The organism is Helicobacter brantae, from assembly GCF_003364205.1.
GTDB classification, from domain to species: Bacteria; Campylobacterota; Campylobacteria; order Campylobacterales; family Helicobacteraceae; genus Helicobacter_G; species Helicobacter_G brantae.
This window is the reverse complement of sequence record NZ_NXLV01000004.1, coordinates 1-57,671: the sequence shown is the minus strand read 5'-3', so window position 1 is coordinate 57,671 and position 57,671 is coordinate 1. Positions and strand designations below refer to the sequence as shown.

The window sequence follows — 57,671 nt, the reverse complement described above, 5'->3', positions numbered from 1 at the left end:
AAAAATCCTATGGCAATCTTGATAGGGAATCCCATTGCTAGGAGGTTGAATTGCGGGTTTGTCTTCATAATCATTCCAAAGATAATATCACTCAAAAGCAAGATTCCCATAATCGGAAAAGCCATAGTAAAACCGATAATAATCATTCCCATAAAAGCACTCACACAATACTCTATGATTTGAGAGTTAAGGGCAAAAGTGCCAAGCAGAAAATGAGGCAAGCTCTCAGCCACAAGCAAAAAAAGCGTATGGTGCAAGTCAAGAGTTAGAGCAATCACAAGTGCAAGCATTGCGATAATTTGAGCGATGATAGGCTTTTGAGCTCCACTAACAGGATCATAAGCACTTGCCATTGTCAATCCCATTGAAAAACTCATCAAATCCCCTCCAAAAGTGATAGCGTGAAAGACAAAATTTAGCACTAGCCCACTTACAAACCCTAGCATAATCTCCATTGCTCCAGCGATGACAAACTCCACCAAACTCAGCTCATAATTCACATTGGGCAAAAGAGGGAGAAATAAAATCGTGCAAAAAAAGCTCAACGCCCCTCTCACGCTCACAGGCACAAGCTGATTCTCAAAAAAAGGAAAAAAAGCAAAGAGTCCACTAAAACGCAAAAGCAAAAGCAAAAAACCTGCGACATTATTTTGAGTGAGTAAAGCAATCAATTCCATTCAATCCACCAAAGTTTTTTAGATAGGATTGTAACGATAAAAACCAAAAAGTGAGGAGCAAACAAATGGTTAGTCGCTATGCAAGAGAAGAAATGAGTAAAAAATGGGATCTTAATGCCAAATATCAAGCGTGGCTTGAAGTAGAAAAAGCAATCGTTAAAGGGTGGAATAAACTCGGACTTATCCCTGATGAGGATATGGAGAAAATCATCAAAAATGCCAAATTTGATATCAATGAGATTGATGAGATAGAAAAAGTTACCAAACACGACTTAATCGCTTTTACCACCTCTGTGGCAAAGTCTTTGGGGGAAGAGAGTCGCTGGGTGCATTATGGGGTAACAAGCAGTGATTGTATCGATACAGCCAATGCATTGCAGATTAGAGATTCTCTAAAACTCATCTTACAAGATATTGACACCCTAAAGGCTGTCATCAAAGAGAGGGCAGAGGAGCATAAATACACTCTAATGGTGGGAAGAAGTCATGGAATCCACGGAGAGCCTATCACTTTTGGGCTAGTGCTAGGGATATGGTATGATGAAATCTCACGCCACCAAGAAGCTCTCAAACACTCTCTTAAAACCATTAGTGTAGGGCAAATCAGTGGAGCAATGGGGAATATGGCTCACTCTCCATTAGAGCTTGAAGAGTTTGTTTGCAAAGAGTTGGGACTTAGCCCTGCTCCAATGAGTAATCAAGTCATTCAAAGAGATAGATATGCTAGAGTGATAAGTGATTTGGCACTTTTGGCAAGTAGTTGTGAGAAAATTGCTGTGGCAATTAGGCACTTTCAAAGAACTGAAGTATATGAGGCTGAAGAGTTTTTCTCAAAAGGGCAAAAAGGAAGCTCAGCTATGCCTCACAAAAGAAATCCAGTGTTAAGTGAAAATATCACAGGGCTTTGTCGCATCATTCGCTCCTATGCAATCCCTGCAATGGAAAATGTCGCCCTGTGGCACGAGAGGGATATTTCTCATAGCTCTGTGGAGCGATTTATCTTACCTGATAGCTTTATTACTACGGATTTTATGCTTACTCGCTTAAGTGATTTACTCAAAAATCTCATTGTCTATCCCAAAAATATGCTTAAAAATCTCAATCTCACAGGTGGGCTAGTCTTCTCTCAACGCGTCCTTTTAGAGCTTCCCAAAAAAGGACTTTCAAGAGAAGAGAGTTATAAAATCGTCCAACGCAATGCAATGAAAGTATGGGAGGCTTTGGGAGAGGGAAAAAGTGCAATCAATGAGAGGGGAGAGAGCCTATTTTTGCAATATCTTTTAGAAGATAATGAATTGGTGGGGATTGTGGGGGAGAAGTGCATTAGAGAGTGCTTTGAGAGTGAGTATTATCTCAAAAATGTTGATGCACTTTTTGCTCGTGTGTTTAAGTGATGAGAGAGTTTATCCCCTCAAGTGTGCTTGAAATTCTTGATACACTAGAGAAAAAAGGCTTTCCCTCCTATCTTGTAGGGGGTTGTGTAAGAGATTTTCTACTCAAACTTTCTCCAAAAGATTGGGATATCTGCACTCCTGCTACTCCTAGTGAGGTTTTGGAGATTTTCCCAAACTCTATTGAGCTAGGAGCAAAGTATGGGACGATTGGGATAAAAACTCCTATGGGGATTATCCAAGCCACCACTTTTCGCACAGAGCTAGACTATCAAGACTATCGCCACCCAAAAGTAAGCTTTTGCAAAGAGATAGATGAGGATCTCAAAAGAAGAGATTTCACAATCAATGCCATTGCTTACCATACAAAATCAGGATTTTATGATCCATTTGGGGGAAGAGAGGATTTAGAGAGAGGGATTATCTCTTGTGTGGGAGAGGCAAAGATGAGATTTCAAGAAGATGCATTGAGGATTTTAAGGCTAGTGAGATTTAGCTCAAGGTTTGATTTCACTCCCCAAAAAGACACGCTCCACTCTGCCCTAACTTGCTCTCCCCTGCTCTCTCATATCTCACAAGAGAGGATAAGAGAAGAATTGCTTGGGATTTTTCAAACCTCATTTTGGAGTAAATACTTCTCAACCTTTGCCCCCATTTACACTCAAGTCTTCCCTGAGCTCAAAAAACCCTTTAAGCACAAAATCTCAAATCTCTCTATCCTCTTTGCCTATATCCTTAGCTCAGAACAAGAGCTAGGAGCATTGCAAAGACTAAAGATTGACAAAACTACACAAAAACGCACAGAGATTCTTCTAAGATACAAAGAACAAACACTAGAGAATGACAAAATCTCAATCAAGTTTTTGCTTAAGAGCATGGGATATGATAATTTTACTGCCCTATTAGAGCTTCAAAAACTTCTAGGCAAGGATACTAAAGGAGTTTATAAAACCTTGCAAAATCTAATGATTGCTGATGAGTGTTTTTCTCTCAAAGATCTCAAAGTCAATGGCAACGATATTGCATCTTTGGGATATGAGAGAGAGAAAATCGGAGAGATTTTAGAAAATCTACTAGAAAAAGTGATTAGGGGAGAGCTCCCCAACCAAAAAGAAATTCTTTTGAGAAGTATTAGTTAGATTTTTGAGGGGGGCGACGCAAAATTGTGGGATAATCTAAATTATCTTGATCATAATTTTGCCCAAACAACTCTCTTGGGTGAAACTCTGTTGAAATGGCTTGTTTCATTTGTTGCTTTTGTTTCTCTTCTTGAAAGTCTTGTTTTTCTTCTTTGCTTGGCATTACATCTTTTTCAAATCCTGTGGCAATGATTGTTACACGCACGTGATTTTCTGACATTTCAGGGCGTGAAATTGTCCCAAACTTCACATCTGCTTCGGGATGAGCAAACTCTTGGATATAAGTTTCTGCCTCATTAAGCTCTAAGAATGAATAATCAGGGTGAGTTTCAAAATTGACTAGGATTCCCATTGCCCCTTGAATCGACACACTCTCAAGCAAAGGAGATTTAAGTGCATCTTCTACTGCTGAAGTCGCTGCATTTTCCCCCTCGCTCTCTCCAATCCCCATCAATGCCAAGCCTTTATGCCCCATTACAGTTTCAATATCTGCAAAGTCAAGATTCATATTATTGGCCTCATAATTGAGCATTACCCCTGCAATCCCAGTAACTGCTCTTACAAGCACATCATCAACGATTTTATAACACTCTACCTTTCCTGCATTTCTTGGAATGATAGGGATAAGCTTTTCATTGGGAACGACAATGATTGAATCGCTCATCTCCCTAAGCTTGGCTAATCCCTCTTCAGCTAGTCTTGCTTTTTTGGGCCCTTCACTTTTGAAGGGTTTGGTTACGATAGAGACTGTGAGTGCTCCAATCTCTTTTGCTACTTCTGCAATCACAGGAGAAGCTCCTGTCCCTGTCCCTCCACCTAAACCTGTGGCAATAAAAACAATATCAGAGCCTTGGAGCATCTCTCTAATCTCTTCTCTACTCTCTTCAGCTGCTTCTCTTCCCACTTCAGGACGCATTCCTGCACCAAGTCCTCTTGTCCTCTCCTCTCCCAATCGGATTTTATAATTTGCAGGAGAGAGATCTAAGTGCTGTTTGTCGGTATTGGCAGCAACGATCTTCACACATGGATGACTTCCCATTGTGCTAACAAGATTGCTAATAGCATTTGAGCCACCACCTCCTACGCCAATAGCTGTAATCTTTGCTCCAAAAACTGGTTGGATTTCTTCAACAACAATATTTTCCATTTCATACCTCTCTTATAAAAATTGATCTTTAAATTTTTGAAACCAGCCTTTCTTTTGTGGCTTTTGCTCTTCATCTTGTTTTGGTATTTCATCTTCAAATACACTTGCAATATCTTCTCTTTTTTTAGAATCGCTAGAAAATTCTCTCATATCATCTTGAGAGAGCCGACTTCTTTTTGTCTTCAATCTCTTTTCTGAATCGATTTCATAGTTTGTAAAGCCCCCACTTCCATACATAATAAGCCCCACAGCAACAGAACAACTTGGATCTCTCAAGCTCTCATCTAAGCCCTCAATCGCCTTTGGAAAGGCGATACGAATAGGATAGTCTTGAAAGATACTCTCAATCATTTCTTCAGTTCCCTTAAGCTTGACTAACCCTCCTGTAAAAACCACACCTGCCCCAATTTGAGGACGCAACTCATTGCGTTCAATCATCATATAAAGGAAATTGAGCGTTTCTGCCAAGCGATATAGAATGACTTTGGATAACTCTTGCAAAGTAATCACTCGCTTTTTATCATCTGAGCCGATGGAGGGGATTTTGAGTGGGGGGATATCTTGATTTTCTCTTTTTTGATAAGCCACATCACCATACTCAATTTTGAGTGTTTCAGCAGAATCAAAAGGTGTATTAAAAACCGTGGCAATGTCATTGGTGATATTGTGAGATCCCACTGGCAAAACCTCATCATAACACATTGAGCTTCCACTATAAATCATCACATCACAAGTGCTTCCCCCCATATCAATACAGGCCACACCTAGCTCTTTCTCATCATCATTAAGCACGGCAATAGAAGTGGCATAAGAAGAAAGCACAATGCTTTCAATCTCAATGCCTATGAATTTTGTTACTCTTCTTAGATTGTCTAAAACCGTTTTTGGCAAAGTAACAATATGCACATTGGTTTTTAATCGGCTTCCACTCATTCCATTGGGATCATCAACATATTCTTGATCATCGATGATAAACTGATAGGGCAAAATATGAATCACCTCACGCTCACCTGGAATCATTGCATTATGCAAAGCCCCATGAATTGAGCGTCGAATCTCATTGACTCCAATCTCTCCACTAGGCACTGTTACCACACCTGAAGCATTGCGACTTTTTGCATAAACACCTGAGATAGAAATAATGGCCCTCTTAATCTCAACTCCGGCCATCATTTTGGCATCTTCAATTGCACTTTTTATGGATTGTGCAGCTTGTTCAATATGGATAATTGCCCCCTTACGAATCCCTTGAGATTTTGAGATTCCTGAACCTATAATCTTTGGAGACCCCTCTACAACTTCTGCAATCAAACAAGTAATATTGCTTGATCCAATATCCACTGCCATAATTGTTTGTTTCAAAATCCGCTCCTAAAGTGTTTTTAGCTGTATTATTTTATACTTATTTTCAAGATATTTAAAGAAGTCTTTTCTAATCATTGAATCCTTAAACATCTCAACCAACTGCCTACTATTTGCACTCACTTCTTGAGAAATACTCTCTTTGAGTTTTTGCTTGATGACCTCAAACACTACGGCTTTCTCACCCAAAAGCACATAACCTCTTGGAGTTTGAGAGCTTAACACTCTTGAAGTAAGTGCCATACTCTCTTGAGAATCCAATCCTTTGATTGATTTGAATTGCATTAAATCCACATACCCTATACTCTCCCCCCTAAATCCTTGTGCGACACTCTCTTTAGCCAAAGCGATGAGTTGCTCTTGTTTGAGCTTTTGCACTAAAAGCTCTTTTGCCTCTTCTTTTGCATCTTCATAAGTTTTTTTGCTTTGAGGCTTTTTCTCTATAAGCTTGACAACCACATACCCCTCAGCAGTTTTGATAGGATTGATTGTATCTCCTACATTTGCCCCCTCTATGGCTTCTTGCACTTCCAAACCAAGCTTTTTCTCCCCTTCAATCAAGGTATCCACCAATCCATAAAGCTCTTTGCTCTCTTTGAGTTTGACATACTCTAACAAAGCCTTCTCTTCAGCCATTTCACTCTTTTTCTGCTCTTTTAGCTCTTCTAGCACTTCTTTGAAAGGCTTGATATTGCCATTTTCATCTAAAAACTGACTTTTTGTGTCCTCATAGAGTTTTTGTAAATCCTCTTGGGTGGGCTTTTGATCTTCTTCAGGAACGATAAGGTATTCAATCTTATATTCTGCTGGATAAGTAAATTGCTCTTGATTGTCCTTCCAAAAGCTCTCTATCTCTTCTTTTGTGGGCTTAGGGTGGATTTGAGAGAGGGAGAGAATTTTGATTTTTAGCTCATCTTGGATTTGAAAGGGGAATAAAAATGTCTCTTCTTCAAGGTTTGTGATTTGTAGTGGAGGCAGAAGTGTTAGGGCTTTTTTGATAAGCAAATCATCTTTGATATCTTGCTCAAAATCTGAGGGAGCAATATTGTTTTGCTTAAGCAAGTCTTGATAGAGTTTGAGTGAAAACTTACTTTGTCCTAGCAAGTCTTTTTCTTGAAAAAACTCTAGTTTTGCAATCTCGCTCTGCACTTCTTTCTCACTGACATAGATTCCCATTTCATTGGCAAAATTTTGAAGCAAAGCCCTCTGAATCACAAGATCAAGTGCAAGTTTTTCTAGCCCCAATTCTTTTGCCTTTTGCAAATCCAATCCCCCGTCGCTATTGTATTGGGCAAAAATCTGTCGGAATTGGTTGTCAAATTGTCGTTGTGTAACTTTCACATCTCCCACTTTTGCAACCACACCTTGATCTAGGCTGAAGTTCAGACTTCCCCACCCCACCATTCCAGCAGCGATAAAGGCAATCGTGCTAATCCAAATTGTAACTACAAGCCATTTTTTGTGCTTCTGCATCCACTCAATCATCAGTTTTCCTTATATCTATGAAGAAATTTGTAAGCATTTTTATTTTAAAATTGTGAATTATAACAAGTGAAAGTTTTTTATCAAAACAAAAATGGAGTTTTTTATGCAAAAGTATATTTCCTCACCCATTTGGCATCCTTGCACCCAACACAAAGATCACGAAATGCTTCCCCCTATTCTTATCAAATCAGGAAAGGGTGTGTATCTTTATGATAGTGAAGATAGGGCTTATATTGATTGTATTAGTAGTTGGTGGGTTAATCTCTTTGGACACTCTCACCCCTATATTAACTCCAAACTTCAAGAACAAGCCCAAAAGCTAGAGCATGTCATCTTAGCAGGATTCTCTCATACAGGCATAGTGCAATACTCTCAGCGATTGCTCCAAGTCCTCAATCATCAATTTGATAAATGCTTTTATGCTGATAATGGCTCAAGTGCGATTGAGGTTGCACTGAAGATGAGCTTTCACAAACACCTAATTCTAGGAGAGAAAAGAGAGAAATTCCTCACTTTAAGTAACTCCTATCACGGCGAAACTTTGGGGGCTTTGAGTGTGGGAGATGTGGGGCTTTATAAAGACACTTATAGCCCTCTACTCTTCCAAACTCTAACCACTCCCACACCTTATAGTGAGGACTTAATCCCTCAAGCCCTAGAAGCACTAAGAGGCATTCTCCAAAAAGAGGGGGCTAATATTTCAGCTTTTATCTTAGAGCCACTGCTTCAATGTGCAGGAGGAATGAAAATCTACTCTCCTTTATATATCCAAGAGGCTTGCAGACTTTGCAAAGATTATGGGATTGATATTATTTTTGATGAGATTGCAGTGGGATTTGGAAGAGTGGGGAGCTTGTTTGCTTTTGAGCAATGTGGTGTAATCCCTGACTTTTTGTGCCTAAGCAAGGGAATCACAGCAGGATATTTGCCCCTCTCTGTGGTTGTAACTCACAATAAAATTTTTGAAGTTTTTTATGATGATTATGAGAGTCAAAAGGCATTTTTACACTCTCATAGTTATACAGGCAATGCTTTGGCGATTGCGTGTGCTAATGCGACTTTAGATATCTTTGAAAATGAAAACATTCTTGAGGGCAATAAACTCAAAAGAGAGTTTATCCTCTCACATTTGCAAAGCTTGAGAGAGTTTGAAATTGTAGAAAATATCCGCTCTTTAGGGATGATCTTTGCCTTTGATTTATGCAATCTTCCCTACAAAAGAGCAGGATTTGAGTTTTACAAACACGCCCTAAAAGAGGGATTGCTTTTGCGACCATTGGGAAATACGATTTATTTTATGCCTCCTTATATCATCAATGAAGAGGAAATTTCTTTGGTGTTTGAGGGAATCAAAAGGGTTTTAACTCGTTTGTAACTTTCTTACTATATGATTAAGGTTTTGAAAAAAATACAAGGATTTACCATTAAAAAAGCTGTCGTGTTACTCAATATGGGAGGACCCTCCAACCTTTTTGAAGTAGAAACCTTTCTTAAAAATATGTTTGCTGATCCTCATATCTTGCAAATCAAAAGTAATTTTTTAAGAAAGATTATTGGCTCTGTCATTATCAACAAACGCTTAGAGGAAGCAAAAAAAAATTATCAAGCCATAGGAGGAAAATCCCCTATCACTCCCCTCACTTTCGCCCTCACTCAAAAACTCAGTGAGCTAGATAGCAATACTTACTATACCTATGCAATGCGTTATACTCCACCTTATTCTGATATGGTTGTTATGGATTTAGTGCATAGGGGGATTGAAGAGGTTGTACTTTTTAGTATGTATCCTCAATACTCTTCTACCACCACCCTCTCTTCAATTGAAGATTTTCAAGCCTCTTGCAAAAAACATCATTTCACCCCCAAAATCACTTCTTTTACTTCTTATGCAGATAATCCTGCCTTTATCAACCTTGTAGCAAAAGATATCCAAAAAGCACTAGGAGATAGAAGTGCCAAAGACTACTCTCTCATTCTCTCAGCTCACGGATTACCTCAAAGTATCATTGATGCAGGAGATCCTTATGCAAAAGAGTGTCAAAAAAGCCTAGAAGCACTCAAAGCCTATCTTCCTACTTTGGGATTGGAGTTTGGCGAGATTTTGCTCTCTTATCAATCCAAAGTCGGCTCAATGAAATGGCTAGAGCCTTCAACCAAAAGTGTGATTAAAGGCAAAAAAAACCTTATCATCTATCCCCTAGCTTTCAGCATTGATAATTCAGAAACACTCTTTGAGCTTGATATCGAGCTTTATACCCTAGCCAAAAAAGGAGGGGTAGAGGATTTTATCCGTGTGCCTTGTCTTAATGATTCTCAAGGCTTTGGGGAATTTATCATTCAATCTACACAAGGAGAAAAACAATGAAAAAAATCGCTTATATATTGTGTTTGGGGATTTTGTTTGCAGGGTGCGATAATAGCAAAATCGACAAAGAAACCTTCTCAACCCAATCTAATATCTCTCAAGAAGAGATTAAAAAAGCTCAAAACCTAGATGAGGCAAGTTATAAAGGATTGGAACATATCTTTTCTAATACTTCTGAGATTTCCTCAAATGGAAAATTTGTGATTTTAATCTTTGGGAAAAATAATTGCCAATGGTGTGATCGCCTCAAAGATGATATCAAAGAAGACAAAAGCACTCAAGAACTTCTCAAAAAAGACTTTAAATCCTACTATATCAATTTGAGTTATGAAAAAACTCATAATGTAGATTTTGAAAGCAAAAAAGAAAAAGTCAATAGTGCCACTCTTGCAAGTCAATACAATATTCGCCCCACTCCCACAATCGTGTTTTTGGATAAAAGTGGGAAGCCTATTGTGATTTATCCAGGATATTTATCCCAAGTGCAATTCAAAGTCTTTTTGGATTTTATTGCTAGTGGAGAATATCTCAAGGCTAAAAATCAGCAAGAAATGCACCAAATGCTTCAAGCAAAACTACAAGGAGAATAAATGGATAATTTCAAAAACTTTTTAAGACTTGCTTTTGGCTCATTGTGGGTAGCTATCCCACTAACTGCAATCTATATGAGCTCTTGTGCGATTGCTACTTTCATTGAAAACGACTATGGAACAGCCACAGCTAAGGCATTGATTTACAATACTTCTTGGTTCAATTTTTTGCACCTCTATCTTCTAGTCGCACTCATTGGGTGCTTTATCACTTCTAAAGCGTGGCAGAGAAAAAAATATGCAAGTTTGTTTTTTCACTCCTCATTGATTTTTATCATCTTAGGAGCAGGAGTAACGCGATACTTTGGATTTGAGGGAATGATGCATATCCGTGAGGGACAAAAAAGCAATTTTATTCTCTCTAATGAAACTTATATCAATATCCTAGCCAAAAACTCTGAAGGAAAAGTTGAGCAATACTCAATCCTAGCTAACCTCATTGCAGGGGAAAGTCTAAGTGAAAAACTTTCAGTCTTTGGCAAACCTCTTAAACTCAAAGTTTTAGAAGTGCAAAAGCTCTCAATGGACAAAAGAGATCCTACTTCAAAAATGGTGATTTCTTTGGATTATCCACCATTTTCTGATGAGATTGAGCTTATCGGTGGGATTGGGATTGAGGGTGAGCCAATGGTTTTGCAAAACGATGATGTTGAGCTTGCATTCTCTTGGGGAGTGAAAAAAATCCTTCTTCCTTTCTCAATCGCACTCAAAGACTTTCAGCTTGATCGCTACCCAGGGTCGATGAGTCCTTCTTCTTATGCTTCTGAAGTGGTTGTGATTGATGATGTGCAAAAGATTGAAAAACCTTTTAGAATCTTTATGAACAATGTGCTTGATTATGGAGATTATCGCTTCTTCCAAAGCTCTTATGATAGAGATGAGCAAGGCACGATTCTCTCTGTCAATAATGATCCAGGTAAAAATCTTACTTATATTGGCTATGCGATCTTGATTTTAGGCTCAATTTGGCTACTTTTGGATAAAGGTGGAAGATTTAGACGATTAAGCCATTTTCTACACGAGCAAAAAGTCTTTTCTTTCTTTTTGGCTCTGCTCCTCTTTGCAGGACTTCAAACTCCAAGCTATGCATTCCAAAACCCAACCCAAGAGCAACAAGTCCAAATGCTTCAAACTGCCCTAGAGAAGTTTAAAAGCAATACCAAAGACTTCTCTTATGAGTTTGAAAAAGTGCTAGTGCAAGATTTGGGAGGGCGTATTAAACCCCTCAATACTCTAGCTACAGATTTGGTGCATAAAATCACCAAACAAGATGGTTTTTTGGGAATGAATAACACTCAAGTTTTCTTAGGAATGATGATGTTCCCTGAGAATTGGCAACAAATCAAAATGATAAAAATCTCCAATCCTGAGCTTAAAAAAATCCTAGGTATCTCTCCCAAAAGCAATTATATTGCCTTTGGAGATGTGTTTGCTGATGGGGGTTATGTCTTACAAAATTATGTAGAAGATGCCAACAACAAAAAACCTTCAATGCGAAATACTTTTGATAAAGATGTCTTAGCAGTCGATGAGAGAATCAATCTTGCCTACTCTATCTATACAACAACATTTTTCAAAACCCTCCCCTCTCCAAAAGATTCCAATAAATGGCTCTCTCCTCTTGAGATTATCCAAGTATTGCAAGCAAAAGAGCAGGGAATGAGGGTTGAATACGCTCAAGAGTTTGAAGCACTAGGAGAAATCACTCAAAGCTTCTATATGGCTATCAATGAGGGTGTAATGGAAAATCAATGGGGGAATGCAAAAAAGGCACTCTTGAGTATCAAAAATTATCAAGAAAAACACAGCCCAGCTCTACTCATCTCAGATTCCAAAATCAGCTCTGAAATCTTCCTCAACAAAACAAACTTTTTCAGATACCTCATTCTTCCCTTCATTCTTGTAGGGGTTATTCTTTTTGCAATCACACTCACTTATGTTTTCAAAAACAAATCAATGCCAAGAGCAATCAATCTCTCTTTCTTGGTAGTTTTGGGGATTTTGACACTTTTCCAAACTATCGCTTTAGGTTTGCGTTGGTATATCAGTGGGCACGCCCCTTGGAGCAATGCTTATGAATCAATGCTTTATATTGCTTGGGCTTCAGCAATGAGTGCGATTCTCTTCTTCAGAAAATCCAATCTTGCAATCTCTGCTGCCTCTTTCCTAGCAGGGATTTCGCTCTTTGTGGCAAATTTGAGCTTTATGGATCCACAAGTAAGCAATCTTGTGCCAGTCTTGAAGTCTTATTGGCTCAATATCCACGTCTCAATCATCACAGCAAGTTATGGATTTTTGGGGCTTTGCTTTGTGCTTGGAAGCATTACTTTGCTTATGTTTTTGTTGCGTGGGGAAGAGAAAAAAAATATTGATAATGCTATTCTCTCCCTCACAGCAATCAATGAAATGTCTATGATTTTGGGACTTTTGATGCTCACGGTTGGAAACTTCCTAGGAGGGGTTTGGGCCAATGAATCTTGGGGAAGATATTGGGGTTGGGATCCCAAAGAAACTTGGGCTTTGATTTCTATTGGAGTTTATGGAATCATTCTTCATCTTAGATTTTTGGGCTTTAAGAATATGCCCTATATCTTTGCAGCCTCAAGTGTGGTAGGATTTTTCTCTATCCTTATGACTTACTTTGGTGTCAATTACTATCTTTCAGGAATGCACTCTTATGCAGCAGGAGATCCTCTCCCTATTCCCACTTTTGTGTATTTCCTAGTTTTGGGAGTCTTGGCTTTGATTATCACCTCCCTTTTCAAAAGAAATCTTCCTTTCCCCAAAGTCTAGGGGAAAAGAGGCTTCCTACTTTGCCCCCAAAAGGGCACACCTCATCACACATTTATCCAACGCCTCAGCAATCAACTCCACACATCGTATATAAAGCTCACTAATCTCATTGCTAGGATAATGCAGAGAGCACATCATCAAGGTTTGGAGAAGATGATACACGCTTCCCTCTATCATCACCCCTATTCTTGGATTGGTAGAGCTTTGAAGGAAGCAGAGATGATTGATCTCATCAATTCTCTCAAACAGCTCTTTTTTGGAATGCAGGGGGGTTGAGAGTTTGGATTCAATCACTTGGACAAACTTACGCAACTCTTGAGTATAAGAAGAGAGGGAAAAATCTTGGCTTTGAGGGGCAAAGCATTCTTTTAGCTCCAAAATCGCCCTAGCTTTGTCTTTGGCTTTGAGTTCAAAATCTCCCACTTTTGCACTAATGCTTCCATCAATATAAGCCCCATCTCCTAGATTAATCGCACTTTTGGGCTTATAGTGAGAGATTGCCAGAGCCATCATTTTGGCTGAGAGGGAGTAAATTGAGGTAGAGAACACTCTTTTGTCTTGATTGCCTCTCACTTCAAAGGCATCTTTTGGAATCTCTTTGCCCTCTACCCCATAGTAACTCCCTTTTGCGTGTTTGCTCTCTCCCTCAATATACCCACAATCAAGCCCGCACAAAATCACATCACTTCCCAAAGCACAGCCCAAAGCTACTCCAGCATTGCCCACAAATGGAGCTGAAAGCTCTAAGATAAAGGTATCTTTGAGCAAATACGAACTCCCACTTCCCCCACGCATAAAGACATATGCCTCTCTCCCTAAAGCTATCGCACTAGGATTGACCATATTGCCACAAATGAGAGGTGTATCCCCTAGTGGAGCTTCCTCTAGCACACCTTTGAGATAATCAATCCTCTCAATCTCTACTTGAAAATCAGGGGAGATTCCATTGGCTTTAAGCACTTTTAGAGCTGTCCCACAACTTAGGATAATCATTTTATGATGATTTTCTTTGATAAAGGGGAGCAGATGATCCAAACTTGCACCATTCCCCACCACGCAGATTGGGATATCAAGTCGATGAGGATTTTGCAAGATTTTATAATGCAAGTTTTGCAAAGTATTCACTAGCCCCTTGCTCTCATCTTCAAAACTCCCCCACCCTCTTGAGTTTTGGGCATAGCACTCATAAACCAAAGCCTTAGCTGAAGCAATTTTGGGAGAATCATATAAGCTTAGTTCAAGACGCAAAAAGTTGTTTGTGATTTTATGCGTTTCAAAATAGTGTCGGATAATGTCTTTGCTAATAAGGTTTTGGACAAATAGATAGCAAGAGAGTGGGGAAACTTGAGAAAACAAAGCCTCATAATCCACAAAATAGCAAGAGATTCTAAAAAAATCTATCTCTTCTTCAAAAAGCAATAAAGAATGAAAACTCACTCCCCTCTCTCTCAAAAACTCCAAAAATAGCCCACCTAGGCAACCAAAAAGCGTGGTGCTAGGCAAAAAATCAGAGCTCAAATGAAACTCAGCCACCCCTCCCATTCTCTCTAACTCATCTATCATTGAGTTGCACGCCTCCCCTGTGATAGGGAAAGTGTCAATCTCCATTTTTCTTAGATACAAAGAGTTATTTTGCACGCTCCATTTGGGATTATTTAGAGGTAAATCTGCCAAATCCAAATGCACACTAAGCATACAAGACTTGCCCTCAATATAGGGATAGACAAAGGACTTCTCCTCTAAATTGATGATATTTAACCCTCTCTCATCAAAGAAAAGATTATAAGTCTTAGGGGGAGTAAGCAGGGCTTGATAGAGCTTTTGGTTTTGGGTAGAAAAAAAGGAGAGATTTTTTGCTAGTCTAGTTGAGATTTCTTGCTCTATCTCTTGAGTTGAGCCATTTTGAAGGAGTGAAGAGAGAGATTGCATAGACAAAAACCTTTGATTTCAAAATAAAACAATTATTGTAACCAAAGAAAAAGAATTAGGGGGCATTGCCCCCAAGATTATTGCTTAAGCGATAAAAGAGTATTGAGGATTTGATCTGAAGTGGTTACTGCCTTAGAGTTGGCTTGGAATCCTCTTTGAGTTACGATGAGTTGAGTAAGGCTTCTTGAGAGATCCACATTACTCATCTCTAGCTTATTGCCTGATACTCCTCCTCTTCTTCCTGTATTGGGTGCTCCCACGATTGGAGTCCCTGAGTTTGCACTTGCTGAGAAGAGATTGCCCCCATCTGCTTGAAGTCCTGAGTTATTGGCAAAGTTGGCAAGTGCGACTTGTGCTAGGGCGATTGTGCGACCATTGCTGAAAGCTCCAAGCAGGTTTCCATTGTTATCAAATCGAATATCTGCCAAATCCCCTGCTTGATATCCATTTTGATCAATCGCATAAGTTTCAGAAACCTTATCCACACTTGTTAGTCCATCAAAAGCCTTGTTTGAACCAAAAGCCAAATCGATTCTTTGAGGAGTTTTAGCACCATTTTGAGGTTCAAACTCCAAAGTCGGAGGATAAATCCCTGCCAAACTTCCATCACCATTGAATGTTACTCTACCTCCCTCAAAAATATTGGGATAAGCCTCACTTGCACCGATGATTTTTGCAGGTGTTGGCACTACTGCACGGAATTTCCACTCTAGCGGACCACTCTTATAAAACTCAAGTCTGACATTGTGCTTTGATCCCAAAGAGTCAAAAATATCAATACTTGCACTATGCACAGCTTTTGTAAATCTTGCTGAAGTTGTAGGTTTGCCCCCTTCAAGCAAGGCTGAAGTATTGAGTGTCGCCATTGCATCACGGAAGAGAATGTTACTTGCCACATTATCAGAGCTATACCCTGTTACAAGGATACTCATCGTATCATCAACTCCATTGCCATCTTCTTTGTTTTGGATTTCAAACATTCCATATTTATTGACCGTTACAGCAATACTTGAAGTGCTATCTTTATAGGGGCCATCAGGGTTTTTGACCATATTAGCATCGTGTTGGATTAGCTCTCGGAGTTGCTCTGTGGTTTTGAATTGCCCTGTGGTGAAGTCTGCATCGTTGTTTGTGGTGTATTTGTATCGGAAAGAAGTAATATCAGCATCACCATTTGCAAAGTTTGCAAACACTCCTGTTCCTGAGTCTGTAACGATAATGTTTTTGAGGTTTTCATTACCCTCTAAATCATTTCTATTCTCAAGTCTTAGCACCCCTGCCTCAATATAGGCTGTAATCCCTGTTTGATCTGTGGCAGCATTGATTGCATCTTTGGCAGCTACTAAGCTTGTAATCCCACTGACATTAGAATCATTGCTAAAGCTAATGAGTGCTCCATTTAGTCCCAGTGTGCTTACTCCCTTGCTATCTACAACCTCTCTAAGCATTTTTGAGTTTTTGTAACTTACCCAAATTCCTTGATCTTCAGTTAGTCCTAGTGCATTTCCTTCAGAGTTGAATAATACTCCCATATCCTCGGCATTTTGTTGAAGTTTGAAATTGGAATCATAGACAGGATTTGTGCCATCAGCTTTGGTGCGAACTGCTGAGTCAAGAGTAGAGATACTTTCCATTTGCTCAATTTTGCGTCCTGAATTGAGATTGGCTCTTAAAGAAATAGATGATGAAGATTTTGCAGGCATTACCATACCTGGATCGATTTGGATTCCTTTGATTGGACCTGTGTTATCCACACTAAAGGCATTGTAATCATTGACATTTTCCAAATCATTTCCTCTAGTCCATCCTTGCACCACATACCCTCCTGTGGTTACAAGATTTCCATTGGCATCAAAGAGAAATTCTCCATTTCTTGTATATTTTTGACTATTTCCTTTATCAGGGCTAACGATAAAAAATCCTTCTCCCTCAATCGCCAAATCAGACTTTACATCAGTGTTTTGCATACTTCCTTGCGAATAAATTCTTGTAGTTGCACCCACACCTACACCTAGTCCTACTGACTTATCGTTTTGTCCTCCAAGACCACTACTTAGAGGGGAAGTCGCCGCATTTCCCACTTGAGAGAGCATATCTGTAAAAGAAGCCCTTGAGTATTTAAATCCCACGGTATTAACATTTGCAATATTGTTACTCTCTACATCAAGAGCAACTTGATGAGCTTGCATTCCGCTCACACCTGACCACAATGATCTAAGCATATTTCATCCTTCATTTCAAAAATTATGCAGACTACTAAGCAAACCCTATTCCAATTTTGATTTTTCAGATACAATGCAATTAAACATTGATATTAAAGGGAAGAAGTGGAAAAAGACTTAGTCAAACTCAAATGCAAAAATCTCTTAGAAGTTGCACTCATCACGCCCAAAGGATATGAAAACTCCCTTTTGCTCCAAAATCTTGACAATCTCCCCTCCACTGGGGTAGTCCAAGCCAAAATCCTCTCACATCATCGCACCCCCAAAACCTTGCAAATAGGAGCATTTCTCCCTTCTTTTAACACCCCCTTAAAAATCACAATCTTCTATCCCAAAAAATACCACACCTCCCTTTTCCCTATCGACTCTACCCTCTACCTACAAGGCAAAATCCAAAAACAATTTGAGCTAGAGATGATTCAGCCCAAAGTCATTAAGCACTTTGGAGAGATTACACCTATCTTTGAGAAAAGAAAGGGGGTAAATCTCTTAGAGCTTACTCGCTCTCTTATCACAGAGCAAAACCTACTCCAAACCCCACTCCCTAGAGAGTATATCCCTCACATTTTGCCAATCTTTCACCCCACTCTCCCCTTCTATCGCCAATACACTTATTATAAGACTTTTCCTCCTAGCTCACTCAAATCCCTCAAATTCATCGAAGTGTTTTTGTATCTTCAATCCCTACAAAAGAAGAAGCGAAATTTTGAAGCAAAATGTATTTGTCAAGGAGAAGTAGAAGGCTTCATCTCCTCTCTCCCTTTCCCCCTCACACAAGGGCAGAGAAATGCCATAGAGCAAATCAGAAAAGACCTCTCTAGCTCCATTGCCTCAAGACGCCTTATAATGGGAGATGTAGGAAGTGGCAAAACGATTGTCATCTTGTGTTCAGTTCTCCTTGCCTACCCTCACAAATCTATCCTTATGGCACCCACTACAATCCTAGCTACCCAACTCTATGAAGAAGCCCAAAAATTCCTCCCCTCCTTTGTGAGAGTGGGATTATTTCTAGGCGATAGAGAGAGCAAAAAGCAAAGCTATCAAGACTTTGATTTCATCATCGGCACTCAAGCCCTAATCCACAGAGATGATAGCCTAGATGATTTTGCACTTGTAATGAGTGATGAGCAACATCGCTTTGGCACACAGCAAAGATTTTTCTTAGAAAAACTTGCCTCAAAAGAAGGCAAAAAGCCCCATATCTTGCAATTCTCTGCCACGCCGATTCCAAGAACTATGGCAATGCTCCAAAGTGATTTGATTTCTCACACTTTTATCAAAGATACTCCCTTTGTCAAAGACATCACCACACAAATCCTCTACAAACAAGACTTTCCCTCTCTTCTAGCTCATATCAAAAAAGAGTTAGAGCAAGATCATCAAGTCATCATCGTTTATCCTTTGGTTGAGGAGAGTGAGAGCTTTGCTTATACTTCACTCAAAGAAGGAGAGGGGTATTGGAGGAAGCATTTTGAAGGGGTGTATTGCACCAATGGAGGGGACAAAGACAAAGACAAAGTCCTCCAAGAGTTTAGAGAAAAAGGCAAGATTTTACTTGCAACCACCCTCATAGAGGTGGGAATCTCCCTGCCACGCCTAAGTACGATTGTGATTGTGGGGGCTGAGAGAATGGGACTTGCCACACTTCATCAGCTTAGAGGGAGGGTGAGCAGAAATGGGCTTAAAGGCTATTGCTTCCTTTTCACCTACTCTCACAATAACCAACGCCTCAAAGACTTCACACAAACCAAAAATGGATTTGAGATTGCTGAACTTGATTTGAAATATCGCAAAGGAGGAGATTTGCTTGAAGGAGAGAGGCAAAGTGGAGATGAATTTAGATTTTTTGACCCTAGCAGTGATTTAGAAATCCTAGAAAATGCCAAAGAAGTGCTTACACAAACCAAAAACGCCCAAAAGCAAGATATAATGTAGAGTTTTTTCTCTCTAAAAATTAAAATATTTGGAATGTGTGTGAGATTTTTAAAAATTTTTATTTATTTTTTTCTCTTTCTAGGGCTTGGAAGCTTTGCATTTGCCAACACCCCAATCCCCCCCAAACTTCCCAAAGGGCAGAAAGGAGGGGTAGTCAAAAAGATTGAATACAATAATATTGTCTATATTTCAGACATTATTGCCAATGAAATTGCCTCTATCCCTCTAGGAGAAGCACTTGATTACAAAGCCCTTGATCGTGCAATTATCGCCTTTTATGAGCAGGGATATTTTGAGGATATTTGGGTAACTTTTGATAATGGCACTCTAAGCTTTTATTTCAAAGAAAAACCACGCATTGGAAGTATCGAAGTCAAAGGCTATGGCAACGAATCTGAGCGAACAGCACTCATTGATCAGCTAGGACTAAAGAGAGGAGATATGTTTGATACCCTCAAGCTTGAGAGAGCCAAGCAGACGATCAAAGCCATTTTGGAGCAAAAGGGCTATTATGGAAGCGTAGTTGAATTTACCTCTACTCCTATTGCCCAAAGCAATGCCTTTAACCTCATCGTCAATATCAATCAAGGAAATGAGATTATTATCCAAAATGCAATCTATGAGGGGAGAAAAGAGCTAAGTGTAGGGGATATTGAAGAGCTTACAGCCAACAAAGAAAAAGACTTTTTAGGCTGGATGTGGGGCTTTAATGATGGAAAACTCCACCTCAATGAGCTAGAGTATGACTCTCTAAGAATCCAAGATGCTTATATGAGAAAAGGATTTTTGGACGCTCAAGTTTCCTCTCCATTTTTGAGCGTAAATTTCAACGACTACAACGCCACACTATTTTATAAAATCACTGAAGGGGTAAGATATAAAATCTCTGATGTCAAAATCGTGCTAGAAACCCCTGTGATTGAAGAAGAGGAGCTTTACTCAGGACTAAAAATCAAAAAGGGAGAATATTTTGATGTCCAAAACCTCAGAGCAGATATGGATAGTATCAAAACCAAAGTCGCAGATATCGGCTATCCCTTTGCCAATGTCAATCCTGATTTGGACAAAAAAGATGGCGAAGTGGGGGTGATCTATTATGTGAGTGCAGGGAAAAAGGTGTATATCAATGATGTTATCATCTCAGGAAATACACGCACAGCTGATAGAATCATTCGTCGTGAAATCCTCCTAGCACCGGGCGATCTCTACAACCTCACCAAAGTTAGACAATCTGAAAACGCTCTTAGAAGACTAGGATTCTTTGAGGTTGTCAAAATCGATACCAAGAGAATTAGTGATGATTCTATGGATTTGCTTGTTTCTGTTACAGAGACACGCACAGGGGAGCTAATGTTTGGTTTGGGGTATGGAAGCTATGACAAAATCACAGTCAATGCTTCAGTGAGAGAGAGAAATCTCTTTGGGACAGGAAATAGTGCCCAAGTATATATGGATATCTCCAAAACTCGCCAACTCTACAATATCGGACTAACCAACCCTAGAATCTTTGATAGCCGATATAGTGCTTCTTTTGAGATTTTTAGAAGCTCTTATACGGATTGGAACTACACAGAGAATAACACAGGATTTAGTATCAGCGTAGGGCGATTGCTGACAAACTTTTTGCGATTTGGACTGACCTATAACCTCTCTCGCTCTCAAATCAATGACTTTGGAAGCGAAAGCTATAAAAGTTTTTATAGCATTTTATTTCACGATAATCTTGAGCCGTGGAAAAGCTCGATTACTCCAAGCCTTAGCTTTGATAATACCGATGATTACTACTTCCCCAAAAACGGATTTATCGCCTCAACTTACCTAGAGTATGCGGGATTAGGAGGAGATGAGAAATACACCAAGCTCTATGGAAAGTTTGCAGCCTATCATCACCTCAAGTCTTGGATGAAAATTGATTTGATTGCACGATACAAAGCCCAAGCAGGATATATCTTTGATGAGGGCTTTACTCCTGTAACTAATCTCTTCTCAATGGGGGGAATCAGCACGATTAGAGGATACCAAAGTGGCTCACTCTCTCCAGCTCCAACAAATGCCCAAGGTTTTTATGTAGGTGGAAATTATATGTTTACAAACTCAGTAGAGCTTAGCTATGGACTTTTTGAATCCTTGCAGATGAGAATCTCAGCATTCTATGACTTTGGAATTATTGGAAATCATAAAAGAAGTCTTGGTTGGAATGGTTATGATTTTCCACTCAGTAATGAGCCAATTATGCGACAATCAGCAGGACTTGCAATTGAATGGGTTTCTCCTATTGGACCTATTGTGCTAGTTTTCCCTTGGGCGATTGATCCAAAACCAGGAGATAAAACCTCAAACTTTGAATTCACTATGGGAACAAGATTCTAATGAAACGCTATAACGATAAAGAGATTTTAGAAATCCTTCAAAACACACCATTAAAGGCTCTAGGAAAGAGAGCCAATGAAGTCAAACAAGAGCTTCACCCTGATAATATCATCACTTTTGTGATTGATAGAAATATCAATTACACCAATATTTGCTGGGTGGATTGTAAGTTTTGTGCTTTTAAGCGAAGAGTTGATGAGAGTGGGATTTATATCTTAAGTTTTGAAGAGATTGATCAAAAGATTGATGAGCTTCTCTCTATCGGAGGGACGCAGATTCTCTTTCAAGGGGGCGTTCATCCCAAACTTCAGATTGAGTGGTATGAAGATTTAGTCTCTCACATTCACAAAAAATACCCCACTATCACAATTCACGGCTTTTCAGCTATTGAAATCAACTACATTGCCAAAATCTCCAAACTCCCCATCTCTGAAGTTTTGCTTAGGCTTCAGAGTGCAGGGCTTAGCTCAATCCCAGGGGCAGGAGCAGAAATCCTAAGCGATAGGGTGCGTGATATTATCGCTCCCAAAAAACTCTCAACTCAAGAGTGGCTAGAAGTGCATAGAGAAGCTCACAAAATCGGTATGAAAACCACGGCAACGATGATGTTTGGAAGTGTTGAGAGTGATGAGGATATTATCGAGCATTTAAGCCACATTAGAAATCTGCAAGATGAGTTTGGTGGATTTAGAGCATTTATCCTTTGGAGTTTTCAGCCCTCACACACTCCACTCAAAGCCCAATTCCCCCACCTCCACTCTGCAAGCTCCAATCGTTATCTCAAACTCCTCTCCACCTCAAGACTCTACCTTGATAACTTCAAAAATATCCAAAGCTCTTGGGTAACACAAGGTAGCCATATCGGACAACTTGCCTTGCTTTTTGGGGCAAATGATTTGGGAAGCACGATGATGGAAGAAAATGTCGTATCTTCAGCAGGGGTAAGCCATAGTATGAATATGCAAGAGATGATTTCTCTCATCAAAGACATTGGGGGTATCCCTGCCAAACGCGACACAGCTTACAATATCTTGGAGGTTTTCAAATGAAAAAACTATTCTCAACATTACTATTTTTAGGAGGCATTATGCTAGGTGCAAATTTCAAAACGATTTCTATCTCAGGAGTAGAAGTCCCTCTTATCTATGAGCAAAGCTCGATTATCCCCACAGGGGCGATTCAGCTTATTTTTGCAAATTCAGGAAGTGCTTATAATGGAGAAACTCAAGGACTTTCTTATCTCTCTTCTCTTATCCTCAATGAGGGGACAAAGGATTTAGGGAGTGTAGGGTTTGCTCAACTTTTGGAAGAAAAGGCGATTTCTTTGCACATCTCAAGCTCTCAAGAGTTTTTGGAGTTTGATCTTTCTTTCCTCAAAGAGCAAGAAGAAAACTCTATCAATCTCCTCTCTTTGCTCCTTGACTCTCCCAACTTCACAAATGACGCCCTGCAAAAAGTCAAAGATAGAGCAATGGCTTCACTTCTAGCCAAAGAGAGTGATTTTGACTATCTAGCCAGTAGTGGACTCTCTCAAATCCTTTTCAAAAACACTCCATTACAATACCCCCAAAGAGGGACACTCTCCTCTATCCAATCCATCAACCTAGAGCAAATCCAAACTTTCCTCAAAAATGCCCTTACCCTCTCTCATCTCTATATCGTCATCGGTGGGGATTTGGATATTGACTCCACACTTACAAAACTCACCCCACTCTTACAAAAACTCCCCATAGGCTCTCCCAAAACTACTCAAACCTATCAAGCCAACTCCACTCCACAGACTAAAACTCAATACAAGCAAACACAACAAGCCTATATCTACTTTGGAGCACCTTTCCACCTCAAAGACTATCAAGAGCAATCTCACAAAGTCAAAGTAATGAGCTTCATTCTTGGAGCTAGTGGGTTTGGCTCAAGAATGATGGAAGAGATTAGAGTGAAAAATGGATTAGCCTATTCAGCTTATCTAAGAATCAACCTCACAAACCTAGCAAACTATGCAAGTGGTCATCTCCAAACCAAAGTCGCCAACCAAAACCAAAGCATCGAGCTTGTCAAAAAAGTAGTATCTGATTTTGTGAAAAATGGCGTAACACAAGAAGAGCTTGATAGTGCCAAGAAATTTCTTCTAGGCAGTGAGCCTTTGAGGAATGAAACCCTAAGCCAACGCCTAAGCACAGCGTTTGCAAACTTCTATCGAGGGTTAAGCCTTGACTACAATAAGCAGGAGCTAGAAAAGATTCAAAATCTCACACTTGAAGATCTCAATACCTTCATCAAATCTCACAAAGAGATTTTGGAGATGAGTTTTAGCATCGTTACACAATAGTGATGAAAACCCTTGCTTTAGTGCTTTGTCTTTGTGTCGCTTTGGAACATCTCTTTATCGCCTATATTGAGCTTTTTGCGACACATCGTCCTATTTGCTCCAAACTCTTTAGGCTCAAACCTGAAGTATTGCAAAATCCAAACATTCAAAATCTTTTCAAAAATCTAGGGATTTATAATCTCTGTGTAGCACTTGGATTGCTCTATGGGACAATCTTCTCCCACTATCAAATCCAAGTGATTTTTTTGCTCTTTATCATCATTGTAGGAATCTATGGAAGTCTTAGCTCTAAATCTATATTTTTCAAACAAGCATTACCTGCTCTTGTGGCTTTGGTGCTTTTAGCCCTCTTCTAAAGCACCTCAACTCTAGCAAGATTGACACCAAATCCCCCAAGCCCTGCAAACTCTTTATCTCCCTTTGAGCTAAGCAACACAAAATCACTCACCCCCAAAGCTTTGAGGATTTGAGCTCCGATTCCAAAACTTCTTTGCTCTCCTTTGTGTGAGGGGTGAAGACATACAAGATATCCTCCCTCTCTCACCAATCTCTCAACTCCTCTGCTTAACACCTCATACCCCCTTCTATCACTCAATAGCTCCACATCACCCCCCATAGAATGAAACTTCACATAAGGATTCCCCCCCTTATCTCCAAACCCAAACACAAGATGAGAATACCCCAAATGATCGACAAACTCAAATCTCTCACACTCCACCCCACAAAAGCTTCCCCTTCCCCTGCTTTCAAGTCGCACAAGATTCTCATATCTCAAGCGATACTCCACAATATCAGAGACATAGAGTGTCTTAAGATTGTGCTTTTTGGCAAATTCAAAAAGAAACTTATCCCCTCTCCTTGCCATACTTCCATCTTCTTTCATAATCTCACAAATCACAGCCACAGGAGCAAGTCCTGAAAGAGTGCAGAGATCCACACTTGCCTCTGTATGTCCCGTTCTCACAAGCACTCCACCTTTTTTGGCAATGAGGGGGAAAATATGCCCAGGTCGGACAAAATCTGAGGGCTTTGATGAAGAATCACACATCAAAGAAATTGTCATATCTCGCTCATAGGCCGAAATCCCTGTGCTTGCTTCTTTGGCATCAATTGAGATTGTAAAAGCTGTGTGATGAGCCGAATCATTACAAGCCACCATAGGAGCAAGCTCCAATCTATCAGCCAACTCTTGAGTAATAGACACACAGATTAGCCCCCTAGCCTCTTGAGCTAGAAAATTTACCTTCTGAGGAGTGCTGAAAATCCCTGCATAAACCAAATCCCCCTCATTCTCTCTATCCTCATCGTCCATCACGATAAGCATTTCACCATTTTTGAAAGCCTCAATCGCTTCTTGCACTCTCTCAATCACCATTTTCTCTCCCTAGTCTTTGTGCATTTGATTATAGACACTTCCACTATATCGCACCTCTTCAATCGGTGTGCTATCATCTAGGATTGGGGAGAGTTCAGTAGAGATATTCTCTCTTGCCCTCTCTAACTCCTCTTCACTATAACTATAATGCATATTTGCCTCTATTACCCCCTCAATCCCACTCACTCGCTCCAATATCTCCATCTCCCCCTCTACACCCTCAGCTTCAATGCTGATGATGATAATCCCCCTCTCTTTATCGCACAGATGCACCTCACACCCTGCAATTTTGTCAATCTCTTCAATCACGCTTTGAGGTTTTTGTGTGTAAATAATTGCACTTGAAATATTCAATCTCTATCCTTTAATAAAATTTTTTGAAGTATAACCAACCTAGCTCTAAACTCTACACAAATCTGCTTCTTTCACTTCCTACTTTCAAAAATCTTTACCTCTCTTATAAGCCTATAAATAGGGTTTTTATCTCTCTATCCCCCCCCCCCCAAGTGTGAAATTTTGAGTCTATTTACTCAACATTTACGATAAAATTTTGACTTGATATCTTACTTTTAGGAGAAAATGATGAAGAAATTACGCACCTATGGGGGGGGGGGTAGTAGCCGATTCTAACACCCTCTCTTCTCAAACTCTAGTCGCTAAACCTAGCAGATTTTTTAAGCCTCTTATTGCAAGTTCTTTAGCTCTTGCTCTTGGTGTGAGTGTAGTGAGTGCTGATACAAGTATTACCATTCCGAATGATCCAAATTCTGGATGGAATTTTATTTGGAATGGAGTTGATGGATCTCAAGCAGGTGGAAGCAACACTGATGTTTATCAACCCGCACTTAATAGTGGAACAGATCCCATTCAAACCCTCACTTTTCAATTTGGAGGAAGTAGCGTAAGTGGAAGTGGAAATGCCACAACATATACAGCTACAACAAACGACACAAGCATTACTTTAAATGGTGGTGGAAAAGCCATTCAGATGGGAGATGGCACAGGAACACTTAATGTTAATTTTTCAAATATTAACAATACCAATTTCACTCTTGATTTATCTAACACAGCCAATTTAACATATTCATTTGTGGGCAATATTGCAACACTAGGAACAAACTATAACGGTAGTAGATATTTTAAGGCCACTTTTGGTGCAAGTGTCAAGGGAAATATCACTCTTGATAGTGGAGGATTAACCAATACAAGTAATCCCGCCCTCACATTCAACAATGGTGCAAAATTGGAAGGAAATCTAAATGTAAATTTTGAAGATACAGGCATTGTGTTTAATGGAGAGGGTGGAGCTATCACAGGAAAGGTTTCCAAAACTAGCACAGGAGGATTGACTATCAATTTTGATGATACTCATGGTGGAAGTATTGAAGATGGTATTACAATTTCAGGTGGTAACACCAATACAAATATAAACATCAATAACCTCACAACCATCACTGGAGCTATCAGTCTTTCTAGTAGCACAAATGCCTTTAATTTTATTGGCGACAGCAAAACAATTACGGGAGATATCAATCTCTCAGGTGGGACAACGACGATCAATAATCTATCAACGATGACAGGAAATATCAATGCAAGTAATGGTGGAACAATTATCTTTGGGACCAATACGCAAGTAGATGGCAATATTGACACATATCGAAGTGATTATGTGGATTATACTACAACAATCAAAGGACTAGGGAGCATAAACAATATTACCACTACTGGGAATGCTGATTATGTAAGGACAAGATTCTCAAAGATTATTTTTGGAAATGATGCTAAAGTTTATGGAACAATTAGAGCCAAAAATTACGCTGTCAATCATCTTGTATTTACTCAAGCATCTACACTGAAAGCAAAAAATAATAATGGTATTGAAATACTAGCTAACCAAACAGTAAGCGGACTTGGCTCATTCTCTAAAAATATTCTGATTTTTTCTGGTAACACTACAGCAAAAATAAGCACACTTTCTGCAAGTGGAGACTACTCTTATGGTGTCCTAGCAGAACACACTTTCAATGCATTAAACTACAACGCCAATGCCACCAACAGCACAGAGATTGCTTCCATAACCTCTAGTCGAGGTTACAATCTGATTGGAAAAGATTTAGTTACCTATACGGCAAGTGGTGAGACGATAACCTACAATGCCAATATATTTCAAGATCATGGCGACTATAAAAAGCAAATTAAAGACACAGCCCTATCTGAGTTTGTCAAAACCTCTCATTCTGCATCAGGAACTTTTGTGTTTGGTGTCGATAACACTTCAAATGCCATCAATACAACTGGAAGTGGAAAAAACTACATCAACATCAATGGAATCACCACAATTAAAGGAAATATTTTTACCTTAGACAAAGTATCCAATCTTACTGTTGAGAATCACAACAATCTCCTCGTCCTTACAGGGACTTCAGCTACACTTGGAGAGAATAGCAACACAATCTCTATCAAGGTAGATAATGGGGGAAATGTTGCAAATCATAGAAACTCGACAAACACTCTTTTACTGGGAGCAACCACCAATACTCTTAATCTCACAGAGCTATCAGCACTGGGAACTTGGGGAGCAACTCCTGCAAAAAACTTCAATGCCATAAGCATTAACAGTGGTGCAACAACAGCCAATATCACAACAATCAGCTCTGATTATGGAAACAATATTATTGGTAAAGATCTCATTACTCAAGCTAGTGGTTATGACACCACTTTATTTACAGGTGCTAATAATGCAGTAATGAATACCACAAACTTTGCCTCTACCTTTATGTCTAGCACTTATACAGCCACAGGGACTTATACTTTTGGCTCAGTCACAGCAGGGAATGGAGGAAACTATATCAATGTAGAAAACCTCACTATCACAGGAGCAATCACGGCAAACGGAGGAAATAATTATATCCACACCTCAGGCACTAGCTCTTTGGCTTCAATCACAACTGGAAATAACACAAACCAAATAATGCTCAATGGAAGCATCAACTCAATCTCTGGCAATATCACAACCTCAAACTCAGGGACAAACACTATCTCTTCAACACAAGATTTGCAAATCTCCAAATCAGGAGAACTTCAAATCTCTGCACAATGGGGGAAAAACAGCATTTCTGCTCAAACCATCACTTTGGGAAATGAGAGCAATAAGGTATCTCTAGGTGTAAGTGGAGATAGTGCGACACAAGAAGCAAAAAACTCCATCACTGCTTCAGGAGCTCTAACTGCTCATTTCTCAACAATCTCAACAGCAGGAACTATCAGCAACACAACAAATGGGAAGCATACCAATGAAATCAGTGGTGGTGCAGGAAGTAGTATTTCTATTGAAAGTATGAGTGCTAATAGCAACCAAAGCAACAATACTGCACTCAATAGCAATACAATCACTCTCACTGGAGCAGGGAATATCAGTGTAAGTGAGAATATCAGTGCAGGACATGGGAGCAATACTTTTGTATTCTCTGCAGATAATTCTACTTTTTCTATGGGTGCTTCAAATAGCAAATTAACCCTCAATGGCAATGGAAACAACACCTTTAATATACAAGGAAATACAAAGATTACTTCAGATATCACAGCAGAAAAAACTGCAGGAAGTGGTAAGAATATCTTTAAAATCTCAAATACTAAATCTCTTACTTTTGCCAATAGTGATGATAGTTCAGCCACAACCCTTACTACAAATAGTGGAGCTACAGAAATCAACTTCTTGGGAGATAGTGGTGGTAGCACAGGAACTTTCAGTGGAAATGTAAGCACAACTGGAGGAAGCACCACATTTGTTTTCACGAATGATGGTGGAACTTATAGTCTTGCCAATGGCAATACTCTCTCCACTTCAGGAGCAGGACAGAATATCATCGATCTCTCTAACAAATCTGCCACAATCAGCAATGATTTAAAATTCTCAGGAATTGGAGAAATTTCTAGTGGTGCAGGAAATATTATAAAGATTGGTGCAAATAAAACCCTAACACTCAATAGTGGCAATGGCAATATAAATACATCTAGTGGAGCAACCACTCTTAACTTCAATGGAGCTAATGCAGGATTGAGTGGTAATGTTTCTACAAGTGGTGGAACTACTGCTATCAACTTTAATGACACCTCTAGTATCACAGGAACACTTACTACTTCAAGCACAGGAACTACAAACATTGCAATAACCAATGGAAAAAGTGGAAGCATTAGTGGAGCAGTAACAGCAGGTGGAGAAGCTATGAATATCGACTTCTTGGCTGGAAGTGAGGCAACAACTCTCACACTTGGAAGCAGTGGTAATGGAACTCTCTCTACCACAGCAGGAACTACAAGTATCAATTTTAATGGAAGCAATGGTGTTCTTAGTGGTTTGGTTGATACCAATGGAAGTAATGCCATTACAACAATTGCTATCGCAGATAATAGTGGTGGGACAATCAGTGGAGCTGTAAGCACAAATACCACTAATGGAACTACAAATATCAGTTTTGCAAATGGAGAAAATGCAAAATCCCTTACTCTTAGTGCAAGTGGAAATACGCTCACTAATATCACTTTTGGAGATAATGACTCCACTAACAACACAATCAATCTTGGCAGTGGAAAGACAGAGTTTTTTGATGCAGTTAGTGTAGGTGGGGGTAACACTACTCAAGCTCTAGCTTTCTCTCTCTCAGATGACACAGAACTAGCTCTCACAAAAGGGCTTACTACAGGAAACAATGGAGCAACGACACTTAGTGTTGTCGCAGACGCTACAAATGGTGTAGTTTTGAGTGGGGGAAGTGTAGAACTTACAAGTCTTAATATGGCATTAGGCACAACATCTGCCTCTACTTTGACATTCAAGAATACATCTACGACTATTGACACCTTTACTTCCAATGTATCAGATAGTGTAGTCAATAAGCTAGTTATGGGAGAAGGCTCTAGCAGTGTATCTGTAGGAAGCACAGCAAGTAGGACAAAGTTTGATCTTGATTTTAGCGATACCTCAAATACAGCCAAAACTTTCACGCTTGAGAAAGGAGAGAATACAATCAAGCAACTCACTGTTAGTGATACAGGAGCAAATACACTAGCAATCAAGGCTGGAAGCACGACTATCAATAGCGTGTCTGATTTGTCAGGTAAAGATTTCACTTTGGCACTAAGCTCTGATACTCAAACTCCAAGCAATACACTTGTAAGGCTTGATAGTGCTATCAGTGGAGTTAAGGCAACTTTTAAGGGAGGAACTTCACTTGCTGATCAAGTTCATTTCTCAGAACTTCTTTTGGCAGGAAATGGGACAAATACTCTTAGCAGTGTAACTACAAGTGCCTCAAATGCAAAAATTACACTTGAATCTATAAGTAATGCAGAAATCTCTTCACTTGCATTTAATGACAATGGCTCTATGCTTCTTGGATTTTCAGGAACAGGGGATTCTACTCTCGCCCTAGGTGGTTCTGTGGTTGTGGGTGATAGACAAACGCTAGGAATTTCTATTGGTGGAAGTGGAACAAGAGCATTGAAAGTAGATGGGAATATTACTTTCAATCAAGGCTCAACGCTTGTGATTGATTTCCAAAAAACACAGGCTTCTACTGATAAGATTACAGCTACTTTGGGTGCACAAGGACAAAAATTCACAATTGGAGACAATAGCAATAGTATCATCAACTTGCGTGGTGGAGCAGGAACTTCGACACTCAATGGAAGTATTGAGCTAACAGGTGGAACAAATACAATTAACTTCATTGATACTGCGACAATGGGTGATGTCATCAAGCTCACAAATGGAAGCAATATCATCAATGTTTATGCTGGTGAAGATGAAAGCAATATGATTGTTGGGACAATGGCTGTCAGTGATGTGGGAGGAGTCAATAACACAATCAATCTTGGAAATTTCTCCAAGCTCAATCTTACTGATTCTCATAACACAGCAGGTGCAGGAGAACTCAAAACCACAGCCACAAATATTCTCAATTTCAATGGAAGCAATGCCGTGCTTCAAGGTGGATTTGGTGTGGGTAATGATGGAACAACAGGCACAGCTACAATCAATGTCAAAAACATAGGAGCAGTAATCACAGGCAATGTAACCAATGCAAGTGTTAGCTTTAGTGAGATAGATGACTCCACCCTTACTCTCAAGGGAGCTACAAATACGATTAGCTCACTAGGTGCCACAGATGTTACAGGAAGCAAACTTGTTCTTGATTCCACATCAAACCAAGTTGAAACGACACTTGCCTCAAGTATTACAAGAGATGGAGTGGGATTGAAATTTGGTGTGGGAAGCAATGCAAAAAAATTCATATTCCAAGAAGCTGACAATATCCTCTCAGGGATAGAGCTTGATACAAATGCTTCTACAAACAACACGCTTGCTCTCAATAAAGGCAAAACTACATTTAAGAATGCTATGGTTGTAGGAGCAAGTCAAGGCATTACATTTGAACTAGCAAATAATACAGAACTATCTCTTGATGATGGAATGAGTGGAGCAGGAGATTCTGTGCTAAAAGTGGCTGAGAATGGAAGTGCGACTTTGAGTGGAGGGGCAATCACTCTAAAGACAGCCCATCTCTCAGGAGATGACTCTACTCTTACTTTGAGTGCTCAAAACACCAATATTACCACTCTCAATGCCAATGCTACAACAAGCAATACCCTTGAACTTGATTCTTCTAGCAATAATGTCATTGCAACAATTGGAACAATCAGCAATACCAACAATAATCTTACATTGGCTTTCAAGGGCAATGAAACTTACTCAAATACTCTCAATCTTGAGAATAAAACCCTTCAAAATATAAAAGTTATCTCTGGAGTTAATAACAAGATTGCTTTCTCAGGAAATAACAACACAATCACTCAAGCTTTGGTTACCAATGGAAGTGGAATCACTTTCCAAGTCAATGATAATGCAAAACTTAGCATTACAGAAGCTTTAGATAATAGTAGTGGTGGAAACATTAGTCTTGATCTCCAAAATAACTCAGAGCTAACACTTCACAAATCAAGCACTATCAATTCTTTGAGTGCCAATAATGCCACGATTGATATCCATAATATGGATTCAAATCCACTGACAAGAGGAAGTGGCAACCAATTGGTTATAGGAAACAATGGTGGAAGCTATAAGGGGGTTGCAAGCTTTGTCGTTGATGTGGGTGCTAGTGGAGTAACCGATAGTGTTGTATTCAAAAATGTAACAAAACAAGACAATGGCTCAAAATCTGAGGCAATCATCAAAGTTTTAGGCACATACGATGATATCATCAATAGAGCGACTGATACTTTGGTTGCTAAAGTGATTGATTCAGGTTACAACCCAGAAGATGGTTCAACAGCCAATATGGAAGTTATAGGTGGAAAATCATTGGTTGGAGGAACTGTGGTTGAAGTTCTTGAACTCAATCAACAGGTAACTTTCGATTCGATTAACTACTATATTGGAGCAATTAAAGATGAAGGAGCTCCTATCCAATACCAAGAAGTGGCAAGTTCAGCCCTCACGGTTAATTACGATCTCTATCTTGCCAACTTTAACTCTCTAAATAAAAGAATGGGAGAATTGCGAGAGAGTGAGCATAATCAAGGAGTATGGGCTAGAGTCTTTGGGGGGAATATGAGTAATGACTTTGGAGCAGGTAGCAAGACTGATTACCTCACAGCTCAAGCAGGATATGACTACTCACTTAGCATAGGAGAGAGTGCAAGAAACTTTATGGGAATCGCAGTGGCTTATGGAACTTCTGATACAAAAGGAAATACTCTAAGTATGAATGGACTTGTAGGAGCAAGTGATAGTATCTCACTTGATAAAGTCAATTCCAATATGATTGAAGTTGGGCTTTATAACTCCTATGTTGCTGATAGTGGTTGGTATAATGACACAATTCTCAAGTTTGATTACATTATGAGTGAATTTTCTTTGAGTAATGATCCAAATACAATGAGTAATACTAGCAACTTTGCAATGGTGCTAAGTGATGAGTTTGGGTATCGCTATAAATTTGCTGAAAGTGAAAAAGGAAGCTGGTATATTGATCCTCAAGTAGAAGTCGCCTTTGGATACTTCAATCAAAGCGATTTCAATCGTGAGATGTATAATATGGTGGGAACTAGCACCACAATGCAAGCCACCCAAGATAGTATCCTCACTCTAAGGACTAGAGCTGGAGCAAGTCTAGGGAAGAAATTCACCACTGAGAAAGGATTTGCAAGTCTTTATGTAGGAGCATTCTATGAGTATGATTATATCAATGGTGGAAGTGCAAGTATGCAAGGTGAAGTAGGAGGAACAACTACTACACTTGATAGTATTGAGAGCAATGGAAGAGCAGTGCTAAATATAGGAAGCAATATTGAGCTAACTAAGGGAGCTAGAATGTATATCGATGTGGAAAAGAGCTTTGGAGATAAGCAAAGAACATTTATGCAGTTTAATCTTGGAGCAAGATATAGCTTCTAGGATATAAGGATAGAGAAAAGGGAGTGGGAGAAAATGGGGGAGTGGAAATCAAACCCTTATCAAAAGGGCTTATCATAGATAGATAGTAGGTTTGCTGATACCTCTATGAGAGATTAAAGAGGGTTCTCAAAGTAGAGGTATCACAGAGCCTACTGCTTTGTTGAGATTTTTTATCTTAAATAAGGCTCTGTTTTTCTTGTCAGTTTTTCTCATTATTTAGAGTGCGCTTGGCTCACTCTAGCAAAGATTTGCTGATACTTCTTTAGCTTAAGCAAGGAAGTATCACAAAGTTTTTCCCCTAGCCTATTGCAAGAGGGTATAAAAGTCCTCTTTGAGTATTTCCATAAGAAAAAAGCTCCAAAAATAAATAAAAACATTATTTTTATTAGTTAATCTCATAAAAAGGCATTTTTTCTCATTTACCCCTTTACTTTTTGTTTATTTTTGATTAAAATAAGAGTTTTGCATTAAGGCTCGATGATGCTCCCTCGCTTATGAGGGGACATCACAGAGTTTTATGTCTTATTGGTGGGTTTTTCATTATGATTGTCTCCTTTAATTTTCATAAAATCCAATAAGACAAGCTCCCTGCTAGGAGTGTTTTTGTCTCCTTTTATATTTTCTGACCTTCTAGCTAGGAAAACACCTCTGATCCCCCCCCCCCTAGAGGTGTTTGAAGAGTGAAACTCTGTTTTTATCCTTTGCTTACTCCTGAGAGTTTTCCAACTTCTTTGGTAAAAGTTGCTTTGAGAATATTAGTAGAGATATAGAAAAACACGATTTTGTCTTCCAAGAAAATATACGCCACACGGCAATCAAGATGAGTATCTAGTGGGATTTTGTATTCATAGATTGTTTTGTGAAGGTATTTATAGAATCTCACGGTTTTGATTTTGTGAGGGGAATTGGCGATGAGTTCATTTGTCTGATAGATTTTCTCTTTGATTTTCTCCTCATAAGCTTTGTGGTGTTCAAAAAACTTCTTAAACACCCCACCCTCTTCTATGACAATCTCTTTCACCCTATCCTCCCTATCCACATATCCATATGCTTCTGCTCACTTGCCACGCTTGTGTCCTCGCCGTGTCCTGCGTGGATAGGCAAATCTCTTGGAAAGCTCTTAAATCTCTGCAAACTCTCTTTCATATCACTTGGATTGCTATAAGCAAAGTCATATCTTCCAATACAGCGATAGAAGATAAAATCCCCACTAAATAGATGAGAATCCACCTCAATCATACAGCACCCCGGTGTATGCCCTGGGAAGTGATGAAAAGTGATTTTTATCCCCTCAATCTCAAGGCTCTCACTTCCCTTGTTAGTCTTGATCGTCTGAGTGGGAGGGCAAGGGGTGAGTCCTAGCTCAAAGCAATCACTCTCTAGCATAAAGCTATCTTCTTGATGAATGATGAGGGGGAGTGAGGGATAAACCCTTTTTAGCTCAGCATTGCTCCAAATATGATCAAAATGCCCGTGAGTATTGAGAAGTGCTAGAGGGTTGGCACAATTTTGCTTCACCCACTCACTCGCCCCAATCCCTGCATCGATGATGAGTTCGCCTTGTGGGAATTTCAAGATATAGCAATTTGTCTGATAGTCCCCAAAGGGGTGCTTTAGAATTTCCATAATATTCCTTATATTTTGTTGATAAAATGGTTATTATATTAGCTTTTTGGAGGAGAAGATGAATCTAAATGAAGTCAAAGAGATTAGCTCAAAGTTTTTGCTAGAAACCTATGCCCCCTCTAGCGTGGCATTTGTGAGGGGAGAGGGAAGCAAACTCTATGATACAGAGGGGAGAGAGTATATCGACTTTGGCAGTGGGATAGGCGTGTGCAGTGTGGGATACAATCACCCTAGATACTCAAAAGCACTAAGTGAGCAAATCCACTCTTTGCTTCATACCTCAAACCTCTTCTACAACCCCACTCAAGCCCTCCTAGCCCAAAGACTCATCACGCTAAGTGGATATGATATGCAAGTGTTTTTTGCAAACTCAGGGGCAGAGGCAAATGAGGGGGCAATCAAACTAGCTAGAAAATATGGAGAGGTTCATTTCTCCAAAAAACGCTACAAGATTATCACTCTAAGCTCAAGCTTTCACGGACGCACACTTGCCACACTCACAGCCACAGGGCAGGACAAACTCCACCCTAGCTACTTCTCCCCCTACCCTCAAGGCTTTGTAGTGGCAAAAGATTTGAGTGAAATCTACTCCCTTGTTGATGAAGAAACTTGTGGGGTAATGATAGAGCTTATTCAAGGTGAGGGGGGAATCAACGCTTTACCCAAAGAAGAGGTGCAAAAGTTGTATGAGTTTTTGCAAGAGAGAGGGGTGCTACTCATCGTTGATGAAGTGCAAAGTGGGATTTATCGCAGTGGAGAGCTGTTTGCAAGTCATCATTATGGGATTATCCCTGATATTATCACCACAGCCAAAGGACTAGGAGGTGGGGTGCCTATCGGAGCAGTGCTTAGCAAACACAAAGGGATATTTCAAGCAGGGGATCACGGAAGCACTTTTGGAGGGAATTATCTTAGCACTCAAGCAGGACTAAGTGTGCTAGAAATCCTAAGTGAGCTTCATCACACCCAAACCCTCAAAGCCACCATAGAGTGCTTTCACGCTCATCTGCAAACTATCCTAGAGCAATACCCTCAGCACTTTTGCAAAAAAGTGGGAGTGGGACTAATGGTGGGGCTAGTGGCAGTGAGTGAAGAGGTGCAAAAGTCAATCATTTCAGAAGCTCTAAAGAATGCCCTTGTAATTTTGCGATCAGGGAAAAATGTCGTGCGATTCCTCCCCCCACTTACCATAAGTAAAGAAGAAATCAAAGAGGGGTTTGAGAGATTGAGAGGAGTGCTTGAGGGGATGAGATAGATGAAATTGTCTAAAGAAAGTCTAAAATCATTCAATCAAGATATCATCTCTATCCTCTCCCCAAAAAGACTAGAGGGATATCAAGGGAGCGTAGAAAGACATTAAAAAAAACCTTAATCTTGCTCTTGAAGTAGGCAGAAGGATTGCCAATCTTGAAATCTATTTGCGTAACAAAATGGATTTTTGTCTTAGAAAGCTTGTGGGGGAAAAATGGATAAAGAGTGAGAGAAGTTTGCGACATATTGAGCAAAAAGGACATATTCCACTCCTAGAGCTTGACTCCAATCAAATCCTCTCTACCCTAATGCTTGGAGAAATCATCAAGCTAATTGGAGAATATGAAATTGAGGGATATATGTTTGAGCTTCAAGTAATGGATTTTAAAAAATACCATTGGAGCAATCGCAATTTTTTCTTTCTTGATGGCAATAAATTTTCTTTCTCAAATATATCCAAAAACACCATTGTTTTAAACAATCTTAGAAGTATCCGAAATCGTGCATTTCATTGGGAGAATCTGCTTAAAACTAGAGAAGTCAATGGCAAGGTTTATCCACGCATTACAACAAGTTACCCCCAAAATCAAAACAAAAACAATCAAACAAAGATTGGTATCGCACCTGAAATGATTTTGGAATTTTTAAATGATTTGATTGAAAATATTGATAATGAAGAGATGAGAAAGTATCTTTATAAAGGATAGTAAAGTTGGGCGTCCGTCCGCCCTTTCCGAATGTAATAGAAGTATATCATAAAAATTCAAAAATCCCCTAGTCAGTCAATCATCTAGTTTTCAAATTTAAGTGATTTTATCTCAAACTTTTCAGTATGTAAGCAAAACTTACATACTGATTATCCCCTTTGTATTGAGGGTTGAGAGGATAAAGATATGGGGATAAAAACAAGGTGGAAAAATTAAAAAATCTCTACCTTGTTCCACCAAACCTAGAGAATCTACTTAAGATTATGGAATTTTTTTTGCTTTTCTCTAACATATAAATAAACAAGTAGGGAATAATGATGAAAAAAATGGTTGCAATAGATCTTTTTTGCGGGGCTGGTGGATTAACACGAGGTTTTTTAGATGCTGGGGTTGGAGTTTTGGCTGGAATTGATTTTGATCAAGATGCAAAAAAAACTTATGAATACAATAATCAAGTCCCATACATACAAGAAGATATCAGAAAAATTACAGCAAAACAAATCAAGATGATTTTTTCTCAATCTAAAAATTCAATAAAAATACTTGCTGGATGTGCTCCCTGTCAGCCCTTCTCTAATATAAACAAAAAAGAAATATCAACAGATTTTAGAAGGACACTCCTTGATGAGTTTGGAAGACTTGTCAATGGTGTGAAACCCCATATTGTTTTGATGGAGAATGTTCCAGGAATTGCAAAAAAATCCCCAGAAGTTTTACAAAGATTCCTAAATGTCTTGGACAAAAATGGATATAAATATGATTTTAAAGTTCTTAATGCAAAAAATTTTGGTGTTCCTCAAAATCGCAATCGATTCATTCTTGTTGCTTCAAAGATAAAAGGCTTTTTTCCAAAACTCTTAGAAAAAAGCATTGACAAGATTCGGACTCCTAGAGATTGCATTGCCCATCTTGAACCCCTTAGTGCCGGAGAAAGAAGCAAGCAGGACTCTCTTCATTTCTCAGCAAATATGAATGAGATTAATTTGATAAGAATAAAAAATACACCAAAAGATGGTGGGAGCAGAATGTCTTGGGGAAATCATGTGCCAAAGCTTGAATGCCATAAAAAAACTAGTGGATATCAAGATGCATATAGTCGAATCTGGTGGGATAAGCCAGCTCCAACAATCACAACAAAATTTTATCAATACTGCTCCGGAAGGCATGGACACCCAGAACAGGATAGAGCACTAAGTCTTAGAGAAGGTGCTCTTCTTCAAACCTTTCCAGAAAACTATGTATTTTTTGGAAGCATTGCAACTATTGCTCGCCAGATTGGGAATGCTGTCCCTCCACTAATGAATCAGGAGATTGTGAAAACAATTCTGCATTACCCAAGACAAAACCTGCATACATAAAAACATAATTCAAAACTAATTCCGCTATATATTTGTGCTTGAGGATGTCAATGTTTTTTTGTGTATTGTGTGCTGTTTTTGTATTTGATCTCAACTCTTCTATGGGATTATCTTTTTCCTGTGAAAAACTTTGAAGTGGTTGAAGCAAAGATCTTAATGCTCCCTTAACATTTTGTCCAAATAACTCCGTATACTGAATTATTGCAGAAGTGAAAACTTTATAAACATTAGGAAAACACTCTCGAACGCCATCTCTTATTGCATTTGCTTTAATAATTACGGTTTCAAAATCTTCTAGAGCTAAAGCCTGTAATGCCTCATCATAAAAATTCTTTATTGAAGAATGCTGCTTTGCAATATTTTGAACGTATTGATTGTTAAGTAAAGATTTTTGCATTGCAAGACCTTGCAAAAGAGCAATATTTCTCTTTAGCTTCTCTTCATGGTGTTTATCACTTTTATCTTTTGTCTTTTTTAGAAGCATTTTTGTCACTTCATTCAATAGGGTTTTTGTTTGCTCATCCAACCTGTATTTATCAGGCCATCGAGAATCAATCCCCAATTGCTTTGATTTTTTCTCAAGCTCTTTTTCTTCCAATTGTTTTTTGTCCCTGTCGTATGCACTACCATATCTTTTGAGAATTTTATTGATAAGATTTCTTAATCGCTCCATCATCTCATCTTTATCCCACTCAATCTCCTTTCTATTGGTGGATATGTAATCCTTGTCATCAGATTCATCAAGAAAATCAATTTCCAATTCTCCATACAAATGTGCATAACCATATGAGTTTGTTTGTTGGATATCAAAATAACTCGGATCTTGACAAATCTTTCCGCGACTAAAAATCGCAACCCCTTTTTGTTCTGCCTCCTTGGTTGTCTTTTTTCTTGCAACTAAAAAACCTTTGATTTTCTTTTTATTAATAAACTCTATATCTTTTTCATCAAGTTTGATTTTATTCAGTTCATCTTGTGTAGATAAAGATGCTGGAATTTCGTAGATAATTCTTTGATCATCATCTTTATCACCCCTGACAATAGCTTGCCTATTTGTTTGATTAAGCATTTCTACGCCATTGGGAGTTATCAATTTGATTAAAAACTCATCATGTTGATCTTGAAAAACATAATTAATTCTTCTTGCAAGAGAATCGATTGATTCTAATCCTCTGTATTTCTTAAGAAGGTCTTTTAGAATAATTTTTGTGTAACTCTTTTCATCTTTGGAAATTTGATTATAAATAGTTGGTTTTAAGGGGTACTCAGTATTATCAAATTTATCTAAATCACTAATATTGATTGAAAAAGCATTAATATTTTTGCCATCAGAAGTTTCGATATATAATTCCTTACAAAAACCAAACAAGGCAAATTTTCCCAATCCTTTTTTTCCTGTTACAAATCTGCCTTTTTGTGTTTTTCCTTGATCGGTCATCCTTCTATTTTTTCCAGCTTCAAAGAAAGAATTCTTTAATGTATCCCAATTCATACCCACACCATTATCCTCAATTGACACCCCATATTTATTGTCTTTATCAGTAAAAAATTGTATTGTTACAAGAGTTGCATCAGCATCATAAGAATTGCTTATCGTTTCACAAATTGCAGGAATAAAACCACCATATAATGCTCCACCTAATTTTGTAATAATTTTAGAGGGCAATTTAATATATAGTTGATTTTGATTTTTTATTGGCATCATTGATCCTTTTTAATATTTTTCATTTCATTTTCATTAAGATTATAAAGAATATAGATTAAAATTATCAATCTCTTTTTCAAGCTCTTATGTGCTTGTTAATCTATTTGTTTCTTTTTGTAACAAAATCTCTTACACTAAAGCAATGATTTTATCCAATGTGGCTTTTTCTTCTTGAAAATAAGTCGTTTTTGAAGAAACAAGGAGGGGAATTGTATTATTCATTAAGCCTTGGAAATATAATCAAAACAAAACTATAATCCTAGCTCACTCTCTCCAATCTAAGTTAATAAGCACAATAAGATATCCCCCAATAAGACTTACATAAATTTACTTATAAGCCTATTTTGAGTGGGTATCCCTCTCTTTTATTTTGCTTTCAGTCAGATTTTGTTATCACAGATAATCAAAAATCTTTTAAGGAATTGTTATGAAAAAGCTAGCTATGTTTCTTTGTGTGCTTGGAGCATTGTTTGGGGTAGAAGAGCAAAGTTTGATGCAACAGGGAGTTGAGGCATATAACAATGGAGGATATCAAAAAACAGTGGAATTATATCAAAAGGTCTGCGACAAAGGAGAGGCTTTGGGGTGCAACAATCTTGGATTGATGTATCAATTTGGCAAAGGTGTAAAGCAGGATAAGTTTAAGGCTATAGAGCTTTATATTCAAGCTTGTGAAGGTGAAGATGCTTGGGGATGCACCTTTCTTGGAGTGATGTATAACAATGGAGATGGAGTAAAGCAAAATAAATTTAAAGCTGTGGAGTTTTATACCAAAGCTTGTGGGAGAGGAAATGCTCAGGGGTGCAATAATCTTGGATGGATGTATGAGAATGGAAAAGGGGTAAAGCAGGATAAAAGAAAAGCCAAAGAGCTTTATGGAAAGACTTGTGATTTAAAAGAAGAATTGGGTTGTCAAAACTACACACGACTGAATGAGGCAGGATATTAAAAGCTTTGGTTTATTATTAGTAAAAAGCTTGTGTATCCCACTCATTTTTCTTAAGAGGATTAGGAGAGAAATAAGCCCCAAATAGCCTTATTTCTTGAGGTTAATTGCTTCTTTAATCATCTCATCTCCTGCTGTGAAGCTTTTAGCGTTCATTGAGTATCCTCTTTGCATCAAAATAAGCTCTGTCAATGCACTTCCTACATCGACATTACTTGTCTCAAGGTAGTGCTGTTTGACTGCACCAAATTTGAGTTTGCCACTCTCATCCCACCCCAAAATCGGCTTCCCACTTCTTAGCACTTTCTCTCCCCCCACTAGTGTGCTCTCTAGCCCAAAAAGATTCCCCCCCACCTTGCTTAGTCCTTGATCATTGGTAAAAGCCATTATCCCCACACGCCCCATTGCTTCCTCTCGCCCATTGCTAAACTTAAGGTAAATCACCCCATTATCATCAATATTGGTATATTCCAAGACTCCTTCCCTTTGTCCATTTTGATTTTCAAGATTGATTTGAGAGGGGGTGTAGATTGCATTGGAGCTTTTTTTGTCATCTGCTCCTGCAATATTGTAGGCGATTTTTTTGTCTTTGAACTCCACTTCCACTTCAGGAGCGATAGGCTGATTGTTTTCATCAAAGATAATGCTATGCTTACTTACTCCACCAGCCTTATTGCCACTTGCTATATCAACCACAGAGCTATACACATCCCAGCTTTGATTGCTCTTATCACTTGGATTGAATCCTCCTGTAAGATAGTAATCACTCACAAGTCTAAATTTCTTGCCATCAGCATCATAGACATCCATACTGCTTTGATAGTGTGGCACTTCCAATGCTTCTGAGACAATACTTCCAAGATTAAGTTCTTTCCAATTTTGCTTATCATCTTGAGGATTGGAGCTTCCAAGTTTGCCAACCCTTTGATAGAGCCTATCTTGATACCTTACAATCGTATTCTCCCCATATTGGTTTTGGGGATTGAAAGTGGGGATTTCATATTTTGTTTCTTGTCCGATTTTTAGGAATTGATTGTCTTTATCCATCATATAGATATTGCCATCTTTACTCACCACTTCTCCTGCAAGGTATTGCCTCTCAGGATCATAGGGGGCCACTCCACTTGTATCAGCAATCTCCCACCCTCCACTTAGAGGATTTTCACTTCCACTCTCTCCCACTTTTCTAAACATTACTCCAAGATAGGTGCAAAGCTCATTTGGCTCATAAGTTTGCATAGGATTATAAGCCTTAGCCAAAGTGCTAATCCCCTCTTTGCTCTCAATCATTCCTAGAGATTCAAAAAGGCTTCCACTTGTAGCGATAGAGCCTTGAGCCAAAGTGCCACTAGAGAGGGAGAGAGAGATTGAGGGATCTTTGGTTGCAGAATTTTGGATATAGAGATTGAGATCAAGCCCTGTGGAGTCTTTGATGAGTTTTTTTAGCTCACCAATGGTTCTAAACTGATTTTTCTCCACTCCCTCATTCCCATAAGTGAAAGTATATTCTTTTACCTCTCCACTAGGGGAAGTGATAGAGATTGTCGCCTCATTATTGATAAGAGAATCAAGGGATTTTTGATTGGCAAAAAAGATATTTAAATCTGCATTCAAAATCCTTTGCTCATCAATCTTGCCATCTTGAGAAAATGCCTTGTAAGCATTGATAGGATTGGCAGTTTTGTTGAGATTGACACTTAGATTAGCCTTTGTAGTCTCAAGGGGTTTGAAATACAAATCTTGAGGGATTTTGAGTGGCTCTAGCTTGCTAGAAGATAATCCTTTGATATCCTCTTCTTTGCTTTGAGAGATGAAATTGCTATCTTTGATTTTTCCAAGATTCACCCCATAGACATAATACCCCTTAGAATTGACAAGATACCCCTCATAATCTTTACCAAAGCTTCCATCTCTTGTAAAAAAGTTTTGCTGTTTTTGAGAAAGTTTGCCCTCACTTGCAATCATCTCCCCATCTTTCTTCTCCCCTACGACAAACCACCCCTTGCCTTGATATGCCATATGAAAATCCCCATCACTCACCCTATAACTTCCACTTTTGGTAGAAAAGGCATTCGAACTTGCTGTGACTCCAAGATTGATATCATTGGCTGTGGGGCTTGTGGGAGAGGTGTTTGGGCTAACTGCAAAAAGCGTTTCAAACTCAGGGCGACTCTCGCGATAGCCTGTTGTATTGACATTGGCGATATTGTTTGAAATGCTATCGATTCCAAACTGATGAGTTTTTATCCCACTATATGAGCTAAGCAGTGTGTTATTCATTTTGCACTCTTTTCATAAAATTCTAGAGCTGAAGCAATAGGCACAATCATCTCACCCATTCTCAGCATAGGTTTGCCCTCTTTGAAAATCACGCTTTGCACTTCCCCTCTCCCTATGCGTGATTCGTGGTATTTGCCACTTTTTTCATCAAGATTGTATTCAGCCTTGATATGGTAAGTCCCACTAGGAGCTTTTTTGCCTCCCTTTTGCTCTCCATTCCAAGTAAATTCAAGATACCCACTCTCTCCGTTTTTGTCATCTAAATCAATGCTATTGACAAAGTTATTGTCTTTATCCAAAATCGTGATTGTAGGGTGTCCTTTGGAAGTGTCAATGGGCTCATCAAAGTAGAGAGAAAACTTAGCTTCCCCTCCCTCTTGCAAATCGATTCCAAAGATATCAGTTTCAGCAATCTTGCCTATCATTGCCACGGTGTTAAATGAAGCCATTTGTGTCATATTATCACTTGCTTTTGCCCCTGTATCTACACCCTTATTCAAACTCTCTAGGCTTGTTTTAAAAGACTCTTGAAACTTCTTTAGCTCCTCATTGACTTCTTTTGTAGATTTCATCGCATCTGCGACTTCCATCATTGTTTTTTTGTTTTGCTCCATCATCTCCACTTGCGTGAGCTGAGCAGTTTGTGTGATGATTTTATCTGTTTCCATTGGAGCTGTGGGATCTTGGTTTTTGAGTTGCTCTAAGAAGAGTTTCATAAACGCCTCATTATCAAGCTCATTGATATTGCGTTGATTTTTTTTCTTCTCTGCCTCTGCAATATCTTGCCCTGTCATTTTGGCAAGGACTTTCCCTGCCTCTTGAAACTTAAAAGCTTCCTTGCTAGGAGTGTTTTGTGTCGTATTATTCAATGCTTCTGTCATAAATATCCTTCTTTATGCGTATTGCACCATTTTGATTTCCATACTTGCTAAGGCAGGAATCTCTGTGATAGTTTCCTCTAAGCTATTTTTGTTCCTCTTTTCTTTTTTCTCTTCTTGATGAGGATTTTTCTCCCCTCCCTCACCTTGAGAGAAATTCAACTCAACATTATTGAATCCGACATTTGAGAGTGTGGCTCTAAACTCATTTTGGTTTTGCATAAACGCGTGAAGTGCATTGGGGTTATTGGCATTGACATTGATGACAAGCTCTTTGCCCTTTTTGGTGATTGTGATTTCAAGTTTGCCAAGCTCCACAGGGTTTAGCTCCATAGAAAGTCGAGTAAAGGGTGGCTTATAGTTAAGTATCTCCTCTCTAATGCGTTGAGAGAATTGCGTAAGCGTTTCTCTGCTAGAGTTGATTTTGAGCTGAGTATCTCTCTTTAACTCTCCCATAGCCATTTCTTGAGGTTTGCTCTCTTTATTTTTCTCTTCTATCTTATTTTCTTCTTTAGCCTCTAGCACAACTCCTTTTTCTTTGGGTGCAACTTTGAGCAAATCACTTAGAGTAAAGTCTTTTGTCCTCTCTTGATTTTGTGGCTCTTCTTTTAGAGCTTGGGCAAGTGTTTGAGGTTGCAAACTCACCTCTTGTTTTTGCACTCCACTCTCTACTCTCACAGACTCTTTTTGTGTATTTTTTTGAATCTTTTGAGAGATTTTGCTTAATACTTCAGGATTTTTACTCTCTACTTTAACCTCTCTTACTCTCTCTCTGCTTTCTTTTTTGGGCTTTGCAATCCCCTCAAGAGGTGTTTTGGGATTTTCAGAAGTGATTTCAAGCTTAGTAAGATTGAGCTTATTGTCTTCAGCGATTTTTACCACATCACCCAAAGTTTTTTGCTCTTTTTGGGCTTTGGGCTTTCTTGCTTGAGCCAAAACTTCATTGAGAGGGGTTTGAATATGTTTTTTTGCCATTTGAGGGGTTTTGCTTTGTTTATGGAGCAAAAGTTGCTCTTGTGTGCTTTGTTTATTGGGATTTACTCGCACAGATGAAGTATTTTTCACACTTTTTAGACTAGGAGTGATACTTTGGGCTTGAGTTTGGATTGGCATATGAAGTGGCACAATCTGTGTAGGCGTCAAAGAGGGAGTTTCAACCTTTTTGCGAACACTCACTTTTTGAATCTTTGAAGAATTTTTGCTTTTTTTCACATCTTTTGCTTCACTCAAAAGTTGAGAGAAATTTGCCACCCTTTCTTTTCTCGTACTTTGAGTTAGGTTTGAGTGCAGAGTTTGGGGAGTTTTGGAGGTTTTTCTGTCCCCTTTTGTTTTGGAGGTAGTGAGAAGTTTTAAAGTATTGCCAATCATTGCTTTCCTTTGGGTTTTGATGTGAATTTTGGGGAAAATGAAGCAAAATATATTCCACAAAAATTCCCATTCATTTTTTTGAATTTTTATGCATTTTTTAAGGAGTATTTTTATAGAATTTTGTCTTTCAAAACCTTAGGGGGTTTGTATTTTTTACCATATCGGAGAGTTATGCAAAACATTAGAAATATCGCAGTAATTGCACACGTAGATCACGGAAAGACAACGCTTGTAGATGGGCTTTTGAGCCAATCAGGAACATTTAGCTCTCACGAGCAAGTTGATGAGAGAGTTATGGATAGCAACGACTTGGAGCGTGAGAGAGGGATTACAATCCTTTCAAAAAACACAGCTATCAACTATAAGGGAACAAAAATCAATATTATTGACACCCCTGGACACGCTGATTTTGGAGGAGAAGTGGAGCGTGTGCTAAAAATGGTTGATGGAGTATTGCTCCTAGTTGATGCACAAGAAGGGGTTATGCCTCAGACAAAGTTTGTCGTCAAAAAAGCTCTAAGCTTTGGGATTCGCCCCATTGTAGTTGTCAATAAGATTGATAAACCTGCAGCAGAGCCTGATAGAGTAGTAGATGAAGTCTTTGATCTTTTTGTAGCAATGGAAGCTAATGATTCTCAGCTTGATTTCCCTGTGATTTATGCAGCCGCTCGTGATGGCTATGCTATCAAAAATCTTGATGATGAGAAAAAGAATCTAGAGCCATTGTTTGAGGCGATTTTGGAGTATGTCCCTGCACCTGAGGGCTCAAGTGAAAATCCACTTCAAATGCAAGTTTTCACTCTTGATTATGATAACTATGTAGGAAAAATCGGAATCGCTAGGGTTTTCAATGGAAAAGTCAAAAAGGGCGAAACTGTGATGCTTGCAAAGGGCGATGGAAGCAAAGAGAGTGGGCGTATCACTAAACTCATCGGATTTTTGGGACTTGCAAGGACAGAGATTGAGTGTGCTGAAGCAGGAGATATTGTCGCAATCGCAGGATTTAATGCAGTAGATGTGGGTGATTCTATTGTAGATCCAAATAACCCTATGCCACTAGATCCAATGCACCTAGAAGAGCCGACAATGAGTGTGTATTTTGCAGTCAATGACTCTCCACTAGCAGGAATGGAAGGCAAACATGTAACAGCTAACAAAATCAAAGACAGACTTCTTAAAGAAATGCAGACCAATATCGCAATGCGATGTGAAGAGATGGGGGAGGGGAAATTCAAAGTCAGTGGAAGAGGAGAATTGCAAATCACAATCTTGGCTGAAAACCTTAGAAGAGAGGGCTTTGAGTTCTCTATCTCTAGACCTGAAGTGATTGTCAAAGAAGAAAATGGTGTCAAAATGGAGCCATTTGAACACCTTGTGATTGACACTCCTCAAGATTTTAGTGGGGCTATCATTGAAAAACTTGGCAAAAGAAAGGCTGAGATGAAAGCGATGAATCCTATGGGAGAGGGCTATACAAGACTTGAGTTTGAAATCCCTGCTCGTGGGCTTATCGGATATAGAAGTGAGTTTTTGACTGATACCAAAGGAGAGGGGGTGATGAATCACTCCTTCCTTGAATTCCGTCCATTTAGTGGAAGTGTGGAGAGCAGAAGCAATGGAGCTTTAATCTCAATGGAAAATGGAGAAGCCACAGCCTTTTCACTTTTCAATATCCAAGAGAGAGGTGTGCTATTTATCAACCCTCAAACCAAAGTGTATGTAGGAATGGTGATTGGAGAGCATAGTAGGGATAATGATCTTGATGTCAATCCTATCAAATCCAAGCACCTCACCAATATGAGAGCAAGTGGAAGCGATGATGCCATTAAGCTTGTGCCACCAAGAGAGCTTACACTTGAGAGGGCATTGGAGTGGATTGAAGATGATGAGATTTTGGAGATTACTCCACAAAATATCCGAATCCGAAAAAAATATCTTGATCCCACACAACGCAAAAGAATGGCAAAAAAGTAAGGAAGAAAAAATGAATAAATTTTTAGAAGCAATGTGCTTTGCCCATGCGTGTAAAGTTTTTGATGAGAGCAAGAAGATTCCAAGAGAGCAACTCTTAGAGATTTTAGAAGCAGGGAGACTTACCCCTAGCTCTTTTGGGCTAGAGCATACAAGAATGCTTGTGATTTCCAACCAAAAGCTCAAAGAAGACATCGCTCCATTTTGTTGGAATCAAAAGCAATTCCCTACAAGCTCAGAAGTGGTGGTTTTGAAATCTTTGGTGCAAGACATTATCGCCCCTTCTGAATATATCAAAGAGAGTATGAGGGAGAGAGGATTAGATGAGCGTTTTATGGAGCGTTTAAAAGCCTTTCAAGAAGCAAACTTCAAAGATAGAAAAGATTTTGAGGCTTGGAGTATGAAACAAGCCTATTTAGTGGCAAGCTCTATGGTGAATTGCTCTGCAATGCTAGGAATTGACTCTTGCTATATTGAGGGCTTTGAGCGTGAGAATTTAGAAAAATTCTTGGAGATTGATCCTCAAAAAGAGAGAATTGCTTTGGTTTTAACCTTTGGTTATAGAGCCAAAGAGCAAGGCAAAAAGTATAGAAAACCATTAGAAGATTTAGTAGATTTTAGAGATTAAGGAGTTAAAAATGTTGAGAGTTGTGAAAAGAAGTGGAAGAATTGAGACTTTAGATGTAAGCAAGATTCAAAAATATACTGCTGATGCCGTTGATGGGCTTGAGGGGGTAAGTCAGAGTGAGCTAGAAGTAGATGCAAAATTGCATTTCAAAGACTTGATTACCACTGAAGAGATTCAGCAAACTCTCATCAAAACTGCTGTGGATAAAATCGATGTAGATACACCAAATTGGACTTTTGTAGCTGCACGACTATTTCTCTATGATCTCTATCACAAAGTCAGTGGCTTCACAGGCTACAAACACTTAAGAGAATACCTTGAAAAAGGCGAGAGTGAGGGCAAAATCCTCAAAGGATTCAAAGAAAAATTTGACTTAGATTTCCTCAATAGCAAAATCGATCCCAAAAGGGATTTGCAATTCAACTATTTGGGGATTAAAACCCTCTATGATCGCTACCTCATCAAAGATCGCAATAACGCACCCATCGAGCTACCTCAACAAATGTTTATGGCTCTTGCTATGTTTATGGCACAAAATGAAAAAGAGCCAAATGAGTGGGCTGTGAAGTTTTATGATGTGATTTCAAAATTTGAAGTCGTAACTGCCACCCCTACACTTGCCAATGGGCGAACCACACGCCATCAGCTTAGCTCTTGCTATATTGGAAGCACACCTGATAATATTGAGGGGATTTTTGATGCCTATAAAGAAATGGCACTTTTGAGTAAATATGGTGGGGGAATCGGCTGGGATTTTAGCAAGGTTAGAGGACTAGGAAGTTTCATTGATGGACACAAAAACGCCGCAGGAGGAGTCGTGCCATTCCTCAAAATCGCCAATGATGTGGCAATCGCTGTGGATCAACTAGGCACAAGAAAGGGAGCGATTGCGACATATTTAGAGGTGTGGCACACTGATATCGCTGATTTTATTGATTTGCGAAAAAATAGTGGGGAGGAGCGAAGAAGAACTCACGATCTCTTCCCTGCTGTATGGATTTGCGATCTCTTTATGAAAAGAGTAGAAGAAAACGCTCAATGGACACTATTTGATCCTTATGAGTGCAAAGAACTCACAGAGCTTTATGGAGAGGAATTTGAGGCAAAATATATCGAATATGAAAACAATCCCAATGTCTTAAAAGAACATATCTCTGCCAAAGATTTATGGAAAAAGATTCTTACAAACTACTTTGAAGCTGGGCTTCCTTTCCTTGCTTTCAAAGATAATGCCAACAGAGCCAACCCCAACGCTCACGCAGGAATCATCAGAAGCTCCAATCTCTGCACCGAGATTTTCCAAAACACCAATCCAAGCGAATATCTTGTGGAAGTGGAATTTGAAGATGGAAGCAAAGAGTGTTTTGGTGAGTTTGAAGAAATCACCACAGATAGTGGTATCACCAAAAAAGCCAACAAACTTACAAGCATTGATACTCTAGGGGGCAAGAAAATTTTCATCACCCAAAAGATTCAACAAGGTGGCTTGACTGCAGTTTGTAACCTTGCAAGTATCAACCTTAGCAAAATCAACACCAAAGAAGATATAGAGAGAGTTTTGCCAATTGCTATTAGAATCCTTGATAATGTCATCGATCTCAATTTCTACCCCAATAGAAAAGTGCGAGTAACAAATATGCAAAACCGAGCCATAGGACTAGGGGTAATGGGCGAGGCTGAAATGCTTGCAAGTGAGAAGATTGTATGGGGGAGTGATGAACATCTAGAGAGAATCGATGAGATTATGGAGATGATAAGCTTCAATGCAATCTCTGCAAGTTCTGATTTAGCCAAAGAAAAGGGGATTTATCCTCAGTTTGAAGGCTCAAACTGGAGCAAGGGAATCTTCCCTATCGATGTGGCAAACAAAGAGGCTCTAAAGCTTGTAGATCGTGGGGGGCTTTTTGGCAATAGCTGTGATTGGAATGCGTTGAGAGAAAAAGTCAAAACTCAAGGAATGAGAAATGGCTATCTTATGGCTATCGCTCCTACTAGCTCAATCTCTATCCTTGTAGGCACGACTCAAACCATAGAGCCTGTATATAAGCGAAAATGGTTTGAAGAAAACCTCTCAGGGCTTGTGCCTGTGGTTGTGCCAAACCTCACGCTTGATACTTGGAACTACTATGTAAGTGCCTATGATTTGGATCAAACCGATCTTATCAAAGCCGCAGCAGTGCGACAAAAATGGGTAGATCAAGGGCAAAGTGTCAATATCTTTATGCGACTTGATAAAGCAAGTGGAAAGCTTCTCAATGATATTTATATGCTTGCTTGGAAACTAGGGCTTAAATCTACCTACTATCTCAGAAGCCAAAGCCCTGATGCACAAGAGCAGGTAATGGATAGAAGTGTAGAGTGTGTAAATTGTCAATAAACTAAAGGGGTATAAGCCCCTATCCTCTACAAAAAGTTACAAAAATCTCAAAAATAGAAAAAATGTCAAAAATCCTCTTGCTTCTTATCCCCCCCCCCCTATGATATAATTTAAGAAAATTCACAAAAATATTTTTAAGGAAGAGAGATGAAAAGAATATTTGCGATTTTATTTTTGTGTCTTTATACCACTCAATCTCACGCAATCTTTTGGGCTTTTGGTGCAATCAGAGAGGCTTCAATGACAGAAGAAGAAAGATTGCTTGAGGAAGAAGAGGAGAAAAAGAAAAAGCATTTTATCGGCTTTAGTGTGGGAGCAGGAGTGGGTGATATATCTGGAGTTCCAGCATTTCAACCAAGATTTTTTAAATCTATTAAAGGCGAACTTATCGGAAATTCTCTTGAATTTGCTTTAGCGATTGAGGGAGGGTGGCAAAAATACACTTATGAGAAAGTAGGCTATCAAACAATATTTCGTGGGCGTGTGATTTATATGTCTGACTTCTCCTCTCCCATTTTTTCTTCTCCTATTCCCAACAAATTCAATGAAGCACTTTCACTTGAGCTTTCAGCAGGGATTGATGGAATCTTTGATTTTATAAAAAATGATGAAGTCAGTTTTGGAATGATTCTAGGAATCAATGGAGGAGCTAGTATGCTGATACCTTTTCAAGAAGCTGATGATTATATACAAGGGGCGGCACATTGTAGCTATGGATTATTTAGCAATCTAAGAACAGGCTTTCAAGTTGGGTTACCGACAGGATTTATCGATTTGATTTTAGAAAGCTCTTTTGTTCCACTTATGATGATGAAAAGCCCTTTTAACTACACCCTCTCTCTTGGCTATAAGCACTTTTTCTAGTGCTTATTCTTGAGGTTTGATGATATTTTTAAGCAACTCTTGGACTTTTTGACTCTGATTCTCTCTCACAAAGAAATAAAATTCCACACGATTGCCCTGCTGAATTTGCTTCTCCTCATTGCCTTGTATTGCTTTGCCAAATTGTCCTTGAGAAGAGAAAAATATATTATTGGGTGAAACCCCATCTTTGATAAGCAAATCCATTACATTCAAAGCCCTAGCCGCTGCAAGTTCATAGTCATTTTTGTATTTTGTATTTGCAATGTTTGGATTGTTTGCAAATCCACGAATATCAATTTTGACATTGGGAGGGAGCTTGTGGATAATCTGCACGATTCGCTTAAGGAATAGCAAATTATCTTGATCCTCTAGCGTATCAGCATTGGGCTTGAAAAGTAGGTTTGTGGGGAGTTTAAGCACAATTCCATCTTCAATCTGCTCTAGCACTCCTCCCTGTTGCATAATCTCAGCAACAGATTCTTGAGATTGCTTCTCAACTGATGAACCTGCAAGACTTGCTTGTTTTTCATTATCATCGACATCAGTAACCTCTCCAGGGTTTGGAGGGATAGTTACCACAGGTTGAGCTTGTTCAGGTTTTGGAGCATAATCAAAGATTTTGATAAACTCAGTTTTGAGAGCCTTAACCTTTTCAGAATTAGCCGCAGAAATCGCATAAAGAGCGATGAAAAGTGCCAAAAGCAAAGAAAGAAAGTCTGCATAAGGAACAGCCCACTTCTCTCCTGCAGGGCATTCAGGACATTTCTTTTTCTTTGCCATAGCTTCTCCTTAGCTAAATTGTGAGATTTTTGGCTGACTTGGATCTAAAAATCCAAAAAGTTTGGCTTCAAGATTTCTAGGGTTATCTCCATTTGCAATCCCCACAACACCCTCCAAAATCATTTCTTTCTCTTTGACCATATCTTTGCTTTTTGCAATCATTTTATTCCCCCAAGGACCAAAAATCGCATAAGCCCCCATAATCCCTGTAACCGTTGCTGTAAAAGCTCCAGCAATACCTGCTGCCATCTTGGCAGGATTATCCAAAAGTTGCAAAGCTAACATTAGACCCATAACCGCCCCTACAAGCCCAAACACAGGACAAGACTCCCCTGCTAGTATCCAATAATGCCCTGCTCCGTGATAATACTCCTCAATCTGCTCGATTTGCACTTCCATATCTTCTTTTACCGTGTGTGCATCCATTCCATCAATGATTTTAGAAAGTGCTTCTCGCATAAAGTCATCATCAAGTTGAGCCACCCTTGACTCCAATCCCAAAACCCCATCTTTTCTAGCAATCGTAGAGAACTCAACAAGCAATTTAATCTTTTCAGGCAAATTGACAGGAGAACTTGCAAATACCATTTTGACTTCTTTCCACGCAGCTTTGATATATTTAGAGTTTGTCCCTGTCATTGCTGAAAACAACGCCGTTGGAATCACGATAAGAACAGAACTTAAGTGAATGATATGCAAAGGGTTTCCCCCCTCCAAAATATCCCCCACAGAGATACTAGTTACTGCCAAAACCATACCTAAAATCGTTGATAAATCCATACACTTACCTTGAAATATAGTCTAAGAGTGCTAATTATACTTTAAAGTGTGTTATAAATTTTCACACTTTCACTCTGCACTTCTTGATTGATTTTGCGATAGGAAGCAAAAGAGATTCCACCTTGCAAAGAAATGATGAGATTGCTATAAGTTTCAAAAAACATAAACGCCCTATCTTCTTGGCTTGGAATAGGTTTGGAGTGAGGGTGGGAATGATAGATTCCTATGATTTGCAAATGCGAAAATTCCCTCAAAACTTTGAGTTGCTCTGCTGGAGAGAAAGAAAAATGCTCTTTTGGTTGAGGGTGAATGTTGCTCATCGCATAAAAGTGAGTGAGGATATTACTCTCCCCCTCACTTCTGCCTAGCATATATCCACAGCACTCCTTTGGGGCTTGACTTTTAGCGTGAGCTAAGATTTGCTCCCAAAGAGGGCTAGGGATTAAGAGTTGCATGAGAGTGGGGTTAGCACTTTACTTGCATTTTTGCCACAGATAGGACAATCAGGGTTTTTGGCGATTTTGAGCTTTCTGAAAGTCATTGTGGCTATTTCGATATTTAAAAGAGCGTTAGTTAGAGGTATGCCAACTCCTGTAAAATATTTGAGTGCCTCACTTGCTTGAATCGAGCCTAAAATCCCTGTAATACTCCCAAAAAGCCCCATTTTATACAAACTTGCATCTTTGGGGGGTGTGGGGAAAAGACACCCCAAACACGCACTATCAGGATAATGTGTCATACTCTGCCCCATATATCGCACGATTCCTGCGTGAGCGTAAGGTTTGTTTGAAAGCACACAAGCTTGATTGACTAAAAACTTGGTTACAAAATTATCACTTGCATCAATGATAAAATCATAATCCTTGACTAGCTCTAGGGCATTATCTACCTCAAAGCGAGTTTGATACACTTCTACCTCTACGCTTGGATTGAGGGCTTGGATTGTATCTTTGGCACATTGGGCTTTTGAGATGCCGACATTTGGGGTGCGATAGAGGATTTGTCGGTGCAAATTGCTCACATCTACCACATCATCATCAACCAATCCGATTTTTCCCACTCCTGCACCTGCAAGATAGAGAGCATTAGGAGAACCTAAAGCCCCACAGCCGATGATTAACACGCTTCCTTTTTTAATCTTCTCTTGCCCTTCTTCTCCCACATCATCAAGCATTAGATGACGAGAGTAGCGAATCTTTTCTTCTTCACTTAGCATTTTTAAACCTTTGTATTAAGTTTTTGAAATCCTAGCACTTTTTCTTTTATCCATACCTCAAAGGCACTCTAAATCTATATCTTTTTGGACTTGTGGGGAATTGAGTTTGATTGAGTGTCTTGATTGCACTCTCATCAAGCAAGGCATAGCCTGAAGATTGCACTACTCTCTCTTGGCTAATCCCTCCATCTCTCTCTAGCACAAACTCCACAACCACCACTCCTGTAATCTTCCTATATCTTGCTTTTTTGGGATAAAACACATTTTTTAAAATCGCCCCATAGACTTTCTCATATAGCTCAAAATGTCTTCCTTGCATTGAGGCAATCAGCTCTATCTCTTGGCTTACCTCTCCTTGCTCACTCTCCTCTTGAGTTTGACTAGCTCCCTTTTGCTCTATCTCTTTTTGCTCTACTCTCTCTTGTATGCTATTTTGCATTGGCTCTGCTTGAGAAATCTTGCCCTGCTCCCTCTTGCTCTCTTTGACTTGCTTTTGAGTATTTTGTGCCTTTTGTTGAGTTTTGCTAGAGGGCTTTTGCTTTTTTATCCTAGAGGGTGAGGGGCTTGGCTTTTGTGCCACTTGGGATAAAGAAAGCACCTTTAGATTGATAGGAGCATTCCCCCTTTTGGCGAAGTGATGAGTCTCTTGATAGAATCTCTTAGCGACACAAAAGACACACAGACAAACCAAAAGCGTAAGTAAAAATGCACTACTCTTTGTGTGTGCCAATAGCAAAGTTTTCATGTCCCTTCTCCTGCAATAGCTCTAAAATCTTCACAAATCCCTCAAATCTACTATCTTTATCACTCACTAGCACAATCAACTGCTCTTTTTTTATCCCCTCTAGCTTGGATTTCAATCCTTGCAAATCCAAAGGCTGATTCTCAAAATAAATTCTATTTTGCTTATCAATCAACACCTCTACCCTCTTCTTCTCTTTGCTCTCTTGGGATTTGGCTTTGGGAATATCGATTTTAATCTCTCCTTGAGCAATAAAAGTTGAGATACTTAGCACAATAGCCAACAAAACAAGCATAATATCAATAAAGGGGACGATATTTAGCCCATCACTCTTTTTAAGCCCTCTCACTTATCCTCTCCAATATAACGCCTATACGCATACAAAATCCTCTCAATCTTCCTAGCAAAAAGATTGTAAATCATCAAAACAGGGATGGCGATAACCAACCCCAAAGCCGTAGCCTTAAGTGCCAAAGATAGCCCTACCATAATGCTTTGGGTATCCATTCCTCCACTTGCCCCCATATCATAAAACACCACCATAATCCCCACCACCGTTCCTAGCAATCCCACATAAGGAGCATTGGAGTAGATGATATATAGCCCTGTCATATTTTTAAGCAACGCATCTTCTAGCTCATCACTGCTCCTATATCTCTCAAACTTCACTCCCCAAAAAAACAAAATCCTCTCAATACACAAATAAAGTGCAACCACAGCCATAAGCCCAAGAATGGCAAAAATACACAAATCGACATATTCTTTGAGTAATTCCATATTCCTATCCTTTGATTTTGATAATTGTTTTCATTATTGCATATTTTGATAAAAATCAACCCTATACTTTCTATTTTTTTCATAAAAGTCTATAATTTCAAATAAAAAGTAGAAAAAATGAGAAACAGATACCCAAAACAACGCAAAAAAATCCCCTCACTCCTTGTCTATGGAGGGAGTTTTGATCCTATCCACTTAGGACATATCAAAGCCCTCAAACTTGCTCTTCACTCCCTCAATCCCACTTTTGCACTCCTTACCCCAGCTTTCATCAATCCTTTCAAATCCCACACCACATTCTCTCCAAAGCAAAGGACAAAATGGCTCAAAAGAGCAATCAAGCAAAATATTCAAGATGAGAGGGTGAAGCTTTGTCTTTTTGAAATCACTCAACACAAACCCACCCCTACAATCCTCACAATCCTCTATCTCAAAAAACTCTACAATATCTCCAAACTCTACTTTCTTCTAGGAGCTGATAATGCCTCACATTTGCATACTTGGGATGAGTTTGAGCGATTAAGAGAGCTTGTAGATTTTGTTTTTATCACTAGAGAGGGCTATCCCCTTCCCTCAAACTTCCCCTATCCTACCCTCACGCTCAATGCCCCAATCTCCTCTACTCAGATTAGAAATGGAGAAAAAAGAGAATTTTTGCCAAAATTTTTGCAAGGCTTAAGATAAAATTCCCTATCACTTTACTTATAAGGAATATTCGTGGAAATTCAACAACTTATCTCAACCATTACCCAAATCCTTGATGAAAAAAAAGCTGAGGATATTGAAGTGATTGATTTGAGAGGAAAAGACTATATCACTGATTTTGTCATCATCGCCACAGCACTTGTAGGCAAACACTCTTTTGCACTTCTTGATACACTCAAAACCACCCTCAAAGCTCAAGGGGTTGAGTTTTTTGGCACAGAAGAAGAGAGTGAGGATTGGATTATCGCAGATTTAGGAGAAGTGATGATTCATATCTTCACAGACTCTCATCGCAAAAAATTCAATCTTGAAGAATTCCTATCCACTCTTGGCAAACCCCAAGCCCAATAACCCTTTGGGCTTTTGCTATTGTTTAACTCTCCCCCACACTCAAACCAACACTAAACGCCTTTAAAATAGAAAAATCTCTTATCATTCTATCTGATAAGCCCAAAATATAATCTCCCCCTTTTGAAGAGCTTTAATCCTATCTCCTCTAGTGGTTTTTGAGTTGTAATCATTGCATATCCCTTTGTGGTGAGTTTGTGATTTCATATTCACTGCAAGTCAATACAAGGCTTATATCTTGTCCTTCCAACAATATTTCTATCAACATTTCATCTTTTTGCTCACTATAGTCAATTTGCTCTACCCACTGCTGTCTAAAAATATCAGAGATACTCAAACCCCTCAAATCAACCTCTCCACTCTTCAGCATTCTTGCATTTCTAAAAACAATAATCAAATCATTACAAGTTTTACAATGATGTTTTAGTGTGAGAATAAAAGTATTATTTATAAAGCAATAATCTCCAATAAAAAAATCATTATGCAAATCAAACATAACCCCATCAATTTCTATATCTTGAAAAAAAGTAAAATAATCAATATTTTTAAAAATCAAACCCTTATTCATTTATCAATATCCCAAATAATCTTTATTTGTATCAAACTCTCTTTTTTCATTCTATCACACCACAATCAAGCCAAACAAAAGAATCTTCCACAACCAACTAAACAACAACACTAAAAAACACTTTGAAATAAACTACTGAAGTAAAAAAGAAGATTAAATCCCAACCCTGCATCGACCTACGTTCCCACACCTGAAAGGTGCAGTATCATCAGCGATGAGGAGCTTAACTTCC

44 protein-coding genes (1 of these 44 running past the window's edge) are annotated in these 57,671 nt (G+C 39.0%); 22 read left to right on the top strand and 22 right to left on the bottom strand.

Annotated elements, in window-relative coordinates:
• Positions 1 to 677, bottom strand: partial view of a flagellar biosynthetic protein FliR gene (gene fliR, locus CQA58_RS03205; protein ID WP_115569281.1) — the 5' portion only. Its footprint begins 97 nt before the window's first position; 677 of the gene's 774 nt are visible here — the first part of the coding sequence; it begins with the start codon at positions 675 to 677; its stop codon lies beyond the left edge, outside the window.
• A 65-nt stretch (positions 678 to 742) separates the two neighbouring features.
• On the opposite strand from fliR, the gene purB reads away from it, so the two are divergent.
• Positions 743 to 2,071, top strand: coding sequence for an adenylosuccinate lyase (gene purB, locus CQA58_RS03200; RefSeq protein WP_115569280.1), 1,329 nt, complete (start codon positions 743 to 745; stop codon positions 2,069 to 2,071).
• Complete coding sequence (locus CQA58_RS03195) at positions 2,071 to 3,207, top strand: CCA tRNA nucleotidyltransferase (protein ID WP_115569279.1); 1,137 nt, start codon at positions 2,071 to 2,073, stop codon at positions 3,205 to 3,207. Before purB ends, CQA58_RS03195 begins: the two co-directional genes overlap by 1 nt.
• Here the strand turns inward: CQA58_RS03195 and ftsZ are convergent.
• Genes ftsZ through CQA58_RS03180 form a run of 3 tightly spaced genes read right to left on the bottom strand, consistent with a single transcriptional unit; the run spans position 3,200 to position 7,201 of the window.
• Positions 3,200 to 4,354, bottom strand: coding sequence for a cell division protein FtsZ (gene ftsZ, locus CQA58_RS03190; protein ID WP_115569278.1), 1,155 nt, complete (start codon positions 4,352 to 4,354; stop codon positions 3,200 to 3,202). The genes CQA58_RS03195 and ftsZ overlap by 8 nt on opposite strands.
• A 12-nt stretch (positions 4,355 to 4,366) precedes the next feature.
• A complete protein-coding gene (gene ftsA / locus CQA58_RS03185; RefSeq protein WP_115569277.1) occupies positions 4,367 to 5,716 on the bottom strand; it encodes a cell division protein FtsA in 1,350 nt (449 codons plus the stop codon).
• A 9-nt stretch (positions 5,717 to 5,725) separates the two neighbouring features.
• The gene (locus CQA58_RS03180) at positions 5,726 to 7,201 is read right to left on the bottom strand and encodes a peptidylprolyl isomerase (protein ID WP_115569276.1); all 1,476 of its coding nucleotides are present in this window, start codon (positions 7,199 to 7,201) and stop codon (positions 5,726 to 5,728) included.
• Positions 7,202 to 7,304: 103 nt separating this feature from the next.
• Between CQA58_RS03180 and CQA58_RS03175 the strand changes: the two genes are divergently transcribed.
• Genes CQA58_RS03175 through CQA58_RS03160 form a run of 4 tightly spaced genes read left to right on the top strand, consistent with a single transcriptional unit; the run spans position 7,305 to position 12,949 of the window.
• On the top strand, positions 7,305 to 8,576 hold the full coding sequence (locus tag CQA58_RS03175; RefSeq protein WP_245942754.1) for an adenosylmethionine--8-amino-7-oxononanoate transaminase: 1,272 nt from the start codon (positions 7,305 to 7,307) through the stop codon (positions 8,574 to 8,576).
• A 24-nt stretch (positions 8,577 to 8,600) separates the two neighbouring features.
• Positions 8,601 to 9,566, top strand: coding sequence for a ferrochelatase (gene hemH / locus CQA58_RS03170; protein WP_281270000.1), 966 nt, complete (start codon positions 8,601 to 8,603; stop codon positions 9,564 to 9,566).
• Positions 9,563 to 10,156, top strand: a complete 594-nt coding sequence (locus CQA58_RS03165; protein ID WP_115569273.1) for a thioredoxin family protein — start codon at positions 9,563 to 9,565, stop codon at positions 10,154 to 10,156. The genes hemH and CQA58_RS03165 overlap by 4 nt, the downstream gene beginning before the upstream one ends.
• Entirely contained in the window at positions 10,157 to 12,949 is a 2,793-nt protein-coding gene (locus tag CQA58_RS03160; protein ID WP_115569272.1) for a cytochrome c biogenesis protein, read from the top strand.
• 15 nt (positions 12,950 to 12,964) lie between these two features.
• On the opposite strand, the gene CQA58_RS03155 is transcribed toward CQA58_RS03160, so the two are convergent.
• Positions 12,965 to 14,878, bottom strand: a complete 1,914-nt coding sequence (locus tag CQA58_RS03155; RefSeq protein ID WP_115569271.1) for a motility associated factor glycosyltransferase family protein — start codon at positions 14,876 to 14,878, stop codon at positions 12,965 to 12,967.
• A 77-nt stretch (positions 14,879 to 14,955) separates the two neighbouring features.
• The gene (gene flgE, locus CQA58_RS03150) at positions 14,956 to 17,100 is read right to left on the bottom strand and encodes a flagellar hook protein FlgE (RefSeq protein WP_115569270.1); all 2,145 of its coding nucleotides are present in this window, start codon (positions 17,098 to 17,100) and stop codon (positions 14,956 to 14,958) included.
• Positions 17,101 to 17,205: 105 nt separating this feature from the next.
• Between flgE and recG the strand changes: the two genes are divergently transcribed.
• The 5 genes from recG to CQA58_RS03125 are packed head-to-tail and all read left to right on the top strand — an operon-like array spanning position 17,206 to position 24,090.
• Positions 17,206 to 19,035, top strand: a complete 1,830-nt coding sequence (gene recG / locus CQA58_RS03145) for an ATP-dependent DNA helicase RecG (RefSeq protein ID WP_115569269.1) — start codon at positions 17,206 to 17,208, stop codon at positions 19,033 to 19,035.
• A 39-nt stretch (positions 19,036 to 19,074) separates the two neighbouring features.
• Positions 19,075 to 21,405 carry an outer membrane protein assembly factor BamA gene (gene bamA, locus CQA58_RS03140; RefSeq protein ID WP_245942753.1) on the top strand — a complete coding sequence of 777 codons (2,331 nt, stop codon included), beginning with the start codon at positions 19,075 to 19,077 and terminating at the stop codon, positions 21,403 to 21,405.
• The gene (locus CQA58_RS03135; protein ID WP_115569267.1) at positions 21,405 to 22,454 is read left to right on the top strand and encodes a dehypoxanthine futalosine cyclase; all 1,050 of its coding nucleotides are present in this window, start codon (positions 21,405 to 21,407) and stop codon (positions 22,452 to 22,454) included. Before bamA ends, CQA58_RS03135 begins: the two co-directional genes overlap by 1 nt.
• A gap of 38 nt (positions 22,455 to 22,492) precedes the next feature.
• Entirely contained in the window at positions 22,493 to 23,734 is a 1,242-nt protein-coding gene (locus CQA58_RS03130) for a M16 family metallopeptidase (protein WP_245942751.1), read from the top strand.
• A gap of 2 nt (positions 23,735 to 23,736) precedes the next feature.
• Positions 23,737 to 24,090, top strand: coding sequence for a DUF1304 domain-containing protein (locus CQA58_RS03125; RefSeq protein ID WP_115569265.1), 354 nt, complete (start codon positions 23,737 to 23,739; stop codon positions 24,088 to 24,090).
• On the opposite strand, the gene CQA58_RS03120 is transcribed toward CQA58_RS03125, so the two are convergent.
• The gene (locus tag CQA58_RS03120) at positions 24,087 to 25,109 is read right to left on the bottom strand and encodes a bifunctional 3,4-dihydroxy-2-butanone 4-phosphate synthase/GTP cyclohydrolase II (RefSeq protein WP_115569264.1); all 1,023 of its coding nucleotides are present in this window, start codon (positions 25,107 to 25,109) and stop codon (positions 24,087 to 24,089) included. The two genes, CQA58_RS03125 and CQA58_RS03120, sit on opposite strands and share 4 nt — an antisense overlap.
• Positions 25,110 to 25,118: 9 nt before the next feature.
• On the bottom strand, positions 25,119 to 25,463 hold the full coding sequence (locus tag CQA58_RS03115; protein ID WP_115569263.1) for a chaperone NapD: 345 nt from the start codon (positions 25,461 to 25,463) through the stop codon (positions 25,119 to 25,121).
• Positions 25,464 to 25,710: 247 nt separating this feature from the next.
• Here CQA58_RS03115 and CQA58_RS03110 point away from each other — a divergent pair, with 247 nt between their 5' ends.
• Positions 25,711 to 33,564, top strand: a complete 7,854-nt coding sequence (locus tag CQA58_RS03110) for a hypothetical protein (RefSeq protein WP_115569262.1) — start codon at positions 25,711 to 25,713, stop codon at positions 33,562 to 33,564.
• Between the two features lie 694 nt (positions 33,565 to 34,258).
• Here CQA58_RS03110 and CQA58_RS03105 read toward each other — a convergent pair.
• Positions 34,259 to 34,585 (bottom strand): cyclin family protein, encoded by a 327-nt coding sequence (locus tag CQA58_RS03105; protein ID WP_115569261.1) that lies wholly within the window; start codon positions 34,583 to 34,585, stop codon positions 34,259 to 34,261.
• On the bottom strand, positions 34,582 to 35,190 hold the full coding sequence (locus tag CQA58_RS03100) for an MBL fold metallo-hydrolase (RefSeq protein WP_115569260.1): 609 nt from the start codon (positions 35,188 to 35,190) through the stop codon (positions 34,582 to 34,584). Before CQA58_RS03100 ends, CQA58_RS03105 begins: the two co-directional genes overlap by 4 nt.
• Before the next feature lie 58 nt (positions 35,191 to 35,248).
• Between CQA58_RS03100 and CQA58_RS03095 the strand changes: the two genes are divergently transcribed.
• From CQA58_RS03095 to CQA58_RS03085, 3 genes are all read left to right on the top strand, one after another.
• Positions 35,249 to 36,445: an aspartate aminotransferase family protein gene (locus CQA58_RS03095; RefSeq protein ID WP_115569259.1), complete on the top strand. Its 1,197-nt coding sequence runs from the start codon at positions 35,249 to 35,251 to the stop codon at positions 36,443 to 36,445.
• A 175-nt stretch (positions 36,446 to 36,620) separates the two neighbouring features.
• Positions 36,621 to 37,148, top strand: a complete 528-nt coding sequence (locus CQA58_RS03090; RefSeq protein WP_115569258.1) for a hypothetical protein — start codon at positions 36,621 to 36,623, stop codon at positions 37,146 to 37,148.
• 317 nt (positions 37,149 to 37,465) lie between these two features.
• Positions 37,466 to 38,506, top strand: coding sequence for a DNA cytosine methyltransferase (locus tag CQA58_RS03085; protein WP_115569257.1), 1,041 nt, complete (start codon positions 37,466 to 37,468; stop codon positions 38,504 to 38,506).
• On the opposite strand, the gene CQA58_RS03080 is transcribed toward CQA58_RS03085, so the two are convergent.
• Positions 38,409 to 40,208, bottom strand: coding sequence for an ATP-binding protein (locus tag CQA58_RS03080; RefSeq protein ID WP_170126728.1), 1,800 nt, complete (start codon positions 40,206 to 40,208; stop codon positions 38,409 to 38,411). The genes CQA58_RS03085 and CQA58_RS03080 overlap by 98 nt on opposite strands.
• Before the next feature lie 430 nt (positions 40,209 to 40,638).
• Between CQA58_RS03080 and CQA58_RS03075 the strand changes: the two genes are divergently transcribed.
• Complete coding sequence (locus CQA58_RS03075) at positions 40,639 to 41,160, top strand: tetratricopeptide repeat protein (protein ID WP_115569255.1); 522 nt, start codon at positions 40,639 to 40,641, stop codon at positions 41,158 to 41,160.
• An 87-nt stretch (positions 41,161 to 41,247) separates the two neighbouring features.
• On the opposite strand, the gene CQA58_RS03070 is transcribed toward CQA58_RS03075, so the two are convergent.
• Genes CQA58_RS03070 through fliK form a run of 3 tightly spaced genes read right to left on the bottom strand, consistent with a single transcriptional unit; the run spans position 41,248 to position 45,683 of the window.
• On the bottom strand, positions 41,248 to 43,437 hold the full coding sequence (locus CQA58_RS03070; RefSeq protein WP_115569254.1) for a flagellar hook-basal body complex protein: 2,190 nt from the start codon (positions 43,435 to 43,437) through the stop codon (positions 41,248 to 41,250).
• Entirely contained in the window at positions 43,434 to 44,318 is an 885-nt protein-coding gene (gene flgD / locus CQA58_RS03065; protein ID WP_211305703.1) for a flagellar hook assembly protein FlgD, read from the bottom strand. The genes CQA58_RS03070 and flgD overlap by 4 nt, the downstream gene beginning before the upstream one ends.
• 12 nt (positions 44,319 to 44,330) lie before the next feature.
• Positions 44,331 to 45,683 (bottom strand): flagellar hook-length control protein FliK, encoded by a 1,353-nt coding sequence (gene fliK / locus CQA58_RS03060; protein WP_115569253.1) that lies wholly within the window; start codon positions 45,681 to 45,683, stop codon positions 44,331 to 44,333.
• 171 nt (positions 45,684 to 45,854) lie between these two features.
• Between fliK and typA the strand changes: the two genes are divergently transcribed.
• The 4 genes from typA (at position 45,855) to CQA58_RS03040 (ending at position 51,523) form a co-directional block, all read left to right on the top strand.
• Positions 45,855 to 47,657 carry a translational GTPase TypA gene (gene typA, locus CQA58_RS03055; RefSeq protein WP_115569371.1) on the top strand — a complete coding sequence of 601 codons (1,803 nt, stop codon included), beginning with the start codon at positions 45,855 to 45,857 and terminating at the stop codon, positions 47,655 to 47,657.
• A 10-nt stretch (positions 47,658 to 47,667) separates the two neighbouring features.
• Positions 47,668 to 48,282 carry an NAD(P)H-dependent oxidoreductase gene (locus tag CQA58_RS03050; protein WP_115569252.1) on the top strand — a complete coding sequence of 205 codons (615 nt, stop codon included), beginning with the start codon at positions 47,668 to 47,670 and terminating at the stop codon, positions 48,280 to 48,282.
• 10 nt (positions 48,283 to 48,292) lie between these two features.
• Positions 48,293 to 50,659: a ribonucleoside-diphosphate reductase subunit alpha gene (locus CQA58_RS03045; RefSeq protein WP_115569251.1), complete on the top strand. Its 2,367-nt coding sequence runs from the start codon at positions 48,293 to 48,295 to the stop codon at positions 50,657 to 50,659.
• Between the two features lie 147 nt (positions 50,660 to 50,806).
• Positions 50,807 to 51,523: a hypothetical protein gene (locus CQA58_RS03040; protein WP_115569250.1), complete on the top strand. Its 717-nt coding sequence runs from the start codon at positions 50,807 to 50,809 to the stop codon at positions 51,521 to 51,523.
• 3 nt (positions 51,524 to 51,526) lie between these two features.
• Here CQA58_RS03040 and motB read toward each other — a convergent pair whose 3' ends face one another.
• The 7 genes from motB to exbB are packed head-to-tail and all read right to left on the bottom strand — an operon-like array spanning position 51,527 to position 55,818.
• Complete coding sequence (gene motB, locus CQA58_RS03035) at positions 51,527 to 52,303, bottom strand: flagellar motor protein MotB (RefSeq protein ID WP_115569249.1); 777 nt, start codon at positions 52,301 to 52,303, stop codon at positions 51,527 to 51,529.
• Positions 52,304 to 52,312: 9 nt separating this feature from the next.
• A complete protein-coding gene (gene motA / locus CQA58_RS03030) occupies positions 52,313 to 53,083 on the bottom strand; it encodes a flagellar motor stator protein MotA (protein ID WP_115569248.1) in 771 nt (256 codons plus the stop codon).
• Between the two features lie 41 nt (positions 53,084 to 53,124).
• Complete coding sequence (locus tag CQA58_RS03025; protein ID WP_115569247.1) at positions 53,125 to 53,538, bottom strand: M67 family metallopeptidase; 414 nt, start codon at positions 53,536 to 53,538, stop codon at positions 53,125 to 53,127.
• The gene (locus tag CQA58_RS03020) at positions 53,526 to 54,299 is read right to left on the bottom strand and encodes a HesA/MoeB/ThiF family protein (RefSeq protein WP_115569246.1); all 774 of its coding nucleotides are present in this window, start codon (positions 54,297 to 54,299) and stop codon (positions 53,526 to 53,528) included. The genes CQA58_RS03025 and CQA58_RS03020 overlap by 13 nt, the downstream gene beginning before the upstream one ends.
• Before the next feature lie 46 nt (positions 54,300 to 54,345).
• Complete coding sequence (locus tag CQA58_RS03015; protein ID WP_115569245.1) at positions 54,346 to 55,044, bottom strand: energy transducer TonB; 699 nt, start codon at positions 55,042 to 55,044, stop codon at positions 54,346 to 54,348.
• The gene (locus tag CQA58_RS03010) at positions 55,010 to 55,336 is read right to left on the bottom strand and encodes a biopolymer transporter ExbD (RefSeq protein ID WP_245942758.1); all 327 of its coding nucleotides are present in this window, start codon (positions 55,334 to 55,336) and stop codon (positions 55,010 to 55,012) included. The genes CQA58_RS03015 and CQA58_RS03010 overlap by 35 nt, the downstream gene beginning before the upstream one ends.
• Before the next feature lie 50 nt (positions 55,337 to 55,386).
• Positions 55,387 to 55,818 carry a TonB-system energizer ExbB gene (gene exbB / locus CQA58_RS03005; RefSeq protein WP_115569243.1) on the bottom strand — a complete coding sequence of 144 codons (432 nt, stop codon included), beginning with the start codon at positions 55,816 to 55,818 and terminating at the stop codon, positions 55,387 to 55,389.
• A 117-nt stretch (positions 55,819 to 55,935) separates the two neighbouring features.
• Here exbB and CQA58_RS03000 point away from each other — a divergent pair, with 117 nt between their 5' ends.
• Positions 55,936 to 56,502, top strand: coding sequence for a nicotinate-nicotinamide nucleotide adenylyltransferase (locus CQA58_RS03000; protein ID WP_115569242.1), 567 nt, complete (start codon positions 55,936 to 55,938; stop codon positions 56,500 to 56,502).
• Between the two features lie 39 nt (positions 56,503 to 56,541).
• Entirely contained in the window at positions 56,542 to 56,874 is a 333-nt protein-coding gene (rsfS, locus tag CQA58_RS02995; RefSeq protein ID WP_211305704.1) for a ribosome silencing factor, read from the top strand.
• A gap of 166 nt (positions 56,875 to 57,040) precedes the next feature.
• Here the strand turns inward: rsfS and CQA58_RS02990 are convergent, their stop codons facing one another.
• The gene (locus CQA58_RS02990; RefSeq protein WP_115569240.1) at positions 57,041 to 57,439 is read right to left on the bottom strand and encodes a hypothetical protein; all 399 of its coding nucleotides are present in this window, start codon (positions 57,437 to 57,439) and stop codon (positions 57,041 to 57,043) included.
• Between the last annotated feature and the right edge of the window lie 232 nt (positions 57,440 to 57,671).

Bases quoted from the DNA above. Each gene is read 5' to 3' on its own strand.
- CQA58_RS03100 (WP_115569260.1), bottom strand. From the start codon at position 35,190: ATGGAAATTCTAAAGCACCCCTTTGGGGACTATCAGACAAATTGCTAT.
- CQA58_RS03165 (WP_115569273.1), top strand. From the start codon at position 9,563: ATGAAAAAAATCGCTTATATATTGTGTTTGGGGATTTTGTTTGCAGGG.
- exbB (WP_115569243.1), bottom strand. From the start codon at position 55,818: ATGGAATTACTCAAAGAATATGTCGATTTGTGTATTTTTGCCATTCTT.
- CQA58_RS03080 (WP_170126728.1), bottom strand. From the start codon at position 40,208: ATGCCAATAAAAAATCAAAATCAACTATATATTAAATTGCCCTCTAAA.
- flgD (WP_211305703.1), bottom strand. From the start codon at position 44,318: ATGACAGAAGCATTGAATAATACGACACAAAACACTCCTAGCAAGGAA.
- CQA58_RS03110 (WP_115569262.1), top strand. From the start codon at position 25,711: ATGGGGGGGGGGGTAGTAGCCGATTCTAACACCCTCTCTTCTCAAACT.
- CQA58_RS03175 (WP_245942754.1), top strand. From the start codon at position 7,305: ATGCAAAAGTATATTTCCTCACCCATTTGGCATCCTTGCACCCAACAC.
- CQA58_RS03155 (WP_115569271.1), bottom strand. From the start codon at position 14,878: ATGCAATCTCTCTCTTCACTCCTTCAAAATGGCTCAACTCAAGAGATA.
- CQA58_RS03120 (WP_115569264.1), bottom strand. From the start codon at position 25,109: ATGGTGATTGAGAGAGTGCAAGAAGCGATTGAGGCTTTCAAAAATGGT.
- CQA58_RS03000 (WP_115569242.1), top strand. From the start codon at position 55,936: ATGAGAAACAGATACCCAAAACAACGCAAAAAAATCCCCTCACTCCTT.
- purB (WP_115569280.1), top strand. From the start codon at position 743: ATGGTTAGTCGCTATGCAAGAGAAGAAATGAGTAAAAAATGGGATCTT.
- motB (WP_115569249.1), bottom strand. From the start codon at position 52,303: ATGGCAAAGAAAAAGAAATGTCCTGAATGCCCTGCAGGAGAGAAGTGG.
- CQA58_RS03180 (WP_115569276.1), bottom strand. From the start codon at position 7,201: ATGATTGAGTGGATGCAGAAGCACAAAAAATGGCTTGTAGTTACAATT.
- fliK (WP_115569253.1), bottom strand. From the start codon at position 45,683: ATGATTGGCAATACTTTAAAACTTCTCACTACCTCCAAAACAAAAGGG.
- motA (WP_115569248.1), bottom strand. From the start codon at position 53,083: ATGGATTTATCAACGATTTTAGGTATGGTTTTGGCAGTAACTAGTATC.
- CQA58_RS03075 (WP_115569255.1), top strand. From the start codon at position 40,639: ATGAAAAAGCTAGCTATGTTTCTTTGTGTGCTTGGAGCATTGTTTGGG.
- CQA58_RS03050 (WP_115569252.1), top strand. From the start codon at position 47,668: ATGAATAAATTTTTAGAAGCAATGTGCTTTGCCCATGCGTGTAAAGTT.
- CQA58_RS03195 (WP_115569279.1), top strand. From the start codon at position 2,071: ATGAGAGAGTTTATCCCCTCAAGTGTGCTTGAAATTCTTGATACACTA.
- CQA58_RS03095 (WP_115569259.1), top strand. From the start codon at position 35,249: ATGAATCTAAATGAAGTCAAAGAGATTAGCTCAAAGTTTTTGCTAGAA.
- CQA58_RS03010 (WP_245942758.1), bottom strand. From the start codon at position 55,336: ATGCTTGTTTTGTTGGCTATTGTGCTAAGTATCTCAACTTTTATTGCT.
- CQA58_RS03090 (WP_115569258.1), top strand. From the start codon at position 36,621: ATGGATTTTTGTCTTAGAAAGCTTGTGGGGGAAAAATGGATAAAGAGT.
- flgE (WP_115569270.1), bottom strand. From the start codon at position 17,100: ATGCTTAGATCATTGTGGTCAGGTGTGAGCGGAATGCAAGCTCATCAA.
- CQA58_RS03025 (WP_115569247.1), bottom strand. From the start codon at position 53,538: ATGCAACTCTTAATCCCTAGCCCTCTTTGGGAGCAAATCTTAGCTCAC.
- typA (WP_115569371.1), top strand. From the start codon at position 45,855: ATGCAAAACATTAGAAATATCGCAGTAATTGCACACGTAGATCACGGA.
- CQA58_RS03015 (WP_115569245.1), bottom strand. From the start codon at position 55,044: ATGAAAACTTTGCTATTGGCACACACAAAGAGTAGTGCATTTTTACTT.
- CQA58_RS02990 (WP_115569240.1), bottom strand. From the start codon at position 57,439: ATGAATAAGGGTTTGATTTTTAAAAATATTGATTATTTTACTTTTTTT.
- CQA58_RS03125 (WP_115569265.1), top strand. From the start codon at position 23,737: ATGAAAACCCTTGCTTTAGTGCTTTGTCTTTGTGTCGCTTTGGAACAT.
- CQA58_RS03070 (WP_115569254.1), bottom strand. From the start codon at position 43,437: ATGAATAACACACTGCTTAGCTCATATAGTGGGATAAAAACTCATCAG.
- CQA58_RS03085 (WP_115569257.1), top strand. From the start codon at position 37,466: ATGAAAAAAATGGTTGCAATAGATCTTTTTTGCGGGGCTGGTGGATTA.
- CQA58_RS03135 (WP_115569267.1), top strand. From the start codon at position 21,405: ATGAAACGCTATAACGATAAAGAGATTTTAGAAATCCTTCAAAACACA.
- CQA58_RS03020 (WP_115569246.1), bottom strand. From the start codon at position 54,299: ATGCTAAGTGAAGAAGAAAAGATTCGCTACTCTCGTCATCTAATGCTT.
- CQA58_RS03160 (WP_115569272.1), top strand. From the start codon at position 10,157: ATGGATAATTTCAAAAACTTTTTAAGACTTGCTTTTGGCTCATTGTGG.
- CQA58_RS03130 (WP_245942751.1), top strand. From the start codon at position 22,493: ATGCTAGGTGCAAATTTCAAAACGATTTCTATCTCAGGAGTAGAAGTC.
- CQA58_RS03040 (WP_115569250.1), top strand. From the start codon at position 50,807: ATGAAAAGAATATTTGCGATTTTATTTTTGTGTCTTTATACCACTCAA.
- ftsZ (WP_115569278.1), bottom strand. From the start codon at position 4,354: ATGGAAAATATTGTTGTTGAAGAAATCCAACCAGTTTTTGGAGCAAAG.
- CQA58_RS03045 (WP_115569251.1), top strand. From the start codon at position 48,293: ATGTTGAGAGTTGTGAAAAGAAGTGGAAGAATTGAGACTTTAGATGTA.